Source organism: Cellulomonas sp. P5_E12, assembly GCF_054049315.1.
Window position 1 is genome coordinate 113839 of sequence record NZ_JBFUMP010000008.1, and the last position, 41146, is coordinate 154984.

At 73.0% G+C, this 41146-nt stretch carries 32 protein-coding genes and 2 tRNA genes (1 of these 34 cut by a window edge); 17 read left to right on the forward strand and 17 right to left on the reverse strand.

Features of this window, described 5'->3' with window-relative positions; translation table 11 throughout:
• A protein-coding gene (locus ACXJKA_RS09190) for a YlbL family protein (protein ID WP_456824890.1) crosses the window boundary here: on the forward strand, window positions 1–300 show its 3' portion. It extends 810 nt beyond the left edge of the window; the window shows 300 of its 1110 coding nt (coding positions 811–1110); its start codon lies beyond the left edge, outside the window; it ends in the stop codon at window positions 298–300.
• A gap of 3 nt (window positions 301–303) precedes the next feature.
• On the opposite strand, the gene ACXJKA_RS09195 is transcribed toward ACXJKA_RS09190, so the two are convergent.
• Complete coding sequence (locus ACXJKA_RS09195; protein ID WP_456824891.1) at window positions 304–882, reverse strand: PPA1309 family protein; 579 nt, start codon at window positions 880–882, stop codon at window positions 304–306.
• 140 nt (window positions 883–1022) lie between these two features.
• Between ACXJKA_RS09195 and ACXJKA_RS09200 the strand changes: the two genes are divergently transcribed.
• Window positions 1023–4004, forward strand: coding sequence for a UPF0182 family membrane protein (locus tag ACXJKA_RS09200; protein WP_456824892.1), 2982 nt, complete (start codon window positions 1023–1025; stop codon window positions 4002–4004).
• A 97-nt stretch (window positions 4005–4101) separates the two neighbouring features.
• A tRNA-Met gene (locus ACXJKA_RS09205) sits at window positions 4102–4175 on the forward strand.
• Window positions 4176–4236: 61 nt separating this feature from the next.
• Here the strand turns inward: ACXJKA_RS09205 and ACXJKA_RS09210 are convergent.
• Window positions 4237–7491, reverse strand: a complete 3255-nt coding sequence (locus ACXJKA_RS09210) for an ATP-binding protein (protein ID WP_456824893.1) — start codon at window positions 7489–7491, stop codon at window positions 4237–4239.
• A gap of 195 nt (window positions 7492–7686) precedes the next feature.
• Here ACXJKA_RS09210 and ACXJKA_RS09215 point away from each other — a divergent pair, with 195 nt between their 5' ends.
• From ACXJKA_RS09215 to ACXJKA_RS09225, 3 genes are all read left to right on the forward strand, one after another.
• Complete coding sequence (locus ACXJKA_RS09215) at window positions 7687–8256, forward strand: TetR/AcrR family transcriptional regulator (RefSeq protein ID WP_456824894.1); 570 nt, start codon at window positions 7687–7689, stop codon at window positions 8254–8256.
• A gap of 151 nt (window positions 8257–8407) precedes the next feature.
• Entirely contained in the window at window positions 8408–9127 is a 720-nt protein-coding gene (locus ACXJKA_RS09220) for an alpha/beta fold hydrolase (RefSeq protein WP_456824895.1), read from the forward strand.
• 280 nt (window positions 9128–9407) lie between these two features.
• A tRNA-Met gene (locus ACXJKA_RS09225) sits at window positions 9408–9481 on the forward strand.
• Window positions 9482–9656: 175 nt separating this feature from the next.
• Here ACXJKA_RS09225 and ACXJKA_RS09230 read toward each other — a convergent pair.
• The 4 genes from ACXJKA_RS09230 to ACXJKA_RS09245 all read right to left on the reverse strand — a co-directional run bounded on the left by ACXJKA_RS09230 (window position 9657) and on the right by ACXJKA_RS09245 (window position 13571).
• Window positions 9657–10256 (reverse strand): chloramphenicol phosphotransferase CPT family protein, encoded by a 600-nt coding sequence (locus ACXJKA_RS09230; protein ID WP_456824896.1) that lies wholly within the window; start codon window positions 10254–10256, stop codon window positions 9657–9659.
• A gap of 119 nt (window positions 10257–10375) precedes the next feature.
• Window positions 10376–12046, reverse strand: a complete 1671-nt coding sequence (locus tag ACXJKA_RS09235) for a SulP family inorganic anion transporter (RefSeq protein WP_456824897.1) — start codon at window positions 12044–12046, stop codon at window positions 10376–10378.
• Window positions 12043–12414 carry an ArsR/SmtB family transcription factor gene (locus ACXJKA_RS09240; RefSeq protein ID WP_456824898.1) on the reverse strand — a complete coding sequence of 124 codons (372 nt, stop codon included), beginning with the start codon at window positions 12412–12414 and terminating at the stop codon, window positions 12043–12045. The genes ACXJKA_RS09235 and ACXJKA_RS09240 overlap by 4 nt, the downstream gene beginning before the upstream one ends.
• A 257-nt stretch (window positions 12415–12671) precedes the next feature.
• Window positions 12672–13571: an NAD-dependent epimerase/dehydratase family protein gene (locus tag ACXJKA_RS09245; protein WP_456824899.1), complete on the reverse strand. Its 900-nt coding sequence runs from the start codon at window positions 13569–13571 to the stop codon at window positions 12672–12674.
• 126 nt (window positions 13572–13697) lie between these two features.
• On the opposite strand from ACXJKA_RS09245, the gene ACXJKA_RS09250 reads away from it, so the two are divergent.
• Window positions 13698–14063 carry a MerR family transcriptional regulator gene (locus ACXJKA_RS09250; protein WP_456824900.1) on the forward strand — a complete coding sequence of 122 codons (366 nt, stop codon included), beginning with the start codon at window positions 13698–13700 and terminating at the stop codon, window positions 14061–14063.
• Window positions 14064–14416: 353 nt separating this feature from the next.
• On the opposite strand, the gene ligD is transcribed toward ACXJKA_RS09250, so the two are convergent.
• The 3 genes from ligD to ACXJKA_RS09265 form a co-directional block, all read right to left on the reverse strand.
• Window positions 14417–15382: a non-homologous end-joining DNA ligase gene (gene ligD / locus ACXJKA_RS09255; protein WP_456824901.1), complete on the reverse strand. Its 966-nt coding sequence runs from the start codon at window positions 15380–15382 to the stop codon at window positions 14417–14419.
• A gap of 71 nt (window positions 15383–15453) precedes the next feature.
• A complete protein-coding gene (locus ACXJKA_RS09260; protein ID WP_456824902.1) occupies window positions 15454–16368 on the reverse strand; it encodes a ketopantoate reductase family protein in 915 nt (304 codons plus the stop codon).
• A 148-nt stretch (window positions 16369–16516) separates the two neighbouring features.
• Entirely contained in the window at window positions 16517–17104 is a 588-nt protein-coding gene (locus tag ACXJKA_RS09265; RefSeq protein WP_456824903.1) for a methyltransferase family protein, read from the reverse strand.
• Between the two features lie 104 nt (window positions 17105–17208).
• On the opposite strand from ACXJKA_RS09265, the gene ACXJKA_RS09270 reads away from it, so the two are divergent.
• A complete protein-coding gene (locus ACXJKA_RS09270) occupies window positions 17209–18084 on the forward strand; it encodes a hypothetical protein (RefSeq protein WP_456824904.1) in 876 nt (291 codons plus the stop codon).
• Window positions 18085–18160: 76 nt separating this feature from the next.
• On the opposite strand, the gene ACXJKA_RS09275 is transcribed toward ACXJKA_RS09270, so the two are convergent.
• Window positions 18161–19006 carry an NAD-dependent epimerase/dehydratase family protein gene (locus ACXJKA_RS09275; RefSeq protein WP_456824905.1) on the reverse strand — a complete coding sequence of 282 codons (846 nt, stop codon included), beginning with the start codon at window positions 19004–19006 and terminating at the stop codon, window positions 18161–18163.
• A gap of 88 nt (window positions 19007–19094) precedes the next feature.
• On the opposite strand from ACXJKA_RS09275, the gene ACXJKA_RS09280 reads away from it, so the two are divergent.
• A complete protein-coding gene (locus ACXJKA_RS09280; protein ID WP_456824906.1) occupies window positions 19095–19466 on the forward strand; it encodes a winged helix-turn-helix transcriptional regulator in 372 nt (123 codons plus the stop codon).
• Window positions 19467–19481: 15 nt separating this feature from the next.
• Here the strand turns inward: ACXJKA_RS09280 and ACXJKA_RS09285 are convergent, their stop codons facing one another.
• Window positions 19482–19943: a hypothetical protein gene (locus tag ACXJKA_RS09285; protein ID WP_456824907.1), complete on the reverse strand. Its 462-nt coding sequence runs from the start codon at window positions 19941–19943 to the stop codon at window positions 19482–19484.
• A gap of 303 nt (window positions 19944–20246) precedes the next feature.
• Between ACXJKA_RS09285 and ACXJKA_RS09290 the strand changes: the two genes are divergently transcribed.
• Window positions 20247–21023 (forward strand): aldo/keto reductase, encoded by a 777-nt coding sequence (locus ACXJKA_RS09290; protein WP_456824908.1) that lies wholly within the window; start codon window positions 20247–20249, stop codon window positions 21021–21023.
• Between the two features lie 31 nt (window positions 21024–21054).
• Here the strand turns inward: ACXJKA_RS09290 and ACXJKA_RS09295 are convergent, their stop codons facing one another.
• Together ACXJKA_RS09295 and ACXJKA_RS09300 are read right to left on the reverse strand one after the other, a co-directional pair.
• A complete protein-coding gene (locus ACXJKA_RS09295) occupies window positions 21055–21420 on the reverse strand; it encodes a hypothetical protein (RefSeq protein WP_456824909.1) in 366 nt (121 codons plus the stop codon).
• A gap of 102 nt (window positions 21421–21522) precedes the next feature.
• Window positions 21523–25878, reverse strand: a complete 4356-nt coding sequence (locus tag ACXJKA_RS09300) for an nSTAND1 domain-containing NTPase (protein ID WP_456824910.1) — start codon at window positions 25876–25878, stop codon at window positions 21523–21525.
• Between the two features lie 132 nt (window positions 25879–26010).
• On the opposite strand from ACXJKA_RS09300, the gene ACXJKA_RS09305 reads away from it, so the two are divergent.
• From ACXJKA_RS09305 to ACXJKA_RS09320, 4 genes are read left to right on the forward strand one after another with little or no spacing between them, the layout of a single operon-like run.
• The gene (locus tag ACXJKA_RS09305) at window positions 26011–27501 is read left to right on the forward strand and encodes a fumarylacetoacetate hydrolase family protein (RefSeq protein ID WP_456824911.1); all 1491 of its coding nucleotides are present in this window, start codon (window positions 26011–26013) and stop codon (window positions 27499–27501) included.
• Window positions 27483–28181, forward strand: coding sequence for a GntR family transcriptional regulator (locus ACXJKA_RS09310; protein WP_456824912.1), 699 nt, complete (start codon window positions 27483–27485; stop codon window positions 28179–28181). The genes ACXJKA_RS09305 and ACXJKA_RS09310 overlap by 19 nt, the downstream gene beginning before the upstream one ends.
• Before the next feature lie 16 nt (window positions 28182–28197).
• The gene (gene hpaH, locus ACXJKA_RS09315; protein WP_456824913.1) at window positions 28198–28983 is read left to right on the forward strand and encodes a 2-oxo-hept-4-ene-1,7-dioate hydratase; all 786 of its coding nucleotides are present in this window, start codon (window positions 28198–28200) and stop codon (window positions 28981–28983) included.
• Window positions 28968–29768 carry an HpcH/HpaI aldolase family protein gene (locus tag ACXJKA_RS09320; RefSeq protein ID WP_456824914.1) on the forward strand — a complete coding sequence of 267 codons (801 nt, stop codon included), beginning with the start codon at window positions 28968–28970 and terminating at the stop codon, window positions 29766–29768. Before hpaH ends, ACXJKA_RS09320 begins: the two co-directional genes overlap by 16 nt.
• A gap of 20 nt (window positions 29769–29788) precedes the next feature.
• Here ACXJKA_RS09320 and ACXJKA_RS09325 read toward each other — a convergent pair whose 3' ends face one another.
• Window positions 29789–31678: a phosphoenolpyruvate carboxykinase (GTP) gene (locus ACXJKA_RS09325; RefSeq protein ID WP_456824915.1), complete on the reverse strand. Its 1890-nt coding sequence runs from the start codon at window positions 31676–31678 to the stop codon at window positions 29789–29791.
• A 128-nt stretch (window positions 31679–31806) separates the two neighbouring features.
• Between ACXJKA_RS09325 and ACXJKA_RS09330 the strand changes: the two genes are divergently transcribed.
• Both ACXJKA_RS09330 and ACXJKA_RS09335 read left to right on the forward strand, forming a co-directional pair.
• Window positions 31807–33312, forward strand: a complete 1506-nt coding sequence (locus ACXJKA_RS09330; RefSeq protein ID WP_456824916.1) for a helix-turn-helix domain-containing protein — start codon at window positions 31807–31809, stop codon at window positions 33310–33312.
• Window positions 33313–33357: 45 nt separating this feature from the next.
• Window positions 33358–34017: a hypothetical protein gene (locus ACXJKA_RS09335; protein ID WP_456824917.1), complete on the forward strand. Its 660-nt coding sequence runs from the start codon at window positions 33358–33360 to the stop codon at window positions 34015–34017.
• Here ACXJKA_RS09335 and ACXJKA_RS09340 read toward each other — a convergent pair.
• The 3 genes from ACXJKA_RS09340 to ACXJKA_RS09350 all read right to left on the reverse strand — a co-directional run bounded on the left by ACXJKA_RS09340 (window position 33992) and on the right by ACXJKA_RS09350 (window position 38404).
• Complete coding sequence (locus ACXJKA_RS09340) at window positions 33992–35269, reverse strand: dynamin family protein (protein WP_456824918.1); 1278 nt, start codon at window positions 35267–35269, stop codon at window positions 33992–33994. The two genes, ACXJKA_RS09335 and ACXJKA_RS09340, sit on opposite strands and share 26 nt — an antisense overlap.
• Window positions 35266–37089 (reverse strand): dynamin family protein, encoded by a 1824-nt coding sequence (locus ACXJKA_RS09345; RefSeq protein ID WP_456824919.1) that lies wholly within the window; start codon window positions 37087–37089, stop codon window positions 35266–35268. The genes ACXJKA_RS09340 and ACXJKA_RS09345 overlap by 4 nt, the downstream gene beginning before the upstream one ends.
• Window positions 37090–37195: 106 nt before the next feature.
• Window positions 37196–38404, reverse strand: a complete 1209-nt coding sequence (locus ACXJKA_RS09350; RefSeq protein ID WP_456824920.1) for an IniB N-terminal domain-containing protein — start codon at window positions 38402–38404, stop codon at window positions 37196–37198.
• A gap of 504 nt (window positions 38405–38908) precedes the next feature.
• Here ACXJKA_RS09350 and ACXJKA_RS09355 point away from each other — a divergent pair.
• A partial coding sequence (locus tag ACXJKA_RS09355) for a hypothetical protein (RefSeq protein ID WP_456824921.1) occupies window positions 38909–41146 on the forward strand: 2238 nt, incomplete at its 3' end.

A 41146-nucleotide genomic window follows, 5' to 3' on the forward strand; every position in this document is an offset into this window, starting at 1 on the left:
GGGATCGTCGACAAGATGACCCCCGAGGACGAGGCGGGCGGCAAGGACATCGCGGGGACCGGGACCATCGACGTCACCGGCGAGGTCGGGCCCATCGGCGGCATCCGGCAGAAGCTCGCGGGGGCGGACCGCGACGGTGCCACCTGGTTCCTGGCGCCGGCGTCCAACTGCGACGAGGTCGTCGGGCACGTCCCGGAGGGGCTGCGGGTGGTGCGCATCTCGACCCTGCACGAGGCCCGCGAGGCCATTACCGCGATCGGCGCGGGGACGGGCGCTGACCTGCCCACCTGCACGAAGTAGCGGCTACTCGAGGGTCGTGCGCACCGCGGCGACGAGCCCCGGCACGAGGTCCGGGCCCTGGCCGACCTGCTCTTCCGTGTCGTTCGCCCGCGTGCGGACCGCGCACCACGAGGGTCCGTCGCGCAGGGCGCCCACGACCAGCCGCACGTCCTGCCGCTCGGGGTGGCCGAGCAGGTAGTCCAGGGCGGCGTCGGTGTCCTGCGGCATGGCCTCCTCGGCGGCGGGCGGCAGGACCACGCGCTCGACGGTGACGGCCATGCCGTCGACCGTCGACGGCCACGACAGGCCGGCCAGCAGGGTCTCGAGGTCCGGCGACTCCGGCAGCTCCTCCTGCTCGACCGAGGTGAGGTGCCACGGCTCCGCGCGGGCCGCGGCGAGCACGGCGGGATCCAGCTGCGCGGCCAGGCCCGGCTCCGTGGTCAGCATCGCCTGCGTGCGGACCAGCGCGAACACGCGCACCGGGCCGTCCCAGCCCGCGGCGGCGACGTGGTGCTCGATCTCCCGGACGGAGTCCGCCAGAGCGGCGAGGGCGGGGGAGGCAGGCGCGACGGGGTTCAGGGGGTTCACAGGGTTCACGGACACGGCCTCATGGTCGCATCCGTGTGGGAACCTGTGCCTCGACCGGCACGTTCAGCGTGCGAGTGGTGTGCGTGTTGTGCGCGGCGCTCGGCGCGGTCCGCGACCGCGTCCACCCTGTTGCCGACGACGAGGACCGCCACGCCGTGACCTTCGGAAGCCCGCCCCGACCCCGCACCGCGCCACGGCGGCGCCGCGGGGCGCTCGCCCCGACGCTGATCGTCCTCGGGGCCATCGTCATCCTCGTGCTGATCCTCGCCCAGGTGTGGACCGAGGTGCTCTGGTACCGGCAGCTCGGCTTCACCAACGTGATCGCGACCGAGTGGGGCACCCGCGCCATCCTGTTCGTGCTCGGGTTCGTGGTGATGGCCGGGGCGGTGTTCTGGAGCCTCAGCTTCGGGTACCGGTCCCGGCCGGTGTACGCGCCGTCGACGCAGGAGCAGGCGAACCTCGACCAGTACCGCGAGGCGATCGAGCCGCTGCGGCGCCTGGTGATGATCGTCGGGCCCGCCGTGCTCGGCCTGTTCGCCGGCGCCGCGGCCTCGCAGCAGTGGCAGACGATCCAGCTGTGGATGCACGGCGCGCCCGTCGGCAAGACCGACCCGCAGTACGGGATCGACCTGGGCTTCTACCTGTTCACGCTGCCGGGCCTGCGGTTCGTCGTCTCGTTCCTCATGGCCGTCACGGTCCTCGCGGGCATCGGCGCGCTCGCCACCCAGTACCTCTACGGCGGCCTGCGCGTGGGCGGTCCGCGCGGGGGAGCGCCGCGCACCACGCGGGCTGCCCGCGTGCACCTGTCGGTCATCGCCGCGGTGCTCATGCTGCTCATCGCCGCGAGCTACTGGCTGGACCGCTACTCGATCCTCATGAACACGAAGCGCGACCAGAAGTTCGCGGGCGCCTCGTTCACCGACGTGCACGCCGTCATCCCGTCGAAGGCGATCCTGGCGGGCATCGCGATCTTCGTCGCCGCGATGTTCATCGTCACCGCGATCCGCGGCAACTGGCGCCTGCCGGCGATCGGGGTTGGCCTGATGGTCGTCGCCGCGATCGCGGTGGGCGGCATCTACCCCGCCGTCGTGCAGCGCTTCCAGGTGCAGCCGAACCAGCAGGACGCCGAGGCCGACTACATCCAGCGCAACATCGGCGCCACGCTCGACGCCTACGGCCTGGACGACGTCGAGAAGACGGACTACGACGCGAAGGTCACGGCCGAGGCCKGCGCGCTGCGGGCCGACGCCGACACCACGGCGTCGATCCGGCTGCTCGACCCGCAGATCGTCAGCCCGTCGTTCAAGCAGCTCGAGCAGATCCGCGCGTTCTACGACTTCCCCGACTCGCTCTCGGTCGACCGCTACACGATCGACGGCCAGAGCCGCGACACGGTGATCGCCGTGCGCGAGCTGTCGCTCGAGGGCCTCGACGCCCAGCAGCGCAACTGGACCAACGACTCCACGGTGTACACCCACGGCTTCGGCGTCGTCGCCGCCTACGGCAACACCACCGCGGTCCGCGGCGCGCCGGCCTTCTGGGAGGGCGGCATCCCGTCCGAGGGCTCGATGGGCGAGTACGAACCGCGCATCTACTTCAGCCCCAAGGCCCCCGCGTACTCGATCGTCGGTGCGCCCGAGGGCACGAAGCCGTGGGAGCTGGACTACCCGGACGACGCCTCCGGCGGCGCGGTGAACAGCACGTTCCCGACGCAGACGGTGTCCGCAGGTCCGACGATCGGCAACCCGCTCACCAAGCTGCTGTACGCGCTGAAGTTCGGCTCGGAGCAGATCGTGTTCTCCGACCGCGTGACCAGCGACTCGCAGATCCTCTACGACCGCGACCCGCGCGATCGCGTCCAGAAGGTCGCCCCCTACCTGACCCTCGACGGCCGGGTGTACCCGGCGGTCGTGGACGGCCGGGTCAAGTGGATCGTCGACGGCTACACCACGTCCGACCAGTACCCGTACTCGGCGTCGCGGCCGCTGGACGAGGCGACGACGGACTCCCTCACCGAGTCGTCCGAGACCGTCCAGGCGCTGCAGCCCAAGACCGTGAACTACATCCGCAACTCGGTGAAGGCCACGGTCGACGCCTACGACGGCTCGGTCACGCTCTACGCGTGGGACGCCGAGGACCCGATCCTCAAGGCGTGGAACCGCACGTTCCCGTCGACGCTCGAGCCGCTGTCGTCGATCGACGGCGATCTCATGAGCCACCTGCGCTACCCCGAGGACCTGTTCAAGGTGCAGCGCTTCCTGCTGGCCCGGTACCACGTGACCGATGCCGGCCAGTTCTTCTCCGGCAACGACTTCTGGGCAAACCCGAACGACCCCACCAGCAGCGTCGCCGTGCAGCAGCCGCCGTACTACCTGACGCTCAAGATGCCGGACCAGGACGAGGCCAGCTTCTCGTTGATGTCGACGTTCATCCCCACCGGCACCAACGCGCGCAACGTGCTGACGGGGTACCTCGCGGTCGACGCGGACGCGGGCGGCGAGGCCGGGAAACCCTCGGCGGACTACGGCAAGATGCGCCTGCTCGAGCTGCCACGCGACTCGACGGTGCCCGGTCCCGGCCAGGTGAACAACAACTTCGTCGCCGACCCGACCGTGTCCAACGAGCTCAACATCCTCGGGCGTGGCGACTCCCAGGTCGTGCGCGGCAACCTGCTCACCCTGCCCATGGGCGGCGGGCTGCTCTACGTGCAACCGGTGTACGTCCAGGCCCGGGCGGGGACGACGTTCCCGCTGCTGCAGCGCGTGCTCGTGGCGTTCGGCGACGACATCGGCTTCGCGGACACGCTCGACGGCGCCCTCGACCAGGTGTTCGGCGGCGACTCCGGGGCCGACGCGGGCGATGCCGGCACCTCGCCCGACACCGGCACGCCACCGGACGCGGGCACCGCGCCGCCGGCCACCGGGACGGAGACGCCGGCGCCGGCGCCGACCGACACGGGCACCGACGCGACGGCCCGCGCCGACCTCGACCGCGCGCTGCAGCAGGCCAAGCAGGCCATCTCCGAGAGCCAGGCCGCCCTCGCGATCGGGGACTTCGGAGCCTACGGCGACGCGCAGAAGCGGCTCGAGACCGCCGTGCAGAACGCCGTCGACGCCGAGGCGCGACTCGCCGAGTGACCGCGCCCCGGATCGGCGGTGGTGACGCACGCCACCGCCGATCAGGGGGTTCGCGATTTGGTCGCCCCTGGGGCGTGGGGTAAGTTGTACTCACCGACGCGGGGTGGAGCAGCTCGGTAGCTCGCTGGGCTCATAACCCAGAGGTCGCAGGTTCAAATCCTGCCCCCGCTACAAGAAGACGAAGGCCCGGACCTGATGGTCCGGGCCTTCGTCGTTCACGCGATCCCCCTGCTCAGCGATGCACCGCTGAGACCGCTCGGGGAACCGGCGAGACCTGGAGCGAGGTCAGCAGCAGCTCGGCCCGACTCGCGAACAGGTGCGCGCCCCGGCCGATCGCGACCGCCCGGGCACGCTCGGCCAGGCGGACGGCGCCGAGATGGTCGCCGGCGGCCGCAGCCAGCTGCGCCCTCACCAGGACCACGAGCCCTTCTGCCGAGCGTTGGCCGTAGCGTTCCAGGCAGTCGTCGGCACGATCGAGGGCCGCGGACGCGGCGGACAGCGACCCCGCGGCGATGCGCATCTCGGCGAGCAGCGCGTACCAGGTCGAGACGCACGAGCGAACCGGGTTCGACAGGTTCATCAGGATCAGTCGTTCCGCCTCGTCCGACGCCGGACCCGGGTCGCGCCCGCTCATCGCCATCGCCCAGCACCGGGCCAGCCGTAGGTAGGTCCCGAGGAAGACGAAGGAGAAGTGCGGGTCGACTGCGATCCCACGCTCGCTGCGGCCGAGTGCCCACTCGGGATCACCGACGACCGCGGCGGTCCGAGCCGCCATGGTGGTGGCGACGGTGACCGCGTAGGGGTCGTCACCGGCCGCTGTCTCGAGCCGGTCGTGGAGCACTCGCGCCTGTGCGGCGTCCCCGTGGTACGCGGAGATCTCGGCGAACGTGCCGGCGGTGAGGAGCTGCAGACCGTCCCGGACCGGGTCGGGGTCTGCCGCGCGTTCCTCGGAACGGCCGTCGGAGTGCAACGCGCTGAGGGTACGGAACGACTCTCCGACGTTGCCCAGGTGCCACTGGTGGATCCCCCAGGCGGCCTGCCCGTAGATGCGGACGACCAGGTCGTCGGACGCCGTGCCCTGCGTGAGCAGCCGACGAGCGAGGGGGCCGCTGGTCTCCAGCTCGAGGCCCTGGCCGTGCGCGGTCCAGCGTGAGAAGAGGAACCCGGCGGCATCCCGCTCGCGATCGAGGCCCCGGGCAACCTGCTCCGCCCGCTCCAGCAGGCTCACCGACGTCCGGCCGTACATCGAGCGCATGCCGACGACGGCGATCAGCTGCGAGAGCGCCTCGAGCTCCAGCTCGAGCAGGGACGATCGGCGCGCGAGCTCCACGGCAGATCTGAGCTGACGCTCTGCCGCGCCCAGCGCGGTCTTCTCCTTGGCCCGGGCTCCGGCGCGGATCAGGGCGTCGACCGTCCGGGCCGCATCGCCCAGGGGACCTGCCGCCCACAGATGGTGGGCGACCCTCTCGGCGACGGACTCTCCGCCGAGCCCGGCGCCCTCGAGGGCATCGGCGATCCGTCCGTGGAGCGCGGCGGCGCGGCCCGGTGGGATCGCCTCGGACACGGCCTGCCGCACGAGGTCGTGGACGAAGCGGTAGCTGTACGGATCTCCCGGGTTCGGGCCGATCAGGCCGAGGGCGCGCACGGGCTCGAGGCGTCCGAGGCTGGCTGACACGTCCAGAGATGCTGCCCGGGCGAGCACGGCGATCTCGACGTCCCGGCCGACCAGCGCTGCGACCTCCAGGAGCTTCTGCGCTTCGTGGTCGAGTGCGCCGAGGCGGTCGCGGACGACGTCGCGGACCGTCAGGGGCACACCGGTGCTCAGCACCGCCGGCCTGGACGCCGCCTCGCCGGCCGTCCACAGCCGGCCCAGCTCCTGCACGAAGAAGGGGTTGCCCCCCGTGCGGCTGTGCACCAGCGTGGCGATCTCCGTGGTCGGGACGACGCCGGTCTCGAGCTGGACCAGCTCGGCGACCTCGGGCGGACTCAGAGGCCCCACCCTGACCCGGCGGTGTCCGGGCGCGCGGCTGGCTGCGGCGAGCATGTGGGACAGGTCGGGGCTGGGCGAGGGGCAGGAGTCGCGAGATGCGCCGACGGCGGCGCTGCCGGCAGGGAGTCGGGCGATGACGTGCTCGAGCACCTGCAGCGAGCTGGGGTCGGCCCACTGGAGGTCGTCGATCACCATCACCACGGGTCGTTCCCGGGCCGACTCCGCGATGACGTCGACCAGCTGCTCCTGCAGGCGGAACCGGGCGCTGCTGTCCGGGATCGGGAGCGTCGGCCACGAGGCCGCGTCGGTGCCGACGAGGTGGCCGAGATCGCGCGAGAGCCATCGTTCGCGCCGGTCTGGCGCCATGGCGTCGACGAGGCCGGTCACCACCTCGATCCACGGCCACATCGTGGGGGTCCCCTCGCCCTCCAGACAGTGGCCCCGCACGACGAGAGCGCCACGTGCCGCAGCGTGGCAGGCGAGCTCCTCCAGGAGGCGGCTCTTCCCGGCCCCGGGCTCACCCTCGAGGAGCACGACTGCTGTTCTCGCGGCGAAGGTCGGTTCGAGCGCGTGGCGCAACGTGGCGATCTCGTCCGAGCGGCCGACAAGTCGTCCCGGGACGCCCGTGTCCCCAGCCGCAGTGCCCGAGGGCGGGGCAGGCTGCGTGGCGGAGGTCGACGATCGTGTCTGCGCGAGCACCCGGTGGTGCGCGGCCGCGAGCGAAGCTCCAGGATCGATGCCGAGGTCGTTCACCAGGCGGCTGCGCACCGTGTCGAATACGGCGAGCGCCTCGGCCTGGAGGCCCGCAGCGCCCAGCAGGTCCATCAGGCACGACTGCACCGGCTCGTGCAGAGGCGCCATCGTGGCGGCGAGGTGCAGTGCGGGCAGGACCCGTTCGGGGCAACCGTGGGACAGCGCGACCCCTGTGGCGTCGACACAGGCCCGGAAGAACTCGTCGTCGAGGCCGGCGAAGATCGACGCGGCCGCAGGCCCGTGCGCCCACCCGTCGCCCGCCGGGCCGCTCCACAGACCGAGCGCCTCGACGAACAGGTCGAGTGCTGTCGTCCCGTCGGCTGCGGCGAGGGCTGATCGTGCAGCGCCGGTGAGATGGCGGAACGCCGCGAGGTCGAGGACGTCCGCTCCTGCCGCGCACACGTAGCCGGCGCCCCGGCGCACCAGGTAGGTGCCCGCGTCGCGGGACGGGAGGTCGGGTTCCAGGAGACGCCGCAGCGAACCGATGTGCTTGTGGATCACGTTCAACGCGCTCGCGGGCGCGCCCTCGCCCCAGATCAGGTCGATCAGCTCCGCGGCGCCGGTGGGACGGCCGCCCCGAGCGAGGAGCAGCGCCAGCAGATAGCTCTGCTGGCGCGGTCCGGCGTCGAGCTCGGTGGTGCCTCGCCACAGCCGGAGCGGACCGAGCACCTGCAGGCGCAATGGCTGCGTGAGCGCCGGTGGCCCGACCCGGTCGGGGCCCTCGTGCACGAGCGTCACGCTCATGTCCGTCTCCTGTCCGCCGGCTCCGCATCTGGTCGTCTGAGTGGCGTGGTGCGAGTTGGAGCGCTCGTGCGGTTGCTCGACAGATAATCTAGGCGCTGTAGTACCTCTCTAGCCAGATCCCACGACCGAGGGACGGGACCACCGACGGTGCCAGGCGAGTCACGACCACCCAGCCGGCGCGACGAGTACGCCGAGATGACCCGGCAGAGCGTCGTGGAGGCGGCCCGCAAGCTCTTCGCCGCGAACGGCTACGAGCAGACCACGGTCCCGTCGATCGCCCGCGAGGCGCGGGTCTCCGCCGCCACCGTGTACGCCCAGTGCGGCGGCAAGGAGGGTCTGCTCCGGACGCTGATGGACATGTGGACCCGGAGCGACCTGGTGACCCGCATCATCGCCGACTGCGCGGCGGCCACCACCGGACATGCCAAGCTGACGACGCTTGCCGACGGCTACGTCGAGCTCTACGCCGCGGACGACGACATCATCCGCATCGTCACCCGGGCGGCCGCGAGCGCTCCGCCGGCAGCGGACTTCGTCGGCATCGCCGATCAGCGTCATCACGAGGCGTTGGCCGTGATCGTCCAGGGGATCGAGGACGTCGGTGACCTGGCCGATGGTCTGTCGGTGGACGATGCGGCGCGCATCATCTTCTTCCACTTCCAGCACGCCCAGTTCGTCCTCGCCGTCGAGACCTTCGGGTGGGGAGTGGACCGAACGAGACGGTGGATCCTCGAACGGGTCGAGGCCGCGGTGCTGAAGGACTGACGTCCGCCGGTCCCGCGGACGGCGGTCCACTCGTTCGTCACTTCTTCTCCACACCGGCTCTCTAGCGTCGGCGGCACAGGGAGCGAGCCGAACAGCCGTCTACCGCCGCGAGCAGACCCGTCCCGTCGGCGGTGCGATCCGAGGAGAAGCCATGTCTGTCACACCCACCGTGGTCCTGGTCCACGGAGCCTTCGCCGATGCCTCCAGCTACGCCCGCGTCGTCGCCGAGCTGCTCGACGACGGCACGAAGGTGGTGGTCCCGGCCGGTCCCAACCGCGGCCTGGTCGGTGACGCCGCGTACATCGCCTCCGTCGTGCGCCAGATCGACGGCCCCGTCGTCCTCGTCGGGCACTCCTACGGGGGCGCGGTGATCACCGTGGCCGGTGTCGAGGACAACGTCGTCGGACTGGTCTACCTCGCCGGCTACGCGCTGGACGAGGGGGAGAGCCTCGGTGAGCTGCAGGGACGCTTCCCGGAGTCACCGCTGGCGGGGGCCCTCGCCTACGCCACGTTCCCCGTCGACGGCTCCGACGAGCCCGGCACCGACGTCTTCGTCGACGTCGCCAGGTTCCCGGAGATCTTCGCGCCCGACGTCGACCCCGACCTCGCCCGCGTGCTGGCCGTCTCGCAGCGCCCGCTGGCTGCGGTCGCGTTCGCGCAGCCGGCCAGCGTCGCCGCCTGGAAGACCAAGCCCGCCTGGGGCGTGGTGGCCTCCTCGGACACCGTCATCAACCCCGACGTCGAGCGGTTCGGCTACGAGCGTGCGGGGATGAAGGTCTCCGAGATCGACTCGTCCCACCTGCTGATGCTCTCCCACCCCAAGGAGGTCGTCGAGGTCATCCGCGAGGCTCTCGCCTCCGTGACCGCCTGACCTCCTCTCGGCAGCCGTCGCGGCGGGAGTGCGGACGCCCGCACGACCCGACGACAGGGAGCCGACGTGAGAAGGCAGTACGGGTGCATCGCCTTCACTGATGACGTCCGCGAGGACCAGCAGCACTACGGCAGCGACGAGTTCTACGACCGCCGGGCTTCGTCTCGGTGCGGGACGCGCACACGATCGGCTGGGCGGACGTCCGTGGCAACCTCCAGCACGTCTCCACCGGGAACCTGAGGGGGACCGGCGTGTGGCGATCATCGGGGTGGACTACCGACGCGAGGTGGAGCAGCTCGGTAGCTCGCTGGGCTCATAACCCAGAGGTCGCAGGTTCACATCCTGCCCCCGCTACAAGAAGACGAAGGGGCCCGGACCTGATGGTCCGGGCCTTCGTCGTTCGCGCGATCCGCCGAAGGCCCGGAGAGCGGGTGCGTGGAGGGCAACACCGTTCCTCGCGGCACTCAGGGGCGCCTCTCGGTCCGGAGTGACGTTGTCGGGTCAGTCGGGTCACGCCGCGAGCCGACCGCTACCTGAGCCGGTCGAGCGACTTCGGGGCTGCTCCGCTGCGGATCCACGTCAGGACGACGTCGGCGGCCGCGGGGACGTCGAGGACCGCCGTGTCGACCTCCACGTCGTAGTCGCCGTGCCGGTGCACGTACGGCAGCTGGGCCGTCGCCTGGCCCAGGGTCCTCTCGCCTCGGTCACGCTCGCGCTCGACGAGGACCGGTGGTTCGCACCGCACGCCGACGAGCACTGCACGCGTCGCACGGAGCACCTCGGCCAGGTCCCGCGACCACGCCGGCTCGAGCAGCACGTGGTCGACGACGACGTCGAACCCCGCAGCCGCGAGCGCCGCCGCAGTCCGGTGCAGGCCGCGGACCAGGTCGTGCGCCACGGGCCCCGCGACCACGCGCTCGATCGTTCCGTCGACCGCGAGCTCGTACCGGAACACCTCCGGCCACGAGCTCGAGAGGTAGCGGCGGGGCAGCATCGTCAGGTGCCGGTCGAGGCCGGCGTCGAGGAGGGGTCCGTCCCAGCGGTCCTGCAGCGCCCGGGCGAGCGAGGTCTTGCCCGCGCTGGAGGTGCCGTTGAGCACGACGACGGTGCCGGGTGCGGGCAGGCTCATGGCGCCGAGTATCGCGGGTCGACCGGGGCCCGGACCTGATGGTCCGGGCCTTCGTCGTTGGCGCAGTCGGTCCTGACGCCCCGTGGTGCGGGCCGCGGGAGGTGGCACGGCGCCGCCGGCTACGCGGCCGGGATGTCGGCGTCGACCGCGAGCTCGGCCCGGCGCACGTGGTCGCGAGCGTGCGCGACGGCCGTGCCGAGGTCGTCGAACAGGTGCCTGTGATGGCGCAGCGCGCCGAGCACGCCGACGGTGCGGAAGAGCTCGACATGCCCGTCGCGCACTCCCTTGATGAGCACCGTCACGTCGCGGGCCTCCAGACGCTGCACGATCTCGCTGAGTACGTGCGCCCCAGTGGCGTCGACGAGCTCGAGCTGCGACATGCGCAGCACGACGACTGTCACGCCGTCGAGACCCGTGACCTCGTCGAGCACCCGATCGGCGGCGGCGAAGAAGAGCGGACCGTCGATCCGGACGACAGCGATCTGCTCGTCGCCGGCCTGTGGCTCGCCTGGCACAGGCTCGCGGGCGACGCCCGCGGCGCGGGCGAGGCCACGCAGGGCGAACGCGCCCGCGACGACGACGCCGATACCGACGGCGACGATGAGGTCGACCGAGACCGTGACGACGGCCGTGACGAGGAACGCTGCGGCGTCGGCACGGGTCGAGCGCAAGATCGACCGGGCCGTCGCGACGTGCACCATGCGGACGGCTGTCACCATCAGCACACCCGACAGGGCGGCCAGGGGGATGTGGGCGACCGGGCCGGCGGCGGCGAGGATCACGGCGAGCAGCACGACGGCGTGCGCCGCGGCTGCGGCTCGGGTGCGCGCGCCGGAGCGGACGTTGACCGCCGTCCGCGCGATCGCCCCGGTTGCCGGCATCCCGCCGAACACACCAGCGGCGAGCGACGCCAGGCCCTGGCCGAGCAACTCTCTGTCGGGGTCGTACTCGCCGGTGTCTGCGAGGGAGGCGGCGACGCGCGCGGAGAGCAACGACTCGATCGCGGCGAGTGCCGCGACGGTGAAGGCCGCGGGCAGGAGCGCCCGCATCGTCGCCGGGTCGAGGACGGGCAGTGCGGGGGCGGGCAGTCTGCCCGGCAGTGCGCCGATCGTTGCGAGCGGTGCGTGCAGCGCCAACGCGGCGAGCGTGGCGAGGATGATGCCGACCAGTGATCCGGGCAGCCGCGCTCGCAGGCGGGGGAGGAGCAGCATGCAGGCTGCGACGAGCCCCACAGTTGCGAGCGACCATGCGAGCGTGGCCAGATCCGCGTGGGTCACGGACGAGACGGCAGCGGCGACGACATTGGTGTGCGGACCTGACGTTCCGGCCGCACCGGTCAGGGCGGGGACCTGTTGCAGGAAGATGATGACGGCGATTCCGAGGGTGAAGCCCTCGATGACGGGCCACGGGATGAAGGACACCGCTCGGCCCAGCCGCGCGAGGCCTGCGACGATGACGATGAACCCGGCCATGAGCGTCACGAGCGCGACTGCCCCGACGCCGTGGGTCGAGACGACCGGCGCCAGGACGACGACCATGGCACCGGTCGGCCCGGACACCTGGACGTGCGAGCCGCCGAACACCGCTGCGACCAACCCGGCGACGATCGCGGTGACGAGCCCTGCCTCGGCGCCCGCTCCTGACGCGATGCCGAAGCCGAGCGCCAGCGGAAGCGCCACGATGCCCACCGTGAGCCCAGCCAGCATGTCGGAGCGCCACGAACGTGGCAGCTCGGTGTAGTCGGAGCGGCCCGGGAGCAGGCGCTTCACGGAGGCCAGCAGGCCTGTCATCGAGTCAGTGCGGGCAGGCCCGCGACGTCGCCGAGCCTGGCGCCGTCCGTGGTGAGGATGTCTACGAGCAGCCGGCGGGCTACCGCGAGCAGCTCGGCTACTTCTGGGTGGGCAAGTCGGTAGTGGACGTGGCTGCCTCGTCGGTCTGACGCGACGAGGTGGTTGCGGCGCAGAACTGCCAGGTGCTGGGACAGGTGAGAGGCCTCGAGACCGGTCTGCGCTTGGAGCTCGGCGACCGTGTGCTCCTGGCCGTCCGCGAGCAGCTCGAGAAGTCGGATCCGAAGAGGGTGCGACAGGCCCTTGAACAGTCCCGCCTTGACCTCGTAGAGCGGTCGCTGACTGTGGGTGAAAGGCTGGCTGTGCGGCATGATGAAGTCATCATATCGGATCGGCACCGGAAGCCCGCGATCGGTGGAGCGGACGGACCCCCCATGTGCGCGGCCTTGAGGGCCTCTCGTCTCGGTGCGTCCCTGGAAGTGCCCGACGAAACGGGACGCCCGTCAGGTTCATGAGCTCGGCCGTCCCGTCGACCTCGACGATCGGGAGCCGGCGGCGGGTGGCCGGGTCGTCTGACTGCGTGTGCGCCCGGCGCGTCCCGGGCGACGGGACGCGCCGGGCGCGTGGCTCAGGCGCCGGTCGGGGCGGGCGAGCGGTAGCTGCCGGCGCGCACGTCGTCGAGCAGCGGCGGCCCGGCCGGMTCCCAGTCGAACGTCGAACGGGCGCGCACGTTGGGCATGTCGCCGCTGCTCGCGAGCAGGTACGCGGCGGGTCCGAGCTGCTCGACGGCCACGTCGAGCGGGAGCGACACCGCGCTAGCGCCGGTGAGATCCGCGATCGCCTCCGCCAGGTCACGGAACGTGAACGGGTGGGGCCCGACCGCGTTGAACACGCCCGCGACCGGCCGCTCCAGCGCCCGCAGGTAGAGGTCGGCGAGGTCGTCGACGTGCACCGGCACCCAGACGTTGTCCCCCGCGCCGACGTAGGTTGCGGCGCCGGTCGTCGCCGCGGCTCCGATCAGGGAACTGAGCAGGGCCGAGCCGCCGCGCCCGTGCACGAGCCCGGCACGCACCACGACCCCCGTGATGCCGGGCGCCGACCGGACGACACGCTCGGCGTCGGCCTTCACCGGCTGCGCGCTGCGCTCGGGCAGCCGCGCGTCCTCGTCCCGGTCCTGTGCAGGATCGAACCCGTACACGAGGCCGGTGCTCGTGTAGACCACGGTCTTCCCGCCGTCTCGGGCGCCCGCCGTGAGCGCGGCCACAGCCGCGAGCTCCGTCCGGTGCGCCTCCGCGCTCGCCGACCAGTCCACCGCTGCGTGCACGACGGCGTCCGCGTCGGCCGCGGCGGCCCGCAGCAGTGCGGCGTCGGCCAGCTCTCCCCGCAACGGCGTCGCGCCCGCGGCCAGCACCGCCCCCGTCGCCGTCTCCGAACGCGCGAGCGCCACGACCTCGTGCCCAGCGCCCACGAGGCGCTCGACGAGCACCCCGCCCACGTATCCCGTGCCGCCCGTGATGAAGACCCGCATGGTCACTGCTCCCCTCGTCCGTCCCGCGCTGACGCGGGCCTGGTCGTCATGTCCCGGCGGTGCGCGCCGGTCGCGAGCGACGCTAAGGTCTGACGTCAGCGTCAAGGTCAAGCGAGCGGAGGAACGATGCGGATCGGTGAGCTCAGCCGGGCGACAGGGGCCAGCCCGCGGGCGCTGCGCTACTACGAGGAGCACGGCCTGCTGCGCTCGCAGCGCGAGGACAACGGCTACCGGGCCTACGACGCGTCGGCCGTCGAGGCAGTCGCGACCGTCCGCTCGCTGCTCGACCTCGGTTTCTCCAGCGAGCTCATCCGCCGGATCCTGCCCTGCACCGGCGACGACGGTCCCGTCGCCGGCGACTGCGACGCGCTCGTGCGGCGCATGTCGGAGGTCCGCGACGACATGGACGAGAAGGTGCGTCGCCTCACGCAGACACGCGACGCGCTGACCGAGTTCCTGCAGCGCACCGTCAGAGAGGCCGCCTCCGCGTAGGCCGCCCGGGGGAGGCGGCAGGAGGTGCAGCCTCCACGAGGAGATCGAGGACTACGCCCAGCGCACCACCTGGACGATCGAGGCGTGGAAGACCGTGAACGGCCAGCAGGGCGGTGACCCCGCACGTCAGCTCAGGCCTTGTTCATTTCGCCTATGACGCGGCCGACGCTTGATCGGCGGCCCAGCGCTGACCCGACGTCGTGCCGCCTGCCGCCGAGCTCACGCCGACCGGCTCGCGGCTGTGCCTGCAGGCGTAGAGAAGACCAAGGCCCGGACGGTCCGGGCCCTCGTCGTGCGAGCGATCGACCGACGGCGGGGACGGGTCCGCTCCGATCGCGCGTTCCCGGGTCGGCTCAGGCGTCGTCGTCCGGGGGTGCCGGGGCGCCGTCGCGTTCGTCGCGCTCTGCCCAGCGCAGCAGGGGCGCCAGGTCGAACACCGCGTCGTCGATGCCGGCATGGAGATCACCGAGCTCGGCATAGCGTGCGGGGACCGTGAACAGCGTGCAGTCGCGGGGATCGACGTCGTCGATCTCGTCCCAGCGCAGAGGCGTCGACACGGTGGCCTCCGGGGTTCCGCGCACCGAGTAGGCCGAGGCGATCGTGTGGTCGCGGGCGTTCTGGTTGTAGTCGACGAACACGAGCGAGGGGTCCCGGTCGCGCCGCCACCACGTGGTGGTGACGTCGTCGGGCGCGCGGCGCTCCACCTCGCGCGCGAAGGCCAGGGCCGCTCGGCGCACGTCCGCGAACCCGTGCTCGGGCGTGATCCGGACGTACACGTGCAGCCCGGAGCCGCCGGAGGTCTTCGGCCAGCCGACTGCGCCCAGCTCCTCCAGGACCTCCCGCGCCACGTGCGCCACTCGCCGCACCCGGTCGAAGGGGCAGTCCGGCATCGGGTCCAGGTCGATGCGCCACTCGTCGGGGCGCTCGGTGTCGACCCGGCGACTGTTCCACGGGTGGAACTCGACGGTCGACATCTGCACCGCCCAGATCACGTGGGCCAGCTCGGTCACGCACAGCTCGTCGGCGGTGCGGCCGTAGCGCGGGAAGTAGACCTCCACCGTCTCCATCCACGGCGGGGCCCCGCGCGGCAACCGCTTCTGGTGCACCTTCTCCCCGGCGACGCCCGTCGGGTAGCGGTGCAGCATGCACGGGCGCTCCCGCAGCGCACGCACGATCCCGTCACCCACGGCGAGGTAGTAGCTCGCGAGGTCGAGCTTGGTCGCCCCGCTGGCGGGGAAGTAGACGCGGTCGGGGTTGGAGATCCGCACGGTGCGGGACCCGACCTCGAGCTCCACGGCGGGTGAGTGTTCCGGKGCCATGCCTCATTCAAGCGCGCTGCGTGCCGCCGGGGCCGCAGGGCGGATCCCGCCGAGGCGAGGTGAGTGCGTGGTCATCGCAGCAGACGGTCGAGGTCGGGCGTGGCACGCCCGGTGCGTCGTACGGCCTCGCTCAGGCCGCGGGCCAGCTCGTGCATCTCCTCGGGGGCGGCCCGGCTGTGTGCGCCGAACCACAGCTCTCCTCGGGGACCGTCGAGCACACGGCGCCAGTAGCGGACGACCAGTCGCTCGGGGAGGCGGTAGAGGATGCGCAGGTTCGTGGGGATCTCGGCGTTGCCGTCGGCACGCAGGGCGGCGAACGCCTGGCGGGTGGCGCTCACCAGGAGGCGCATGGTGGCCGCGTCGGCGGCGAGCGTGGCCGGGTCGCCACCGACGCGGTAGAGCGCGAACGCGATCGGCACGACGAACGCGGCGTGCCCCACGAGCCAGTCCTCGATGTCGGCGCTGATGAGGGTGGGAAACCCGGCCTCCTCGAGCACGCCCCGCAGGTGCCTGACTCGGGGACTGGTGCTGCCGTCCGACTCGCCGAGCATCGTCTTCTGCTGCCGGATCAGCACGTACCGGATGACCGGGCCGTCCCGGATACCTCCCGCCGCCGGGAAGCCGAACAGCGCACGGCTACCCAGGGTGGCCGTCAGCTCCGCTTGCTTGTCTGCCGTGTTGCCGAAGAACAGCACGTCGGAGCCGTCCGTCATCGTGGTCAGGACGGGCAGGGTGCTCCAGAGCTGCTCAGCGCGCACCGGGACCAGCACCAGGTCGAAGCGATCATCTGCGGCGAGCTCGCCGACCGCAGGCAGTGGAACCACGGAGCGGTCCCCGGTCTCGGCATCGTGCAGGACCAGCCCACGGGTCTGCAGGTCGGCCAGACGAGCACCGCGGGCCAGGAGGACCACATCGTGCCCCGACTGCACGAGCCTGCCCGCGTACACACTGCCGATCACGCCGGCGCCGAGCACCAGGATCCGCACCAGTGCACCCCCCCACCTCGTTGAGCCGCGTTGAGTCAGTCAACCGCAGCGACGCGTAGGACTGAACGAGCCGTCCGGTGAGCGCTCGCGCTCACTGTGCCCGCCGTGTTCCGCTCGATCGTGGTGAGGAACGCCGTCTCGCTGAGACCTACCAGACGAAGGGGACGAGCCGAGCGCGACCGGCAGCAAATGCGCGGTACCTGTCTCCCATCGAGGCGGTGAGCGCGCGTTCCTCGATCCCGATGCGATGCACGAGGGCGGTCAGCAGCAGCGCCACCGAACCCGCGGTGCCGACCCAGTTCCCCAGCATCACGCCGCAGCCGGCGACGGCGAGCAGCAGACCCGTGTAGCTCGGATGCCGGAGCACCCGGTAGGGGCCACGCTCGACGACCGGTTGGTCGTCGCTCGTCTGCAGGACGACGGTGAACCACCTGCCCAAGGTGGCGAAGGACCACCAGCGCAGCAGAAGGCCGAGCCACCCGATGAGCACGCCGAGGGAGAAGGACCAGGCGCCGCCGCCGATCACCGCGTCCGGTGCCACGACGCGCCCTACGGGGAGGAGCAGGATGGCGCCGAAGAACATCGCCCGGAAGAGCACCTCCGCGGCCAGGTTGCTGCGGGTCGCGTCTCGGCGCACGCGAAGCGCCTGCACCAGCTCACCCGCGACGAAGGCGCCGATGCTGATGGTCAGGACGGCGCGCGCCCAGTCGGCCTGCTCGACATACGGCGCCTGCACACGGGGATTATCGTCGCTCACCCGAGACGGCGAGGTGCCGTGTGCCGCCGACGCCCCGCGGTCGTTCCGTTGACCAGCGCGACTCGGAGGAAAAGACTTTGCCCATGGACCTCTCGAGGTCAGCGATCCGCCAGGTCGAGCGCCACCGGCGCCGGTCCGCGACGCTCCTCGGGATCCTCATGGTCGGAGCGGCGGGGTCGGCGTGCACTGCGCCAGACGAGCATGACGACGCCGTGCCGACCGCAACGCTCGCGACGCCGCAGCCCACTGTGGTGACCCCGCCGACGGGCAGCGGCGACCTGTTCGTCGTTGAACCGTTCGACGGTCCGCAGGCGGAGCCTGTGGCCGACGGCACCACGCACCGCTACCTGAACCCGCACGAGGATGCGGGGGACGGCAACCGTGTGCCCTCGGACTACCGGTGGATCGAGTACACCGTCCCTGCGGGATGGGAGGTCGGCGACATCTACATCGGGAAGAACCTTGGCGAGCCGAACGAGGTGGCCCTGAGCTTCTGGACGACGGCGGGCGTCTACCCCGATCCGTGTCGGCGGAGCACGAAGCTGAGTCCGCTCGACCTCGACGACCACGGGCATCCGCAGGACGCGGCCATCTCGCTGGCAAGCTACCCCGAGCTGGGGTTGTCGGCGCAGCACGGGCGCGAGGCCTCGGAACCACGGTCGGTGGTCATCGCGGATCCGACGGACGACACCGGCACGGTCGCGCTGCGCTCCGAGCTGACGGTGCCCGCGGATCTCGACATCACGGCCTGCGATGCCGGCACATACGTGGCGTGGCCGGGTTTCGACGTCGGCGATCGGCCGAACGACAACCACGTCGCCGGGCAGACGGACATCGTCTTCCAGGTCGATGTCGACAGGAACCCGCTCCTCATCGATGCGTCGTTCCGACCCGACTCGTCCCAGGAGGACGTCGATGAGCTCAACTCCGTGATCGGCTCGATCGTCATGGAGCGCTAGTGAGCGTCGAACCGCGAAGGCCCGGACCTGATGGTCCGGGCCTTCGCCCTCCGCGCGCAGGACGGGACGCGAGCGTTCAGCGCGACAGCTCGTCGAGCAGGCCGGGCCGGCTCGGCACCCACCCCCACGAGGACCGTGCGGGGGCCGACTGGTCCAGCAGCAACGCGTCCGCGAAGTTGGCGCCGAGCCGGGCACGCGTCTGGTCGGCAGGCTCGGGCACGACGCGCCCGTCCGGGCCGGCGACGGCCTGAGCGATCTCCCGGACCGTCGGGTTCTCGTCGGAGGCGGCCAGCACCCGTCGACCTCGGGGACCGCGGACGAGCGCCGCGACGTAGGCGTCGGCCAGGTCCTCGACGTGCACCACCGACCAGCGCTGCTCGCCGGACCCGACGAGCCGGAGCGCGCCGTCGGACGTGCGGGAGCCTGCCCCGAACACCCCCGGCACCAGGCCGCGGCCCTGCCCGTAGACCACGGCCGGCGCGACGATGGTCGCGTGGACGTCGGCCTCGAGCAGCCGCTCCTCGCGCTCGACCCGCCACGCGACGAGCGCCGGGGGGCGCAGCGGTCCGTCCGCGTGCACCTGGCCGGCGCCCCAGACCCAGACGCCGCTCGTGTGCAGGTACGGCTTGTCGGTCCCCGAGAACGCCTCGATCACGGCATCGATGACGGCGTCGTCGAACGCCGGGTTGTCCGCGTCCCCCGTCGCGGCGGTGTGGATCGCGGCGTCGACCGTGCGCAGCTGTCCGACGAGCCACGGCGTGTCGGTCAGGTCGCCGACGACCGCCGTCGCGCCCGCCGCGCGTGCCTGGTCGGCGGACGCCTCGCTGCGCGTCACGGCGAGGACCCGGTGGCCGGAGGCGACCAGTGCGGTCAGGACGTTCGAGCCGATGTAACCGGTCGCGCCGGTGAGAAGGACGTTCATGCGGAGACTCCCGAGTGTGCGTCTGAACTGGGTCGTCGCCGATAGTATGGATTTGATACCAGTCTCTTCAACGGAAGTCGGTCACCCCGTGGATACCGTGCCCTACGACGTGCTCGACGTGGCCTGCCCGAGCCGGATGGTGCTCGCCCGCGTGGGGGAGAAGTGGACCGTGCGCATACTCCTTTCGCTCGACCGCTCGGTCCTCCGGTTCACCGAGCTGCGGGGGCTGCTCACGGACATCACGCCGAAGGTGCTCACGGAGACGCTGCGTGCCCTCGAGAGGGACGGGCTGGTCGCCCGACAGGTCTTCGCGGAGGTGCCCCCGCGGGTCGAGTACCGCCTGACCCCGCTCGGGACGTCGTTGCTCGACGCGGTTCGGCCCCTGCGCTCCTGGTCGGAGGCGAACGCTCCCGCGATCCTCGACTCCCGCGCCCGCGCGGACGCGGCGGCGTTCATCTAGCCGGTGCTTCCTGAGCTAGGGCGACCCCATGCCCACGTGGGTGGGGTCCCACCGGCGGGTGGTGCCGGCGCCTGGGCCGTGGGTCTGAGCCCGCGCCCGAGCGATGGCCGCCTCGGCGGCGCGCTCGGCGACCTCCGCCGACGGGCCGACGGGGACCGTCACCGTGCACCGCATGTGCGGCTCGCCGGGTCGCGGAAACGTGGTGCCGACGGCGCTGCACGACGCGTGGACGGGCTCCAGCGGGGCGGCCTCGTTCTCGGTGGCGGGTGCGGGTGGCGCGGACGAGGCCGCGATGCCCGCGCCGAACGCGCCGGCGACGGCAAGGCCGATGGCGGTTCCGGTGATGGCGAGCAGGCGTCGCACCTGCAGCGCGCGCTCGCCCAGGTCGTGGGGTGGGGTGGGCACCGGGTCCGGGTCCATCTCGAACTCGATGACGGTCTCGAGGTGTGCACGGCGGTGCACGGTCGCGCTGGTCATGGCACGGTCTCTTCGTCCGTGGGGATATGTGCTGTCGACCTCTGCCGCATCGGGCGTGCTGTGGCCACGCCCGGGAGGGGTCGGCTGTGCGGAGGACGTCGCATCCGCTCTCGGCGCCTTCGAGGAGGAACGTGGCTCTCGCGGCCACCTTGCCGTCAGGTCAGGGTCCCGTGATCGGTGCGAGCGTCGGATCAGGGGGACCCCCTGGTCTGATGACCTCGTGATGCACGCTGTGATACGGATCGCGGGGGCGAATCGTCGACCCGGCAGGCGACTGCGGGCGCGGCGGGTGAGACTGGCGCGATGATCTCGGCACCGATCCCCACCCTGAGCCTGCCCGGCGGGCAGATCCCCGTCGTCGGCCTCGGCACCTGGCAGTCGGAGGGCGGCGCGGCCGAACGCGCGGTGAGCGCCGCGCTGCAGCTGGGCTACCGGCACATCGACACCGCCACCGGCTACGGCAACGAGGCGGAGGTCGGCCGCGCCCTCGCCACTGTCGGGATCGACCGCGACGACGTCTTCGTCACCACCAAGCTGCCCCCGGACCACGCAGGCCGGGCACGGCGGACGCTCACCGAGTCGCTCGCGGCGCTGGGCACCGACCACCTGGACCTCTGGCTCATCCACTGGCCGCCGGGCCGCGTGGCCTCGCCGAAGACATGGCAGGTGTTCCGCGAGGCGCGGGACGAGGGCTTGGTCAGGTCGATCGGCGTCTCCAACTACTCGATCGCCCAGATCGACGAGCTCATCGAGGCCACCGGCGAGGCGCCCGCCGTGAACCAGATCCCGTACAGCCCGCGCGACCACGACCCCGACCTGCTGGCGGCCCACCGCGAGCGCGGGGTCGTCGTCGAGGGCTACAGCCCGCTCAAGCGCACCGACCTGGGCTCGGCGGTGCTCGTGGCGGCGGCGCGCGCCCACGACGTCACGCCCGCGCAGGTGGTGCTGCGCTGGCACCTCCAGCACGACGTGGTGGTCATCCCGAAGTCGACCACGCAGGAGCGGATCGCGAGCAACCTGGACGTGCTCGGCTTCGAGCTGACGTCCGCGGAGATGGCGACGATCGACGCCCTGCGCTGAGCGGCAGCCGGTCCGTGCCGGCACGTGCCCGTCAGCCGTTCGAACCATCGACGGGGAACGAGGCGTACCGCCGGGGCTGCTCGGCGCTCGCGTCGGGCCGGGCCGCGCTGGGCACCTGCTCCTCGTAGAGGACGCTGCCCGGACCGAACGTGTCGGACCATCCGACCCCGGGGACCTGCTGGTCGTAGACGGAGCCCCCGGGCTGGAAGGCGGGTACCTGCACGGGCATCGGCGCCGGGACCTGCTCCGGCGAGCCGACGCCGAGCGGGCGCAGCCACCCGGACACGAGCGCGACCGTCACCGCGGCCAGGGCCACGACGACGAGTGCGAGGACGAGCGTGCCGCGCGAGAACCCGGTGCGGGTGGACGGCGTGACGGTCGGGGCGGCGGTGATCATGAGGACCTCCAGGGACGGGCTCCCCGGGTGGGAGCTGTACCGCCACCGTCCGTGCGTCCGGTCACCGAGGGCCTATCACGGCGGTATCGCCGCGGTATCGGGTCAGGCGCACGCCGGGCGGTACGGCGTCCCCGGCAGGTAGGCGCCCCACTCCTGCGTGGTCAGCGACCGCCCGGCGAGCGTGCACGCGGCGGCCATCCAGTGCTGGACGTCCAGGTCGAGACGCTCGATGCCCGTCCCGGTGCCGACGAACACGTGGCCGTCGGGCGTCGGCGCGAGGGAGGCATCGCCGTCGGTCGCCGGGATGTCACGGGTGGTCCCGATGGGTGCGAACGTCGTCGCGTCCCAGATCGAGAGCGCGACCTCGGTGTAGCCGTTCAGTCCGAGGAGGAGGCGTCCGTCCGCGCTGTACCGGAGGGTCGCGTACTCCGTCAGGCCCCCGCTCGCGACGCGCGTGGTCGTGCCCGTGCCCAGGTCCCGCGCGACGATCTCGCCGGTCGACCTCCACATCAGCAGGCGCTCGTTGTCGGGCGTGAAGGTCAGCGCCGCGACGATCGGGTCGTCGGGGCCGACCGTGTCCGTCACGATCCGCTCACCCGTGTGCACGTCGTAGACGATCAGCGTGGACGGGCCACCGAACCAGGACGCGGCGAGCATCGACGAGTCGGGCGAGAACGCGAGGGCGCGCGGCTTGGGCAGGCCCCAGTCCGGGTCGGCGATGTCCGCGAGCGAGTCGGTGAACACCGGCGCCGAAGTGTCCGAGAGGTCCCACACCCGCACGGTGTCCGTGATCGGGCCCCCGTCGGGGTGCGCCCCCTCCGGCGACGGCGCGTCGGACAGGTCCTCGGTGAACTCCGAGGTCGCGAGGTACCGGCCGTCCGGCGAGACGGCCAGCCAGGACGCGTGCACGTCGTCCCGCGACCACAGCAGGCTCCCGTCCGCGACCGACCACAACCTCAGGTGCCCCGTGCGGTCGGCGGCGACGACGGAGGCGCCGTCCGGCGTGACCGCGAGCGCGGTGACCCGTCGGTGCAGGGGCGGGTTGTACGTGCCGTCCGGCTCGGGGTACGGCCCGAGCCACAGGTCGCGCACCTTGTGCAGGCTGCCCTGGTCGAACACGGCGACCTTGCCGTCGTAGAAGCCGGCGGCCACGACCGTGCCGGGCGGCCCCGCGGACACCTGATCGATGGGTTCGGTCGGCTCGGTGGTGATGATGCTGCTCGCACCGTCCAGCGAGTAGGTCGTGGTCCGGGACTCCTCGTCGACAGCGACGACGGTGTCGCCGTCGGCCGGCATGGCCACGAGCCGCACCATGACGCTCGTCGCCGGAGCGCGCAGCACCAGGCGCAGGTCCGCGGCGTCATAGACCTCCACGGTGCCGTCCCGGTACCCGATCGCGAGCCGACCGCCGTCCGTCGAGTACGCCACGGCCGTCGGAACGGACGAGCCGGGCAGGACCGTCGAGCCGCCGCCGAGCAGGTCGTGGAGAGTGACGGACCCGAGCTGGGACGCGACCGCGAGGGTCGCTCCGTCCGGGGAGAGCGCGACGTCCCCGGCGGCGAGGTACGGACCCGACCAGGCGCCGGTCGCCAGGTCGACGGCGACCGCGAGCTGCGGCGGGTTGGCGTCCGCTCGCCCCAGGTACTCCATCACCAGGGCGACCCGACGGCCGTCGGCGCTGAACCGGATGCTGTCGGGCGCCTCCTGGTCCGAGCGGGACGCCGGGAGCTGGGGCAGGGGGAGCAGCCGCGGGCCGAGCCACGCGCCCCCGTCGTTCGTCCACACCCGCAGCGTGCGGTCGGCCATCGAGACGAGGGTCTGGCCGTCCGGGCTGATCGACAGCCGCTCCTGGGCGAAGAAATCACCCGTGACGGACCCGGGGACCGGCTCGGCAGGCCCGGTCTCCAACCCGCTCGTCGCGTCGAGCCGGACGAGCTCGCGAGCCGTACCGTCGGCGGTGTCGCGCATGACGACGACCGTCCGCCCCCCGTCGACGAATCCCGAGACCCACGGCACGTGCCACCAGTCCACGCCGGGCGGCCCGATGCCCATGCTGGTGATCACCGCTCCCGAGCGGGCGTCGACGAGGTACGGGCCGGTGTCGCCCTTCGGGTCGGTCGGCAGGGCGTCGAGCATGACCCGGGACCCGTCCGCGCTCACCGCCGAGTCGTCGAACCGCATCGGGATGAAGACGCCGGCGCTCGCCGAGCTGACGACGTCGCGCCGGGCCAGCACGTCGAGGAGGTTGCCCTGCAGCGAGGGACGCGGTGTCATCTCGACGGCCTGGCGGGCGAGCAGCAGCGCGAGGTCGATCCGCGGCTCCGACTGGCTCGCCGACGCGAGGCGGTCGCCGCGGGMGTCGGCGGCGGCCGCCTCAGCCGCTCGGGCCGAGGCGGCGGCCCGCCGGCCGTTGCCGACGGCGATCGACCCACCGAAGAGCGAGACCGCGAGGAGCAGCACGACCGCGACGAGCGCTCCGAGCAGCTGTCGGTTGGACCGGGTCCGTGCCTGCAGTCGCCGTGCCTGCTCGCGGTGCTCGTCCTGCTCGTGCTCGGCCGACGCGTCGAGGAACGCGCTCTCGCTCGCGGAGAGCACAGGGTGGGCTCGCGCTCGCCACTCGAGTGCGTTCTGCAGCCGGGCCTCGCGGTAGAGGTCCTCGAGCGGGCGCCCGGCGCGATCCCAGGCGTCCGCGGTGACCTGCAGGTGCGTGAGCGTGCGCTGCCCGTCGACGTCCTCGTCCAGCCAGGAACGCAGCCGCGGCCAGGCCCGCACCAGGCTCTCGTGCGCGAGCGTCGCGGTGTCCGCGTCGGTGGTCACGAGCCTCGACCGCACGAGGAGGTCGAGCAGCCGTGGTGCGTCGGCGGTCCGCTCGAAGACGCGGATGGGTACCCGGACCACGACCGGGTCGCCGCCGGGAGCCGTCGCGACGAGTCGGTGCACGACGGCGCGCAACGCATCGCGGTCCGCTGCCGGCAGCGACACGTAGAGCCGCTCGGCCGACTGCGCGACCGCGCCCTTGATGCCTCCGCTCGCCGTGTACCCCGCGACCGTCAGCACCGTGCCCTCCCGCCGCGCCCAGGTCTCCGCCAGGGCGTGGCCGAGAAGCGGCAGGGCGCCGGGCTCGTCCAGCACGTCGCGCACGAGCAGGTCGACCAGACCGGGTTCGAGCAGCAGCCCGCTGCGCCGCGCCGGCTCCTCGACCGCGCGCCGCAGCGCGGCCTCCGAGAGGGGGCCGAGCAGGAGGACGCCGCGCTCGACGTGGCGCGCGAGGCCGGCGTTGCCGGACATCGACGCGAGGTGGTCGGCGCGCACCGTCGCGACGACCGTCCGCCCGTCGTCGACCAGCGCCGTGAGGCCCCCGAGGAACCCGGACACGTCGGCCTGGACGGTCGGGGCGAACACCTCCTCCAGCTGGTCGACGACGACCACCGGCGCGTCGCCGGTCGCGACCGCCGCGGCGAGGGTCGCGACCGGCGTCGCCCCGGGGGTGAGCACGACGACCGGCTGTCCGCGGCGTCGCAGCGCCGGGACGAGCCCGGCACGGACCAGCGACGACTTGCCGGAGCCCGAGGCGCCCACCACGACCAGGAACCCGGACGCGTCCAGCCGCGCCAGGCAGTCGGCGATCTCCGGTTCCCGGCCCGCGAACAGGTCGGCCTGGTCGGCGTCGAACGACCGGAGCCCGGGGTACGGGCACACGTCGGACGGGCGGACGGCCACCTCGTCCCCGCCCGCGAGCGCAGGGTCCTGCGCGAGGATCGCGCGCTCGAGGTCGACCATCTCGGCCCCCGGATCGAGCCCCACCTCCTCGCGCAGCACCGCCCGGGCACGGCGCAGCACGTCGAGGGCCTCGCGCTGGCGACCGCTGCGGTACAGAGCGAGCGCGTACAGGGCCCACCGGTGCTCGCGGGTCCGCGTCCTGCTCACCAGCCGCCGACCGTCGGCGACGGCCTCCCCGGTACGGCCGGAGGCCAGCAGGGCCTCGATGAGCTCCTCCTCGACGGACTCGCGCATCTCCTCGAGCCGCGCGGCCTCGGCGCGCCCGTCGTCCCAGTCGAGCAGGTCGGCGAGGGCCGGCCCGGACCAGCACGCCAACGACTGGCCGTAGACCGCCACCGCCCGGTTCGCGTCGCCGACCGCCAGGAGCTCCCGTGCCCGGCCGACGAGGCGCTCGAAGTCGGCGACGTCGACGTCGAGTCCGTCGGGCGCGAGCACGTACCCGCCGCTCGTGGTGCTGATCCGCTCGGGGCCGAGGGCGCGACGCAGCCGCATCACGGCGCCCTGCACCACCTTCGACGACGACGGCGGGACGGAGTCCCCCCAGAGGGCCACAGCGAGCTGGTCGACCGTCATCGGCTCCCCGGCGTGGACCAGGAGCGCCGCCAGGACCACGCGGTCGCGGCGCCCAAGCGCGCCGTCGCCCTCGACCTGTGTCGGACCCAGGAGCCGGACCCTCATTCCCGGAGTGTCCGCCTGCCTGATACCGGGGTCAACGGACTGATACCGCGGCGATACCAGGGCGCGGGGCCGGCTGGTTGCCCGAGTTTTCGAGATCGTATATGATCGCCGCACCCGATGGAGAGGGAGTCGATGACGACGGCCACGGAGCTCGGCGACGCGCCGGACGACGGCGTACGCGCGGGGTTCGGCGCGCTCCCGTCCCGCCCGGGAAAGATCATCGCCGTCCACCTGAGCTACGCCTCGCGCGCCGACCAGCGCGGGCGGCGGCCCGCGCACCCGTCGTACTTCCTCAAGCCGTCGAGCTCCGTCGCGAGCTCCGGGGGAGTCGTCGAGCGCCCCGCGGGCACGGAGCTGCTCGCCTTCGAGGGCGAGATCGCCCTCGTCATCGGTACGGAGGCGCGCCGGGTCGCCCCGGACACGGCCTGGAGCCACGTCGGTTGGGTCACGGCCGCCAACGACCTCGGCCTGTACGACCTGCGCGCCAACGACAAAGGCTCCAACCTGCGCTCCAAGGGCGGCGACGGATTCACGCCGATCGGCCCCGCGCTCCTCGACGCGCGGGCGGTCGACCCCGCGGCGCTGCGCGTCCGGGCGTGGGTGAACGGCCGGCTGGCGCAGGACGACACCACGGCCGGGCTGCTCTTCCCGCTCGCGCAGATCGTGGCCGACCTCTCGCAGCACCTGACGCTCGAGGCGGGCGACGTGATCCTCACCGGCACCCCCGCCGGGTCGAGCGTCCTGGTCCCGGGTGACGTCGTCGAGATCGAGGTCGACGTCGCCGGGGGACCGACCACCGGACGCCTCGTCACCACGGTGATGCAAGGTGACGTCGACTACGACGGCGCGCTCGGGTCGCTCCCGTCCGTCGACGACCACCAGCGCGCCGAGGCGTGGGGGTCGCCCGAGGCGGCCGGGCTGGGGCCCGCCCTCTCGCCGGCCCTGCGCGACAAGCTGCTCCGGGCCCCCGTCGCGGGCCTCTCGGCGCAGCTGCGCAAGCGCGGGCTGAACAACGTCACGGTCGACGGCGTCCGGCCGATGCACCCGGGCGCGAAGCTCGTCGGCACCGCCCGGACCCTGAGGTTCGTGCCCAACCGCGAGGACCTCTTCGAGCGGCACGGCGGCGGCTACAACGCGCAGAAGCGCGCGTTCGACACCGTCGCAGCGGGCGAGGTGCTCGTGATCGAGGCCCGCGGCGAGACCGGCTCCGCGACGCTCGGCGACGTGCTGGCGCTGCGGGCCCGCGCCCGCGGCGCCGCCGGGATCGTCACGGACGGGGCGGTGCGCGACGCCGACGCCGTCGCCGCGGTCGGCATCCCGGTCTGGTCGGCCGGGAACCACCCGGCCGTGCTCGGCCGCAAGCACGTCCCGTGGGAGGCCGACGTCACCATCGCGTGCGGCGGCACGACGATCCAGCCGGGCGACATCGTGGTCGGCGATGCGGACGGGGTCATCGTGCTGCCGCCCGGCCTCGCCGAGGAGGTCGTCGACGCCGCGCTGGCCCAGGAGGACGAGGACGCGTGGGTCGCCGAGCAGGTGGCGGCGGGCAACCCGGTGCAGGGGCTCTTCCCGATGAATGCGCAGTGGAGAGCGAGGTACGACTCGTGGCGGGCGACGCGGTGAAGGGGGCCACCGGCCTGAGCAAGTCCCAGGCGGCGTACCTCTGGATCAAGGAGCGCATCGCGCAGCAGGACTTCACGCCGGGCTACCGGCTGGTGCTGGGCACCATCGCCAACGAGCTCGACATGAGCGTGGTGCCGGTCCGGGAGGCCGTGCGCCAGCTCGAGGCCGAGGGGCTGGTCACGTTCGAGCGCAACGTCGGCGCGCGCGTGTCGATGATCGACGACACCCAGTACCGCTTCGCGATGCAGGCCATCAGCATCGTCGAGAGCGCCGCCACCGCGCTGGCCGCCCGCAACCTCACGGTGGACGACCTGCGCCGCGCCCGCGCCGTGAACGACGTGATGACCGCGTCCCTCGACCGCTTCGACCCGCGGGCGTTCTCCGCCCTGAACCAGGAGTTCCACCACATCCTCTACTCGCGCTGCGCCAACCCGCGGCTGCTCGAGATGGTCGACGCCGAGTGGGTCCGTCTCGGGCACATGCGCGACTCGATCTTCGCGTTCGTGCCGGGCCGCGCGCGGGAGTCGGTGGCCGAGCACGAGGGCATCCTCGAGCTCATCGAGCGCGGTGCCCCGCTCTCGGAGATCGAGCAGGCGGTGCGGCGCCACCGGACGGGGACGCTCACGGCGTTCCTCCGGCACGAGCACCCCGACGAGACGCTCGGCCTGCCGGCCCTGTGATGGCGAAGGAGCCACGATGCTGACGGCCGAGACGATCAGCGCGATCGCCGAGGAGCTCGCCGAGGCGGAGCGCTCGCGCGGCCTCGTCCCGCGGATCACGGCCCGGTACCCCGACGCCACGATCGAGGACTCGTACGCCATCCAGGGCGTCTGGCGCGACAAGAACCTCGGGGCGGGCAGGCGCCTGGTCGGGCGCAAGATCGGGCTCACGTCGCGCGCCATGCAGCAGGCGACCGGTATCACCGAGCCCGACTACGGCGTGATGTTCGACGACACCGTCTGGGAGAACGGCTCGACCATCCCGTTCGATGCCTTCTCCAACGTGCGGATCGAGGTCGAGCTCGCCTTCGTGCTCTCGGCGCCGCTCGAGGGCCCGCGCTGCACGGTCTTCGACGTGCTCAGGGCGACGGAGTACGTCACGCCCGCCCTCGAGATCCTCAACTCGCACATCGAGCTCGAGGGCCGCACGATCGTCGACACCATCGCGGACAACGCCGCGTACGGCGGCATGGTGCTGGGCGGCCGGCCGATGGCACCCGACCAGGTCGACCTGCGCTGGGTCTCCGCGCTGCTGTACCGCAACGAGACGATCGAGGAGACGGGCGTCGCCGCGGGAGTGCTCAACCACCCGGCCACCGGCGTGGCGTGGCTGGCCAACAAGCTGCACCAGCACGGGGCGAGCCTCGGGGCGGGCGAGATCATCCTCGCGGGGTCGTTCACGCGGCCGGTCTGGGTGTCCCGCGGCGACAGCGTGCTGTGCGACTACGGACCGATGGGGACCATCTCGTGCCGCTTCCTCTGAGACCGACGTTCCGCGACGACCTGGCGGCGGCGACCCGACCGCTGGCGGGCATGTGGGTGAGCTCCGGCAGCCCGCTCGTCGCCGAGATCTGCGCGGACGCGGGCCTGGACTGGCTGCTCATCGACATGGAGCACGGCCCGAACGGGCTCGGGTCGGTGCTCGCGCAGCTGCAGGCCGTCGCCGCGTACCCGATCACGCCGGTGCTCCGCGTACCCAGCAACGACGCGGTCGTGATCAAGCAGGTGCTCGACCTCGGCGCACAGAACCTGCTGGTGCCGATGGTGTCGTCGGCCGACGAGGCGCGTGCCGCCGTGGACGCGGTGCGGTACCCGCCGCGCGGCCGGCGCGGCGTGGGCTCGGCGCTGGCGCGGTCGGCACGCTGGAACCGCATCGACGGCTACCTCACCGACGCGGACGAGCACGTCTCGCTGTTCGTGCAGGTCGAGTCGCTCGCGGGCGTGGATGCGGCCGCCGAGATCGCCGCGGTCGACGGCGTCGACGGCGTCTTCGTCGGGCCGTCCGACCTGGCCGCCTCGATGGGTGTGCTCGGCCGGCAGACGCACCCGGACGTGACGGCGGCGGTGCTGCGGGCGTTCGAGGCGGTCCGCGGTGCCGGCGTCCCGGTGGGCGTCAACGCGTTCGACCCCGCCGTCGCGGACGCCTACCTGGCGGCGGGTGCGACGTTCGTGCTCGTCGGTGCCGACGTCGCCCTGCTCGCGCGGGGCTCCGAGGCGCTGGCCGCGCGGTTCGTCGGCACCGACGGCCCGCAGCGCGCCGGCTACTGACACCGGCGCGCCACGGTCGGTCAGCGGTCCCGCACCAGCGCGGCGCGCAGGCGGGCGAGCCGGTCGCGCAGCGCGGGTGGCACGCGGTCGCCGAACGTTCCGAAGAACTCCTCCGTGAGGTCGGCCTCGAGCTGCCACGAGTCGGGGTCGACCTGGAACAGCCGCGTGAGGGCGTCCTCGTCGAGGTCGAGACCGCGGGTGTCCAGCGCGCCGGGCGCGGGCAGCAGGCCTACCGGGCTGTGCACGGCGCCGACGTCCGTGCGCAGCCCGCGCCGGCGGTCCACCTGGTCGACCATCCACGCGAGCACGCGCGAGTTCTCGCCGAACCCGGGCCACAGGAACGCGCCGTCGTCGTCCTTGCGGAACCAGTTCACCTGGAAGACGAGCGGCCGACGGGCCGGGTCGAGCGTCGCGCCGACGCGGAGCCAGTGCGCCCAGTGGTCGGCCATGTCGTAGCCGCAGAAGGGCATCATCGCGAACGGGTCCCGGCGCAGCTCGCCCACCAGGCCCTCCGCCGCGGCCGTGCGCTCGGACGAGATCGTCGCCCCCATGAAGACGCCGTGCTCCCAGCTGTCCGCCTGGGCCACGAGCGGCACGTTGGTGGCCCGGCGTCCGCCGAACACGATCGCGTCGAGCGGCACGCCGTCGGGGTCGTCCCACCCGTCGGCGATCGTCGGGCACTGCGCCGCCGCGACCGTGAACCGCGAGTTGGGGTGGGCGGCGGGGTGGCCGGAGTCGGGCGTCCAGTCCTGCCCGGTCCAGTCGACCAGGTGGGGCGGGGCGTCGTCGGTGAGCCCCTCCCACCAGACGTCGCCGTCGGGCGTGAGCGCGACGTTGGTGAAGATCGTGTCGCGGGCGAGCGTCTCGATCGCGGCGGGGTTGGTGTCCGGCCCGGTACCGGGCGCGACGCCGAAGAACCCGGCCTCGGGGTTGATGGCCCGCAGCGACCCGTCGGGGCCGCGGCGCAGCCACGCGATGTCGTCGCCGATCGTCTCGACGCGCCAGCCGGGCAGCGTCGGACGCAGCATCGCGAGGTTCGTCTTGCCGCACGCCGAGGGGAACGCCGCGGCGACGTGGTAGCGACGGCCCTGGGGCGACGTCAGCCGGACCAGCAGCATGTGCTCGGCGAGCCAGCCCTCGTCGCGGCCCATGACCGAGGCGATCCGCAGCGCGAAGCACTTCTTGCCGAGCAGTGCGTTGCCGCCGTAGCCCGAGCCGTACGACCAGATCTCGCGCGTCTCGGGGAAGTGGGAGATGTACTTCGTCGGGTTGCACGGCCACGGCACGTCGTCCTGCCCGTCGGCCAGGGGAGCGCCGACCGAGTGGACCGCGGGCACGAACGGGGCGCCGGCCTCGATGAGGTCGAGCACGGGGCGGCCCACGCGGGTCATCACGTGCATGCTGACGACCGCGTACGGCGAGTCCGTGACCTGCACGCCCGCGTGGGACAGGGGTCCACCGACCGGCCCCATCGAGAACGGCACCACGTACATGGTGCGACCGCGCATGCTGCCCGCGAACACCGCGTCGAGCTCCGCACGCATCGCCGTGGGCTCGCGCCAGTTGTTGGTCGGACCGGCGTCGGACTCGTCGCGCGAGCAGATGAACGTGCGCGACTCGACGCGCGCGACGTCGTCGGGGTCGGACCGCGCGAGGTAGCTGCCCGGGCGCAGGGTCGGGTCGAGCGCGAGGAGCGTGCCCGTGCGCTCCATCAGCGCCAGGAGCGTTCGCCGCTCGTCGTCCGAGCCGTCGCACCACACGACCGCGTCGGGCGCGGTGAGCTCGGCGACGGCGTCGACCCACGCGTGCACGTCGCCCAGCACGGCGGCGGCGGTGACGTCGGGGAGCGAGGTGGTGCGGGTCGGCGCGGCGTCCTGCACAGCGGCGGGCGGTTCGGCCAGCGTGGTCATCGTCGATCTCCTCCTGGTGGGCCGCGGCCGGCCCGCGCTCTCGATAGACCCATCGTGTCGTCAAGCCACGCGCACTTCCGGGGAGCTTTCCGTGTCAAGTTCGGCACTTCTTGACATAGAGTCACGATGTGACCGCACAGGGCAGTGACGTGGACGACGCGGGCGCGCGCGGTGGAGCCGGCGCACCCGACGCACTCACGCTCGGGCGCCGGCTGCGGCACCTGCGCAAGGCGCGCGGGCTGACCCTCGACGACCTCGGGCGTCAGGTCGGCGTCACGCCGAGCCTCCTGTCGCTCTTCGAGAACGGTCGCCGCGAGCCCCGGCTCACGCTCCTGCGCGGCCTCGCGACCGCCCTCGACGTGACCGTCGCCGACCTGCTCGACGCCGAGCCGCCGTCGCGGCGCGCCGCCCTCGAGATCGCGCTCGACCGCGCACAGCGGTCGGCGGGGTTCGAGCGGCTCTCGCTGCCGACCGTCCGCCCGGGTCGAGCCCTGCCCCTCCCGGTGCTCGAGCACCTCGTCGGCCTGCACGCCGAGCTGGCCCGGCGCGACCTCGAGGCCGTCGCGACGCCGGAGGAGGCGCGCCGCGCGAACACGCAGATCCGCCTCGAGCGCCAGCAGCGCGACAACTACCTGCCCGACATCGAGCGGCTCGCGGAGTCCATGGCGCGCAAGGCCGGGTACACGGGCGGGGCACTCACGCACCGGGCGGTGTCCCGGATGGCCGAGCAGCTGGGGTTCGCGATCATCCACGTCGACGACCTGCCCGCCTCCACGCGGACCGTCACCGACCTGGCGAACGGGCGCGTCTACCTGCCGCCGGCGTCGACCCCGGGCGGCCACGGGCTGCGCTCGCTCGCGCTGCAGGCCATCGCGCACCGCGTGCTCGGGCACGAGCGGCCGACGTCGTACGACGACTTCCTGCGCCAGCGCATGGAGACGACGTACTTCGCGTCCTGCTGCCTCATGCCCGAGACCGCCGCGGTCGACCACCTCCAGCAGCACAAGAAGGAGAAGGACCTCGCGATCGAGGACCTGCGCGACGCGTTCGGCGTCACGCACGAGGCGGCGGCGCAGCGCTTCACCAGCCTCGCGACCCACCACCTGGGCATCCCCGTGCACTTCGTGCGGATCGGCGGCGACGGCGCGATCTACCGCGCGTACGCGAACGACGGGCTGCCCCTGCCGACCGACGTGACGGGCGCGATCGAGGGCCAGCTCGTCTGCCGGAGCTGGGGCGTGCGCCGCGCGCTGACCCGGCAGGACCGCACCTCGGAGTCGTACCAGTACACCGACACCCCGGCCGGCACGTTCTGGTGCTCCACGCAGACCGGCTCCGGCACGACGGGGCAGCTTGCGCTCGCGGTCGGGGTGCCCTTCGCGTCGGCGTCGTGGTTCCGGGGGCGGGACACCACGGTCCGGCACCGCTCGACCTGCCCCGACGAAGCGTGCTGCCGACGCCCGCCGGCGAGCGCGTCCGCCCGCTGGCAGGACGCGTCGTGGCCGAGCGCCCGGATCCACCAGCAGGTGTTCACCGCCCTGCCCACGGGCGCGTACCCGGGGGTGGACGCGCGCGAGGTGTACGCGTTCCTCGACCGGCACGCGCCTCAGGCGCCGGAGTCCGACGACGAGTAGGAGCGGCTGGCGCGGCTGCACGTCCGCCCGACTAGCCTGAGCCTCATGCCTGAGGCGGCGGCGCGTGAGCCGGAGGACCGCACGACGTCGCCCGAGCCGACGGAGGCGGTCGTCCCGGACGCTGCCCCGATCCCGGAGGAACCGCTCCCGCAGGACCCGGCCGGCGACGGACCGCCACCCCGACCGGAGCTCGGTGGGGTCGGCTTCGTCGCGACGACCGCCGCGCCGCCCATGCCGAGCGTCGTCTCGACGGGACTGGGGCTGTGGGTCGGCAGCCTGGCGGCCGGGCTGCTCGCCGCCGGGTCGATCGTCCGGTCGCAGCCCGCCCTGCGGGACCGCTTCGCGGCCGAGGTGATGAAGGCGGACCCGTCGACCACGCTCGGGACGGCTCAGGACGCCGCCAGCGTGCTCGTCTGGGTCGTGGTCGGCGGCCTGGCCCTCGTCTGGCTGGTGCACCTCGTGCTGGTGGTGCGGACGGCGGGCGGGCACGGGGGAGCGCGCTGGGGCCTGATCATCCTCGGGATCCTGGGCGGCCTGACGGTGCTGCTGCTGCAGGACGTCATCGCGGACCCCGACGTCTCGCCGATGCAGGACCTCAACCGGGTCGCGATGCTCGCGCAGGCCGTGCTCGCCCTGCTCGGCTCGGTCGTCCTGTCCCTGCGGCCGGCCGGCCGGTGGTTCAAGGACGTACGGCGCCGACGCTGACCTCCCGAGGCGGCGGTGCGCCCAGCAGCTCACGCGCCGCGCTCGCCACGTCGGGGACGCGATCGTCGCGTTCGACGAGGTCCAGGAGCTGCACGAGCGCGTCCTGCGCGAGGCGCTGGTCCCGACGCTCGATGGCGACGTCGAGCTGCCGGCGCAGCTCCTCCACGCCGCTGCGGCGCGTGAGCTCGCCGGCCAGGCCGGTGACGTCCAGGTGGTTGCCGCGCAGCAGGGCCAGGCACGTGCGGACGCCGAACATGCCGAGGCGGTCGAGCAGGTCCGCGCGCGCGTCGGCAGAGACGGGCACCGACAGGGACGGCCGGCGGAAGCGGTCCACCGACAGCAGCAGCTCCTCGACCACCGTGCGGTCCAGCCCGGCGAGCGCGCGCAGGTCCGCGACCTCGCTGGGGCGCAGCGTCTGGGCCGTCTCGGCGAGCAGCCCGGCCGCCGGGAGGGCGATTCCGCACAGCGGGGTCAGGTCCGGGTTCACGCGGTGGCGTTGCGCCAGGCGCTCGGCGGACACCAGGGCGTCGATGCGACCCGCACCCACCTCGTCGGCACGCGCCACGACGGCGATCGTGCTCGCGACCGCGTCCTCGCCTCGCAGGCGGGCGAGGTCCTGGAGGTAGCGGACGTCGGAGCGCCGGACCTGCCGCATGAGGTAGACCACCACGTCGATCGCCGACGTGGCCGCACCGCTGGCCAGGAACTCGTGGGACCGGCGCGACGCGATGCCGGACAGCGAGTCCAGGCCGGGTGTGTCGATCAGCGTGAGCCCGCGCAGCGCCGGCGCAGGCCACCAGACGTCGACGTGGTCGATCTCGTCCGCGGGCGCACCGCGCAGGTCGATCTCGAGGCCGGTCCGGCCAGCCATCGCTGCGCTCTCCCACGGGCGGCCCGAGCGCGGGTGCACCTGGACGCTGGGCGAGTCGCCGTACCGGTACCAGGTGACGGTCCGGGTGCACTCGGTCGCGTCGGACGCGGCGATGCGCGCCCCCGCGAGCGCGTTGAGCAGTGTCGACTTGCCGGACTTGATCATGCCCGCGAGGCCCACGGTCAACGGTCGCTCGAAGCGGTCCAGCAGCCCGTGCAGCGTGGCAGCGGCGACCGCGTCCTGCGCGTACGCCTCCAGGGCGACCTGCAGCAGCTCACGGGTGGGGCGCGCCGTCGGGCGCAGCGCCCCGTCCGGGTCGCCGGGCCCGCGCTGCCGCCGGCGACGTCCCGCGGCCGGGAGGCGGGTGTCGTCGCCGGTCATGCCGGCACCGCCTTGAGCGCGGGCAGCCCGTACCGCTCCGCGTCGGCGCGGAGCTGTTCGAGCTCGGCGACGCGCTCCCGCAGCCCGCCGAGCGTGACGGCGCGGTCGCCGCCGACCGTCCGGGTCGCCTCTCGGGTGGACCGGATCGACTCGTCCAGGGAGCGCACGAGCTCGTCGGCGCGGGTGGTGAAGTGGTCGCGCAGCACCCGCTGGAGCCGCCGCAGCCGGTCCTTGGAGTCCTTGTTCACCTGGAACACGACCTCGTCGAGGTGCCGCTTGACCGCCGCCTTGGCCTCCGCCTGGCGTCGGCGGACGCGGTTCGCCTTGTCCTCGCGGTAGGCGCGCCCGCCGAGGATGACGCCGACGCCGACCGAGATGGGGTTGACGATCGACATGCCGAGCGCGATCGCGGTGACCATGCCGAACATGAGCACGCCGCCGTAGGAGCCGCGCAACGCGATGAGCGTCTTCTGCATGCGCGACACGGGCTCGACGCGGACGCGCTCGAGMCGGGCGACCAGGTCGAGCGCCTCGCCGTCGTCGCCCTGCACGAGCTCCGGGAGCGCGACGTCGGTGGCGTCGAACTGGCCCGCGACCTGCGCGGCGAGCCACTGCGCGCGCTCATGGGCCCAGACGAAGTTCGCCGCGACCGTGGCCCGGATGCGCTGCGAGAGCCACTCGTCGAACTCGTCCCACACGGCGCCCGGGTCGCCGCCGTCGATCGCCTCCTCGGCCTCGCGGCTGATCCGGCGCAACCGGTCGCGCAGGTCGTACTCGATGTCCGCGGTCAGGTCGGTCGTGCCGTCCTGGAGCAGCTGCTGCCAGCGCGCGCTGCGACGACGCAGGTCGCCCGCGTTCTGCCGGCCGGTCTGCAGGCCGGCGATGATGCTCTCCCCGCTGGCCGGGTCCTCCAGCGCCGAGAGCTGGGCGCGGCTGGCCATGAGCAGGTGGTCCGTGACGGTCACGACGTCGTGCGCGACGGAGCGACGGGCCAGCACGCCCGCGTTGTCGACGACCTCGTCACGCAGGTAGCGGACGAGCTCCGGAAAGCCCGACTCGTCGTGCAGGTCCCGGTCCTGGCGCCGCGCGGCGAGCAGCCGGAGCGTGGAGGAGACCGGGATCAGCGGCGCCCGCACGCCCGCGTGCTGCAGGTGGCGGCGGTCAAGATCGGCGACGGCGCGCCAGTGCGGGTACAGGTCCGTCTTGGTGAGCACGCACGCAACGTTCGGGCACACCTTGAGCGCCTGCTGGAGGAACTCGACCTCCGGGGCCGAGTACTCCTGGCCCGCGTCGGAGACGAGCAGGACCGCGTCCGCCGAGGGGAGGGCGGCCATCGTCGCGGCGCCGTCCGCCGAGCCGATCCCGCCCACCCCGGGGGTGTCGACGAGCACGAGGCCACCGGCCAGCACGTGCCGCGGCAGGCCCACCTCGGAGCAGTCGACCGTCGAGCCGTCCGGGGCCCGCCGCTCCGCGACGCACCGCGCGTGCGAGTCGATCGGCACCGTGGTCCGGCGCAGGCGTGCCGGGTCCAGATCCGGCGTGCCGTCGGCGTCGGCGGGGATGCCGAGCAGCACGGCCGTCGGGGCGGCGGACCAACCCACGACCGTGGTGACCGAGGTCGCCACGTCGTCGTCCACCGGGCACACCGGCGCGTTCACCAGGGCGTTGACCAGCTGGCTCTTGCCCTGCTTGAGCTCCCCGACGACGAGCACCCGCACGTGCGGGTCCTGCAGGCGCCGGCGCGCCTGGCGCAGGCGGCCGAGCAGGTCGACGCGGTCGGCGTCGGTCGACAACGCCTCGGCGCGGTCGAGCAGATCCATCAGTGGCAGCACAGCAGCTCCTCGGGTTCGCCGGCGCGGTGGTGCACGGGCGCGAGATCGACCGGTCCGGGGCCAGGGCGCCCCGGACCGGTCGGGCCCTCACTGGTCAGACGTCGACATCGACGAAGTCGTCGTCGGACGCGTCCGTGTACGAGCTGTCGTCGTCGATGAAGTCGTCGTCCGAGTTGTCCGTCGACGAGTCGTTGCCGGAGTTGTCGACGTCGAATCCGTCGTCGTCGGAGTTGTCGCTGTGGTCGTCGACCGAGTTGTCCGAGTTATCGGAGTTGTCGGTGGCCGAGTTGTCGTTCGTCGAGCTGTCGTTGCCCGAGTTGTCGACGTCGAACCCGTCGTCGTCCGAGTTGTCGGAGTTGTCCGAGTTGTTGGAGTTATCAGAGTTGTCCGAGTTATCGGAGTTATCGGAGTTGTCAGTCGTCGAGCTGTCGTTGCCGGAGTTGTCGACGTCGAGGCCGTCGTCATCGGAGTTGTCCGAGTTGTCCGAGTTGTCGGTCGAGTTGTCGTTGCCGGAGTTGTCGATGTCGAACCCGTCGTCATCGGAGTTGTCGGAGTTGTCAGAGTTGTCGGAGTGGTCGTCCGTCGAGCTGTCGTTGTGCGAGTTGTCGTTGTCGACGCCGTCGTCGTCGGAGTTGTCGGACCGGTCGGAGTTGTCGGAGTTGTCGTTGTAGGAGTCGCTCGGGTTGTACGAGTCGCTCGTGTTGCCCTGGTTGGAGTTGTTGGTGTTGCCGACCGTGTTGTCGTCGCCCGTGATGTTGCCGTCGCCGATGACGGCGGTGCCCGACAGGTCGCGACCGGCTGCCACGCCGCCGCCCGACGCGGTCACGGTGTCGAGGTCGAACATCTGGTCCACGTCGCCGTCGGCCCAGATGTTCTGGTTCACCGACGAGTCGACGATCGTGTCGCGGTCGTCGATGGTCGACGTGTTGTACGTGTAGGTCTGGAACACCTGCTGGAGCTGTGGGATGACCGCGCTCACGCCGACGCTGCTGCTGCCCGCGGCGAACGAGGCTGCCTCGGCACCGCCCCCGGACGAGCCGCCGCCGCCGGCCGAGCCGCCCCCGCCCGAGGACGACTGGGCCGCGCTGAGCGAGTTCCCGCCGGTGGAGTAGGCGCGGTCGAAGCTCGACGGCGAGGCGTCCATGAGCACGGGCATGATGTCGTCGATGTCCACGGACGTGATGTCGCCGAGGCCGTGGTCCTCGAGCGTGCCCTGCGGATCCCTGGCGAAGGCCTCGGCGGTCTCCGGGTCGCGCAGCAGGTTGAGGATGAAGTCGAGCAGTGTGCTCGCAACGCTGGACATGGTCTTCCCTTCGTTGGGCTGGTAACGCGGTGCGGTGATCCCGACGCTAGGGAGACCGGTCCGGGGGCCCATCGGGGGTGACCCCCCTCCTCCGGTCGGCGCGTTGGGGGGTGCCGGTGGCGCGCGCGCTGCCGGTCCGCTGGGGAGTGGGTGAAATCGGCACGGGGTGTGCGCGCCCGTCAGACCCGCTCGTCGCCCGAATCGACGCGATGACCTGCGGTGATGCGCGAGGGGAGCGCCATTGGCGAGGGCGCCCCAATTGGGGCGAAATCGGGACAGAGGGTGCGCGCGCCCGGCGGGGGAGAGCATCATGCCCTGGGGGTGAGGCCAGGCATTGTCGTCGGGCCCGTCTCGACAGAACACGATCGTGAGACTCCGAGCCGGGGGCGCTGGAGGAGCGGGAGCCCGACGACTCGCCGGGCGGGACCCGCGATCGCTGTGGTCGCCGGCACCGAGCGTTGCCGTCAGCGTGCCGCTCGCAGCGGTGCGGTAGGGGATGAGCACATGAACGCGGACGACGTGGGGGCGCGTGGGGTCGTCCAGGTCGAGCGACTGCTCCGGAGCGTGGGGGCCGATCCGAGGGCGCCTCGCCTGGTCGCCGTCACGGGTCCCGGAGGCAGCGGGAAGACGCTGACGCTCGCGTCCCTGCGGTCCCTGTATGCGACCGCTCGGGACGCGAGTCCCGACCGCGCGGACCATGCGCCGCTGATCGTCGACGACGTCCATGCCCTCGGCGACGACGTGGTGCGGCGCATCGTCGAGGCGGCGCACCGACCCGGGGCGCAGGTCGCCGTCGCCTTCCGGCCCTGGCCGGTCGAGCGCGGGCTCGGCGAGCTGCGCGAGCTGTTCGACGACCGCGGCACGACAGTCCGCCTCGACCCGCTCGACCGCACCCAGGTCGCGGCGCGCGCTCGTCACCGCCTCGGCCGTGAGCTGGACGAGGCCGCGATCGACGCGCTCACGGTGTCGACGGGCGGCGTGCTGTGCCTCCTCGACGCGATGCTCGACGGGGCCGGCGGCACCGGTCCGCAGCCGTGGGACCGGTCGGGCGCCCTCGCGGCGTGGGACCCCGTCCGGCGGCTCGCGAACGTCGACGACTCCTGGCTCCCGGTGCTGCGGGACGCCGTGCTCGCGCTGAGCCTCGGCGCACCGCCCGACCCGGGCGCGCTCACCACGGTGCTCGAGCGCAGCCCGACCGAGCTGGTCGAGGTGCTCGAGCACCTGCAGGTCAGCGGGCTGCTGCGGCCGGACGGCTCGGTGGTGCCCGCCGTGCGGGACGCGGTGCTGGTCACCACGACTCCAGAGCGCCGGACGTTCGTCCTCGACGGTGTGCTCGGAGCGCTCGAGGACCGCGGCGACGCCCCCCTCGAGATCGTCGGGCGGACCGCGGCCGTGCACGTCCACGACGCCGCGCTCGCGGCGGTGCGCACGCGGGCCGCGCGCGAGCTCGTCKACACGGACCCGGCGCGCGCGGCGCGGCTCTTCGCCGAGGCGGTCAGCGCGGGCGGGGAGGCCGACGCCCTCGTCGTGGACCGCGCTCKGGCGGCAGCGCTCGCCGGCGACATGCAGACGGCCACCCGGCTCGCCGACGAGGCGCTCGGGCACGCGACGGGCGCCCGCGCGGCCGACGCCGCCCAGGTGCTCGGCGCCGCGCTCGCGTACGAGGGTCTGGCCAGCCACGCCGCCGCGGTCTACCGGCCGCTCGCGGATGCCGGCGACGTGGCGTCGGCGCAGCTGTGGTCGCTCGTGGCGCTCCAGACGGGGCGGGCCGACGGTCAGCTCTCCGGCTGGCCCGTGGGGGAGCATCCGCCGAGCCTGCTGGACGGCGCGCGCGAGGCCATGGTGCGTGGCGTGCAGCAGTCGCTCGAGGGCGACGGCACCGCCGCGCTGTCGACGCTGCTCGAGGCGGCGGCCGTCCTGCGGACCCGGTGCCGCGGCGCGCTGCTGCCCGACACCCCCGCGGCGCTCGGCGCGCTCGTCGCCCTGCACTGCGGCGCGAGCTCCCACGCGACGACGGCGCTGCGCGAGGCGATCACGTCCGGGCTGGGCGGCCCCGTGGCGCAACCGCGACACCGTCTGCTGCTCGCGTGGACGGCGATGCTCGCCGGACGCCTCGAGGAGGCGAGCGAGGAGCTGGCCCTCGCGGAGCGTGCCTGCGCGGGCCGGTGGGGCGCGCGCGACGACCTGGTCGCGCGCGCGATCGCCCTCGGCGTCGCTCGCCGGTCCAACGACCTGGCGGCCCTGGTCAACGCCTGGCCGCCGGCGGTCGACTCCCTCGTGCGTCGACCGGCGGACCTGTTCGGGTTGCTCCCGCTCGGCGAGATCGCGGTCGCCGCGGCACGCCTGGACGAGGCGTCCCGCGTGGCGTCGCACCTGGAGCAGGCCGCGACCCTGCTCGACGGGCTGGGTCAGCCCGTGCTCTGGTCGGCGCCCCACCACTGGTACGGGATCCAGGTCGCGATCGTCGCCGAGCGCCCGGACTGGATCGCCCGGCACGCCCGGCCGCTCGCCGAGGCCGCCCGGGACAGCCACTACGCCCGGGTCCTCGCGGATGCCGCCCGGGTCTGGCTGCAGGTGCTCGGTGCGCGCGTGGACCCCGTCGCCGTCGAGCGGGCCGCCCGGCGGCTGGCCGGCGTGGGGATGGCGTGGGACGGCGCGCGGCTGGTCGGGCACGCGGCGGCGCGCACGACCGACCGGGCCTCCATGGTCGGGCTGCTGCAGCTCGCGCGGGCGCTGCGGCCC

Excerpts from the sequence above, each read along its gene's own strand:
- ACXJKA_RS09235 (WP_456824897.1), bottom strand. The coding sequence starts at position 12,046 with ATGACAGGCCTGCTGGCCTCCGTGAAGCGCCTGCTCCCGGGCCGCTCC.
- ACXJKA_RS09305 (WP_456824911.1), top strand. The coding sequence starts at position 26,011 with ATGACGACGGCCACGGAGCTCGGCGACGCGCCGGACGACGGCGTACGC.
- hpaH (WP_456824913.1), top strand. The coding sequence starts at position 28,198 with ATGCTGACGGCCGAGACGATCAGCGCGATCGCCGAGGAGCTCGCCGAG.
- ACXJKA_RS09215 (WP_456824894.1), top strand. The coding sequence starts at position 7,687 with ATGACCCGGCAGAGCGTCGTGGAGGCGGCCCGCAAGCTCTTCGCCGCG.
- ACXJKA_RS09335 (WP_456824917.1), top strand. The coding sequence starts at position 33,358 with ATGCCTGAGGCGGCGGCGCGTGAGCCGGAGGACCGCACGACGTCGCCC.
- ACXJKA_RS09230 (WP_456824896.1), bottom strand. The coding sequence starts at position 10,256 with ATGAGCCTGCCCGCACCCGGCACCGTCGTCGTGCTCAACGGCACCTCC.
- ACXJKA_RS09285 (WP_456824907.1), bottom strand. The coding sequence starts at position 19,943 with ATGACCAGCGCGACCGTGCACCGCCGTGCACACCTCGAGACCGTCATC.
- ACXJKA_RS09220 (WP_456824895.1), top strand. The coding sequence starts at position 8,408 with ATGTCTGTCACACCCACCGTGGTCCTGGTCCACGGAGCCTTCGCCGAT.
- ACXJKA_RS09250 (WP_456824900.1), top strand. The coding sequence starts at position 13,698 with ATGCGGATCGGTGAGCTCAGCCGGGCGACAGGGGCCAGCCCGCGGGCG.
- ACXJKA_RS09270 (WP_456824904.1), top strand. The coding sequence starts at position 17,209 with ATGGACCTCTCGAGGTCAGCGATCCGCCAGGTCGAGCGCCACCGGCGC.
- ACXJKA_RS09295 (WP_456824909.1), bottom strand. The coding sequence starts at position 21,420 with ATGATCACCGCCGCCCCGACCGTCACGCCGTCCACCCGCACCGGGTTC.
- ACXJKA_RS09340 (WP_456824918.1), bottom strand. The coding sequence starts at position 35,269 with ATGACCGGCGACGACACCCGCCTCCCGGCCGCGGGACGTCGCCGGCGG.
- ACXJKA_RS09240 (WP_456824898.1), bottom strand. The coding sequence starts at position 12,414 with ATGCCGCACAGCCAGCCTTTCACCCACAGTCAGCGACCGCTCTACGAG.
- ACXJKA_RS09290 (WP_456824908.1), top strand. The coding sequence starts at position 20,247 with ATGATCTCGGCACCGATCCCCACCCTGAGCCTGCCCGGCGGGCAGATC.
- ACXJKA_RS09350 (WP_456824920.1), bottom strand. The coding sequence starts at position 38,404 with ATGTCCAGCGTTGCGAGCACACTGCTCGACTTCATCCTCAACCTGCTG.
- ACXJKA_RS09325 (WP_456824915.1), bottom strand. The coding sequence starts at position 31,678 with ATGACCACGCTGGCCGAACCGCCCGCCGCTGTGCAGGACGCCGCGCCG.
- ACXJKA_RS09275 (WP_456824905.1), bottom strand. The coding sequence starts at position 19,006 with ATGAACGTCCTTCTCACCGGCGCGACCGGTTACATCGGCTCGAACGTC.
- ACXJKA_RS09210 (WP_456824893.1), bottom strand. The coding sequence starts at position 7,491 with ATGAGCGTGACGCTCGTGCACGAGGGCCCCGACCGGGTCGGGCCACCG.